The sequence below is a fragment of the Paenibacillus sp. FSL R7-269 genome, from assembly GCF_000517865.1.
GTDB lineage: Bacteria > Bacillota > Bacilli > Paenibacillales > Paenibacillaceae > Paenibacillus_AQ.
Window position 1 is genome coordinate 1 of the sequence record NZ_ASPS01000103.1, and the last position, 52607, is coordinate 52607.

At 54.8% G+C, this 52607-nt stretch carries 41 protein-coding genes and 1 pseudogene; 20 read left to right on the forward strand and 22 right to left on the reverse strand.

Translation table 11 applies throughout. The annotated features are described in order from the left end of the window. The 7 genes from C162_RS30570 to C162_RS30605 form a co-directional block, all read right to left on the reverse strand. Positions 1-2387, reverse strand: a 2387-nt coding sequence (locus C162_RS30570) for a GAP1-N2 domain-containing protein (protein WP_156949750.1), incomplete at its 3' end; no start/stop codon positions are given. Then, on the reverse strand, positions 2384-3646 hold the full coding sequence (locus C162_RS30575) for a hypothetical protein (RefSeq protein ID WP_036701281.1): 1263 nt from the start codon (positions 3644-3646) through the stop codon (positions 2384-2386). The genes C162_RS30570 and C162_RS30575, both read right to left, overlap by 4 nt. Positions 3647-3694: 48 nt before the next feature. After that, a complete protein-coding gene (locus C162_RS30580; RefSeq protein ID WP_036701282.1) occupies positions 3695-4330 on the reverse strand; it encodes a hypothetical protein in 636 nt (211 codons plus the stop codon). 30 nt (positions 4331-4360) lie between these two features. Beyond that, positions 4361-5632, reverse strand: a complete 1272-nt coding sequence (locus tag C162_RS30585; RefSeq protein WP_036701284.1) for a vWA domain-containing protein — start codon at positions 5630-5632, stop codon at positions 4361-4363. 806 nt (positions 5633-6438) lie between these two features. Then, positions 6439-8865, reverse strand: a complete 2427-nt coding sequence (locus C162_RS30595; RefSeq protein WP_051494058.1) for a transcription initiation factor TFIID — start codon at positions 8863-8865, stop codon at positions 6439-6441. Between the two features lie 4 nt (positions 8866-8869). After that, entirely contained in the window at positions 8870-12259 is a 3390-nt protein-coding gene (locus C162_RS30600) for a tubulin-like doman-containing protein (RefSeq protein ID WP_036701288.1), read from the reverse strand. An 85-nt stretch (positions 12260-12344) separates the two neighbouring features. Beyond that, the gene (locus tag C162_RS30605) at positions 12345-14165 is read right to left on the reverse strand and encodes a vWA domain-containing protein (protein ID WP_036701290.1); all 1821 of its coding nucleotides are present in this window, start codon (positions 14163-14165) and stop codon (positions 12345-12347) included. Between the two features lie 244 nt (positions 14166-14409). On the opposite strand from C162_RS30605, the gene C162_RS36275 reads away from it, so the two are divergent. From C162_RS36275 to C162_RS30635, 7 genes and pseudogenes are all read left to right on the forward strand, one after another. Beyond that, entirely contained in the window at positions 14410-14562 is a 153-nt protein-coding gene (locus tag C162_RS36275) for a hypothetical protein (protein ID WP_155991665.1), read from the forward strand. Continuing rightward, positions 14555-15478: a hypothetical protein gene (locus C162_RS30610; protein WP_036701292.1), complete on the forward strand. Its 924-nt coding sequence runs from the start codon at positions 14555-14557 to the stop codon at positions 15476-15478. The genes C162_RS36275 and C162_RS30610 overlap by 8 nt, the downstream gene beginning before the upstream one ends. Before the next feature lie 55 nt (positions 15479-15533). Continuing rightward, complete coding sequence (locus C162_RS30615) at positions 15534-17336, forward strand: hypothetical protein (RefSeq protein WP_036701294.1); 1803 nt, start codon at positions 15534-15536, stop codon at positions 17334-17336. A gap of 163 nt (positions 17337-17499) precedes the next feature. Beyond that, the gene (locus C162_RS30620) at positions 17500-18195 is read left to right on the forward strand and encodes a response regulator transcription factor (RefSeq protein WP_036701296.1); all 696 of its coding nucleotides are present in this window, start codon (positions 17500-17502) and stop codon (positions 18193-18195) included. Further along, the gene (locus C162_RS30625) at positions 18185-19501 is read left to right on the forward strand and encodes a sensor histidine kinase (RefSeq protein WP_051494059.1); all 1317 of its coding nucleotides are present in this window, start codon (positions 18185-18187) and stop codon (positions 19499-19501) included. Before C162_RS30620 ends, C162_RS30625 begins: the two co-directional genes overlap by 11 nt. A gap of 24 nt (positions 19502-19525) precedes the next feature. Next, entirely contained in the window at positions 19526-20008 is a 483-nt protein-coding gene (locus C162_RS30630; protein WP_036701299.1) for a DUF2231 domain-containing protein, read from the forward strand. A gap of 146 nt (positions 20009-20154) precedes the next feature. After that, a pseudogene (locus C162_RS30635) lies at positions 20155-20957 on the forward strand (hypothetical protein). 102 nt (positions 20958-21059) lie between these two features. Here C162_RS30635 and aroB read toward each other — a convergent pair. The 3 genes from aroB to C162_RS30650 are packed head-to-tail and all read right to left on the reverse strand — an operon-like array spanning position 21060 to position 23912. Then, the gene (aroB, locus tag C162_RS30640; protein WP_036701301.1) at positions 21060-22205 is read right to left on the reverse strand and encodes a 3-dehydroquinate synthase; all 1146 of its coding nucleotides are present in this window, start codon (positions 22203-22205) and stop codon (positions 21060-21062) included. Between the two features lie 41 nt (positions 22206-22246). Continuing rightward, positions 22247-22996: a WecB/TagA/CpsF family glycosyltransferase gene (locus tag C162_RS30645; RefSeq protein WP_036701303.1), complete on the reverse strand. Its 750-nt coding sequence runs from the start codon at positions 22994-22996 to the stop codon at positions 22247-22249. 31 nt (positions 22997-23027) lie between these two features. Then, positions 23028-23912, reverse strand: coding sequence for a hypothetical protein (locus tag C162_RS30650; protein WP_036701304.1), 885 nt, complete (start codon positions 23910-23912; stop codon positions 23028-23030). 161 nt (positions 23913-24073) lie between these two features. Here C162_RS30650 and C162_RS30655 point away from each other — a divergent pair, with 161 nt between their 5' ends. Then, positions 24074-24775 carry a class I SAM-dependent methyltransferase gene (locus C162_RS30655; RefSeq protein ID WP_036701306.1) on the forward strand — a complete coding sequence of 234 codons (702 nt, stop codon included), beginning with the start codon at positions 24074-24076 and terminating at the stop codon, positions 24773-24775. 426 nt (positions 24776-25201) lie between these two features. Here C162_RS30655 and C162_RS30660 read toward each other — a convergent pair whose 3' ends face one another. The 4 genes from C162_RS30660 to C162_RS30675 all read right to left on the reverse strand — a co-directional run bounded on the left by C162_RS30660 (position 25202) and on the right by C162_RS30675 (position 29274). Continuing rightward, positions 25202-26125 carry an ADP-ribosylglycohydrolase family protein gene (locus C162_RS30660; protein ID WP_036701308.1) on the reverse strand — a complete coding sequence of 308 codons (924 nt, stop codon included), beginning with the start codon at positions 26123-26125 and terminating at the stop codon, positions 25202-25204. 36 nt (positions 26126-26161) lie between these two features. Then, positions 26162-27160 carry a Gfo/Idh/MocA family protein gene (locus C162_RS30665; RefSeq protein ID WP_036701310.1) on the reverse strand — a complete coding sequence of 333 codons (999 nt, stop codon included), beginning with the start codon at positions 27158-27160 and terminating at the stop codon, positions 26162-26164. 201 nt (positions 27161-27361) lie between these two features. Next, entirely contained in the window at positions 27362-28162 is an 801-nt protein-coding gene (locus tag C162_RS30670; RefSeq protein ID WP_036701312.1) for a hypothetical protein, read from the reverse strand. Between the two features lie 398 nt (positions 28163-28560). Beyond that, positions 28561-29274, reverse strand: a complete 714-nt coding sequence (locus C162_RS30675) for a YceI family protein (RefSeq protein WP_036701314.1) — start codon at positions 29272-29274, stop codon at positions 28561-28563. A 144-nt stretch (positions 29275-29418) separates the two neighbouring features. Between C162_RS30675 and C162_RS30680 the strand changes: the two genes are divergently transcribed. The 4 genes from C162_RS30680 (at position 29419) to C162_RS30695 (ending at position 33033) form a co-directional block, all read left to right on the forward strand. Continuing rightward, entirely contained in the window at positions 29419-30099 is a 681-nt protein-coding gene (locus tag C162_RS30680; protein WP_036701316.1) for a response regulator transcription factor, read from the forward strand. Then, positions 30087-31517: a sensor histidine kinase gene (locus C162_RS30685; protein WP_036701318.1), complete on the forward strand. Its 1431-nt coding sequence runs from the start codon at positions 30087-30089 to the stop codon at positions 31515-31517. Before C162_RS30680 ends, C162_RS30685 begins: the two co-directional genes overlap by 13 nt. 106 nt (positions 31518-31623) lie before the next feature. After that, positions 31624-32139, forward strand: a complete 516-nt coding sequence (locus C162_RS30690) for a hypothetical protein (RefSeq protein ID WP_036701320.1) — start codon at positions 31624-31626, stop codon at positions 32137-32139. Between the two features lie 156 nt (positions 32140-32295). Next, positions 32296-33033 (forward strand): hypothetical protein, encoded by a 738-nt coding sequence (locus C162_RS30695; protein WP_036701323.1) that lies wholly within the window; start codon positions 32296-32298, stop codon positions 33031-33033. A 256-nt stretch (positions 33034-33289) separates the two neighbouring features. Here C162_RS30695 and C162_RS30700 read toward each other — a convergent pair whose 3' ends face one another. After that, a complete protein-coding gene (locus C162_RS30700; RefSeq protein ID WP_051494060.1) occupies positions 33290-34216 on the reverse strand; it encodes a DUF6612 family protein in 927 nt (308 codons plus the stop codon). Between the two features lie 211 nt (positions 34217-34427). On the opposite strand from C162_RS30700, the gene C162_RS30705 reads away from it, so the two are divergent. Next, the gene (locus C162_RS30705) at positions 34428-35885 is read left to right on the forward strand and encodes an amidase family protein (RefSeq protein WP_036701325.1); all 1458 of its coding nucleotides are present in this window, start codon (positions 34428-34430) and stop codon (positions 35883-35885) included. Positions 35886-35927: 42 nt separating this feature from the next. Here the strand turns inward: C162_RS30705 and C162_RS30710 are convergent, their stop codons facing one another. Both C162_RS30710 and C162_RS30715 read right to left on the reverse strand, forming a co-directional pair. Further along, positions 35928-36251 (reverse strand): YciI family protein, encoded by a 324-nt coding sequence (locus tag C162_RS30710; protein ID WP_083677915.1) that lies wholly within the window; start codon positions 36249-36251, stop codon positions 35928-35930. A 13-nt stretch (positions 36252-36264) separates the two neighbouring features. Then, positions 36265-36822 carry a DUF1273 domain-containing protein gene (locus C162_RS30715; protein ID WP_036701327.1) on the reverse strand — a complete coding sequence of 186 codons (558 nt, stop codon included), beginning with the start codon at positions 36820-36822 and terminating at the stop codon, positions 36265-36267. Between the two features lie 238 nt (positions 36823-37060). On the opposite strand from C162_RS30715, the gene C162_RS30720 reads away from it, so the two are divergent. Genes C162_RS30720 through C162_RS30730 form a run of 3 tightly spaced genes read left to right on the forward strand, consistent with a single transcriptional unit; the run spans position 37061 to position 41025 of the window. Then, positions 37061-38710, forward strand: a complete 1650-nt coding sequence (locus C162_RS30720; RefSeq protein WP_036701356.1) for a spore germination protein — start codon at positions 37061-37063, stop codon at positions 38708-38710. A 28-nt stretch (positions 38711-38738) separates the two neighbouring features. Further along, positions 38739-39842, forward strand: a complete 1104-nt coding sequence (locus tag C162_RS30725) for a GerAB/ArcD/ProY family transporter (RefSeq protein WP_036701329.1) — start codon at positions 38739-38741, stop codon at positions 39840-39842. Further along, positions 39835-41025 (forward strand): Ger(x)C family spore germination protein, encoded by a 1191-nt coding sequence (locus tag C162_RS30730; RefSeq protein WP_036701331.1) that lies wholly within the window; start codon positions 39835-39837, stop codon positions 41023-41025. The genes C162_RS30725 and C162_RS30730 overlap by 8 nt, the downstream gene beginning before the upstream one ends. 89 nt (positions 41026-41114) lie before the next feature. On the opposite strand, the gene C162_RS30735 is transcribed toward C162_RS30730, so the two are convergent. Then, positions 41115-43154 carry a beta-galactosidase gene (locus tag C162_RS30735; protein WP_036701332.1) on the reverse strand — a complete coding sequence of 680 codons (2040 nt, stop codon included), beginning with the start codon at positions 43152-43154 and terminating at the stop codon, positions 41115-41117. Positions 43155-43273: 119 nt separating this feature from the next. Here C162_RS30735 and C162_RS30740 point away from each other — a divergent pair, with 119 nt between their 5' ends. Then, positions 43274-44110: an AraC family transcriptional regulator gene (locus C162_RS30740; RefSeq protein WP_051494062.1), complete on the forward strand. Its 837-nt coding sequence runs from the start codon at positions 43274-43276 to the stop codon at positions 44108-44110. A 145-nt stretch (positions 44111-44255) separates the two neighbouring features. Here C162_RS30740 and C162_RS30745 read toward each other — a convergent pair whose 3' ends face one another. Beyond that, positions 44256-45176, reverse strand: a complete 921-nt coding sequence (locus C162_RS30745; protein WP_235218581.1) for a LysR family transcriptional regulator — start codon at positions 45174-45176, stop codon at positions 44256-44258. A 124-nt stretch (positions 45177-45300) separates the two neighbouring features. Here C162_RS30745 and C162_RS30750 point away from each other — a divergent pair, with 124 nt between their 5' ends. Beyond that, on the forward strand, positions 45301-45489 hold the full coding sequence (locus C162_RS30750; RefSeq protein WP_036701334.1) for a hypothetical protein: 189 nt from the start codon (positions 45301-45303) through the stop codon (positions 45487-45489). Between the two features lie 205 nt (positions 45490-45694). On the opposite strand, the gene C162_RS30755 is transcribed toward C162_RS30750, so the two are convergent. Genes C162_RS30755 through C162_RS30765 form a run of 3 tightly spaced genes read right to left on the reverse strand, consistent with a single transcriptional unit; the run spans position 45695 to position 48773 of the window. Beyond that, positions 45695-46999, reverse strand: coding sequence for an ABC transporter substrate-binding protein (locus C162_RS30755; RefSeq protein WP_036701336.1), 1305 nt, complete (start codon positions 46997-46999; stop codon positions 45695-45697). Between the two features lie 59 nt (positions 47000-47058). Then, positions 47059-47892 carry a carbohydrate ABC transporter permease gene (locus C162_RS30760; RefSeq protein WP_036701338.1) on the reverse strand — a complete coding sequence of 278 codons (834 nt, stop codon included), beginning with the start codon at positions 47890-47892 and terminating at the stop codon, positions 47059-47061. After that, positions 47892-48773: a carbohydrate ABC transporter permease gene (locus tag C162_RS30765; protein WP_036701340.1), complete on the reverse strand. Its 882-nt coding sequence runs from the start codon at positions 48771-48773 to the stop codon at positions 47892-47894. The genes C162_RS30760 and C162_RS30765 overlap by 1 nt, the downstream gene beginning before the upstream one ends. Positions 48774-48906: 133 nt before the next feature. Between C162_RS30765 and C162_RS30770 the strand changes: the two genes are divergently transcribed. Next, positions 48907-50745 (forward strand): sensor histidine kinase, encoded by a 1839-nt coding sequence (locus C162_RS30770; protein ID WP_036701342.1) that lies wholly within the window; start codon positions 48907-48909, stop codon positions 50743-50745. Next, complete coding sequence (locus C162_RS30775) at positions 50742-52454, forward strand: helix-turn-helix domain-containing protein (RefSeq protein WP_036701345.1); 1713 nt, start codon at positions 50742-50744, stop codon at positions 52452-52454. Before C162_RS30770 ends, C162_RS30775 begins: the two co-directional genes overlap by 4 nt. Positions 52455-52607: the final 153 nt, after the last annotated feature.

Consider the following 52607-nt stretch of genomic DNA (forward strand, 5'->3'; position numbering starts at 1 on the left):
GTATCCTTGCCGCGTCCCCCTAGCTGGCTCAGCAGGATAACCGCCGCAATCAGAATGATCCCGAGGATGCTCCCTGAGATCAGGATTTGAAATCGGCTGCGGCTGACCCACCGCGCCAGCGGCGAAGCCAGCTGGGCGCGGGCTTCATTGTAGACAGTCTGCATGGCAGGCGTTGCTGTGTCGAGATGGGTTTTGCGGAATTCCCGGTTCTTGAACGCCTCGCGGTCGCTCTTTAGGAAATATCTCAGCACGGCCCGCTTGTAATTCGGCCACAGCTTCTTGCCTGAGCTTGCGAACAGCCAGCTATGCTGCGACCAGTCCAGGAACCGGTACACTGTCTCCTTGTCATTGCCCGCCTTGCGGACCACCAGATCCAGCAGCGCATCATAATCCAGCGGTCCGCCTTCACGTTCACTGCTGTGATAGAAGGCCAGCGGCAGCCGGTCGAATGGCTCAAGGCTCCGCGCTTCCTTCAGCCACCGCGCGCCCAGCAACTGTACATCGTCCAGCTCACGCGGCGTCAGTCCGGCAAAAATCTCCTCGTCCGGCGACTCCTCCCCGAACCAGCGGTAGGCCGCGCGCAGCGCATTCGCTTTGCGCTTCGCAATCGCATCGAGCGGCGGCTGCCAGTCTGCCGTATCCCGGTAACGCAGGAACGAGATCTCCAGCAGCTGCTCCATCGTCAGCTCGTCCAGCGAGAGCCGGTTCAGCAGGAAGCGGTCCGCAACCGTGCCCAACTCCTCCATAACGGACAAGGCCTCCGGGTACACACCGCCTCTGCGGCGCTGCTTCTCTGCCTGTTGGACCGCTTCATGAACAGCCGTTACCGCCGCTACCGGATCGGACTCCCGCTGCAGCTTCTCCAGCAGATATTCCTTGAAGGTATCCCGTACCGCTGCCTGCTGAAGCACTTCTGGAAGGCTCCGGCCGAAGTGGCCCACGAGGCGGAGGATATCCGCCGTCCCGGCAGCGGCAGCCAGCCGGGATTCCAGATACGGCTCGAACAGCGCTCTGCGGAAGAGAGATTGGGACAGCACTTTTTTGAAGAATGCCTCACTAAGCTCCGCATCGCTCTCAATAATCCCGTAAGCCGCCGACAGCACATCCTCCCGGCCCCCGGACTGGCAGTTCAGCATCCCGTTGATGAAGTAATCGACGATCTTCACCCGGTAATTATGGCCCGGCAGCGCGTAATACGCCTTGAACTGTTCCAGGATCTCCGTTGACGGAATCCCCTTCTTGCGGATCAGATCATATTCGCGGTCGAACCGCTCCAGGAACATATCATTCAGCCGCACCCGCGAGTCCAGCTTCCCCTCCGGCTTCAGATAGGACAGCAGGCCGCCGAGTATAGCGTTCTTGTTGTCTGTATATAAGGCTTCGTTGCCTTGCTCGATTTCATAAAAGACCGCCAGCTCATTGTAGAGCGCCAGCGACAGCTTACGCTCCGGACTCTCTCCGAGCAGCAGGCTGTCGGCAAACTTAGCGAAATCGCGGAGGCTTCCGCCCTTCTCCACCAGCGTCTTCCAGGCCAGATCGGCATAGATCTGCCGCGACTCGCCGAAGTCGGTATTCAGGAACCTTGCACCTGCCAGATCGAAGATGTAATCCTTCTCGATATTGCGGTCGCCCGGACGCAGTGAGCCCTTTTCCACGAAGGTCAGGTGAATATATTTGCGGCTCTGCGGCTCCTTGGCATACGTGATCACTCCGAGCCTGCGGCGGAAGTCATATGGCAGCGCAGCGAAGATAACTTCCGTCAGCCGGACCGCACGCTGCGACAAATCACTGATGGGCACATCCAGCGCTACATAGATTTTCTTCTTCCCGGCTACGGACAGCATTACCGCCTGCAGCAGGGCTTTGAACAGCTCTTCTGTGAATCCTAGACCGGACAGCACGCTGCGCGGATCTGACGGCACGTCCAGCTCTCGGGTTGCCACGGGAATCGACTCCAGCTCAGGCAGGGTTCCGCCAGGCTCTCCCTCATAGCTCCGGGCAAACCCCGCGTGCAGCCAGCTTCCATACCCCTCGACAATCTCTTCGGAGCGGATAGGCGGCACCACGAAATTATGGGCAAAAAAAGCGCTCCGCTGCCCCGTAAAATCCGCCGCCAGATAACGGCTCTCTCCGATCACAGTCTCGTTGCTCTCCGTATGGAACAGGTGCAGCGCAGCCGGATACAGCTCCTCATCCTTCTCGCCGCGCGCCGTAAGTTCAGCCGGGGCATCGTAGAGGCAGAAGGGATGCAGGATTTTTTTGACAAAATTATTATCGAGACTCTCCGATTTCGCTACCGTATCGAAGCCCTCTGTCGACCGGTACACGCCGCGGCGCTCGCGGGTATACATCTGCTGGGTGATCATGGACCCTGACAATCTGTTCACGGCCCGTCGCTCCCCTCAATGTAATTCAGCTTGTGCAGCAGCCAGATGAACGGCTCATCGACCCGGATCGGACTGACCACACCCTCCACCTTCTGATTGACCGGATTGCTGCCCAGCGCAGACACGGCGAAATACCCTGTATTAGCAAAATACACATCCATCGTATCCTTGAACGGACGGTCCACCTTCTCAATAAAGCGCCGGATTTCACCGTCGATGTTGTGGAACTCGTCCAGGTTCAGCGTTTTGCGGTGCACGTAGTTGTTGAACACATTGCTGTTCGACTTGATATAGTCGCCATCCTCATCCTTGAGGGAGTGGAGCATATCGCTTTTGGCCAGGACGACTGCGGTCGGAATCTCGGTCTTGCTCTTCTCCTGATAGGCGATGAAATCCCCGAACATGGTCAGCACCACATCACGCGGCTCATCATACTGCGATACCCACTCTCCCGGGCGGTCGCCGAAGTTAATGCGGATCTTCTCCCGGACCGAACGGATCTGCAGCGGATCGACCATGAACAGAATCCCTGCGGAGTTCTTAATATGCTGGCCGTGCAGGCCTAAGTAATCCTGATCGACCATTCCTTCACCGGCTACATCGAAGAACACCAGCGTCAGCGGGGGCTTGGATTCATCCTTGAACACAAACTGGAAAATAAACGGCTCCTGCATCTTCTCCTTCTGGGTAGACGCCAGCAGATCCCCACGCTCGAACAGCGGCTCCTCGTACAAGGTGCGGAATTTGCGGCTGATCTCGGCATTCAGCGGCATACAGGCTGCGTCGAAATGCCCTGCCGTTGTATGCTGGAGCGTGTGGATCAGCGAGGTCATATAGACAGACTTCCCGACCTGGGAAGCTCCGATAATCGAGATAATATTGCTAGGCACCTTGCCTGCTGTTACAGGCAGTTCGTTATGGCAGGACGGACAGAGCCGTCTGCGGGTCATCACCCCGTAGCGGTCGGTGAGCCCGGTCAGCACATTGTCTGTATAATGATGATACTCCTCCGGGATATCCGCCGGCTGCAGAACTGCTTCCATATCATCCACCGTATCGAGGCCGAAGCGCTCCCGGTATTTATTCAGCAGATCATCCTCACCGAGCGCATAATTCTCATCATCCTCACGGCTGTGCATGGCCCGGAACACCACTTCCTCCGGCTCAAAGCGCGTGAAGCAGAACGGGCAGACGATATCGTAATACAGCGGCCTCGCTGCAGGCTGATTCTTCTTCATGAAACGGCTAAAAAAAGACATCTCTCATCCTCCTCAGAGTTGTGTCAGCACCCGGTATGCTACTCCCGCTCACTCGGGAACCAGCTCATAATACGCCCCGTATTTAGGCCCATCGGTGAAAAAAATACGGATGAAGTCGTCCTTGCCGACCTCAATCGGCGGGAGCTGGTTGCGCCCGGGAGCGAAGTCCTGAACGAACGGGAACCTTGCACCGTCCTCCTTGGAGGATGGGTGCGCATCCCGCTTTTTGACGTAGCAGAGCACTTCCTTCGGCACCGGCACCTCGGCAGTAATCGTCATCTGCACGGTTTTCAGCTTGCTGAACAACCCCTTTTTGTGCTGGACCGCGTAGTAGATCCTCGCTTTGCCCGCGCTGACGAGCGCCCGGTTACCGCCATCCTGCTGACGGACCAGCAGCGTCTCCCCATTCTCGCTAATCCGCACGTAAATGGTATAGGCCACCATCCCGATCTCGTCCAGCCGGTCCCGGTACCCGTTATTCGCTTTGTATTCTTCACGCGTGTAGAGCTTCATGCCCGGAGGCGGATGCTCATGACTGTCCGGTGCCTCCGCAGAGGCCTTATGAATATATACCGCCTGTACACCGTCCGGCCAGCGCCAGCGCAGCGTACAGAACCGGTCTTCCACTCTGGATACAACTTCGGTAATCACCGGTGCTCCAGCGTCTGCCTCGGCGTACTTCATGGCAACCTGCCCCTTTCCCTGCATCTGGCTTTAGAACCCTTTACTGCCGCGGTTACGGCGGGGTGAATGAATACTGTCCGCAGGCGCATTAGCAGCCCCCGCAGCTCTTCCCCGGCGCGACAAGCGTCCTTCCCCTACAGGCACGATATACGTGAACAAGGTGAGAATGGCCGCCAGAACGAGCAGCGCCAGCAGCCGGGTCATAGGGTCCCAGAGCGTGTCGCCATTCAGGCCGGATTCCAGAATCAGCCCCGCAATAAGTCCCGATACCGCGCCCCCGATACTGAAGCTCCGGGCCAGATGGCGGTTATCGAACACAATGCCAAGGCCCAGACCCAGCGCCGTACCAAGCAGCATCAAGGCCAGCACACGCACCACAGCATAATAAGGGCTGTCCGCGGTCTGGTCGCTGCGTTCGGTCAGCAGTGTCCGGTCCCCCAGACGGTCATAAATCTGCTGGAATACGTCGCCAAGCCGGTTCGCATCGGCCACATCATAATACTGTCCGCCGGTGCCGCTGGCGATATTCTGGAGCAGATTTGCGCCGGACGGATCATCCAGGGCCAGCCCAATTGTATTCACTTTTATTCCACGCGCTACATAGTCTGTCAGCTCCGTAGAGGTATTGAACTGGCTGACACCGTCGGATAGGAGAATAACCATCGCCCCGCGGTCCGCGCCGTCTTCATGAATTACCTTCATCGCTTCGGCCAGCGCGCCGCTGATATTCGTTCCGCCTTCAGTCGTCTTCAGGCTGCTGATGACCTCCATAACCTTCTCGCGGTTCGCCGCTTTGGAGAGCGGGAGCAGCGGCTGGACCACGGAAGCCTCATTGCTGAAGGTAACTACAGCGACTTTGTTGTCTTTTTTGAGCTGCTGCACCAGATTCTTGGCCGCCGCGTAGCGCCTGTCTGACGGGTCGCTCTGCGACATGCTGCCGGAATCATCGATCACCATGACGACATTCTTAACCGGTTTGCTGCCGCCGAAGTTCAGCTCGTACACGAACTCGGTCAGCGTGCCCACGCCGAGCAACAGCACGACCATGAGCGGGAACATTTTCCACGAGGTGCCCAGGTAACGCAGCTTCCATGATTGTCCGTTCAGCTTCGGTGAAATGTTCTCTGCGACCAGAGCGCCTATTCCAACACATAAGGCCACGATGGCAAAATAAATGCCGACCAGCACCATCTGAGGTAAATCATACGGCCTGCGGTCCAGCAGCAACTCACCGAGCACAAACGCTACACCCGCGCCGAGCAGACTGAACAGCAACAGGAGCAGATTGATTTTTCGCTGCATTGCACTTCATCCTTTCCGGGAAAAGCTTGATCTTCACGCGCTTCCCCATTCCATTCTATTGCACATCCGGCAGTGGAATGAATGAGAATTGTCCTACGAAGCCTGTTAGTGTAGGCCCGCACCCACGTCCGGGACCCGGAGCATGGGTATTATCATGGTGACCCGCGGATCTCGGCCGCCCCCCTGTAATCAGGGGCATTAATGCTCCTCATTTGGTGGGTTAGCACACTTTGGGGTGAAATCAGGGGCACTAATGCTCTTAATTTGCTGGTTCGGCACACTTCCGGTGAAATCAGGGGCATTAGTGCTCCTCATTTGCTGGTTCGGCACACTTTCGGTGAATTCAGGGGCACTTGTGCTCCTCATTTGCTGGTTCGGCATACTTTCGGCGAAATCAGGGGCATTAGTGCTCCTCATTTGGCGGTTCGGCATACTTTCGGTGAATTCAGGGGCATTAGTGCTCCTCATTTGGCGGTTCGGCATACTTTCGGTGAATTCAGGGGCATTAGTGCTCCTCATTTGGCGGTTAAGCACACTTTCGGTGAATTCAGGGGCACTATTACTGACACTCGCCAGCATCAGAGGGATTTATCCCTCTCTTTCCGCCATCCAGCCCACTTCCACCAGCATCCGGTCAGCCTACGAACTCGCGCGGACTATAGATCCTGCGGTTGTGGTAGCCCGAACATAAATAATAGTTTGTCATAGCACTTCGCTCATCAGCACTCATCCCATCTAATCGCCGCTCATCAGCACTCATCCCATCTAATCGCCACTCATCAGCACATATCCCATCTATTCGCCACTCATCTCATCACCGGCAGCTGCTCCTCTTCCAGACCGTGGAGCTGGTATCCGTTGCCGGCATAAGTCTCGTAATAGACCTTGCCGTTGCGGTAGTAGAGCAAGTCTTCCAAGTGGAAGCCGCCCATCAGGTTCAGCTTCTCTACGCCGCTGCGGCGCTGCTCATGTACGAAGCCGAGCCGGTAGATGCGGGTGGTCTCGTCAGCACTGAAGGCATAGCGCAGGAATTCGGAGGAGCTGTCGCCGAAGAAGTACTTCTCTTCATGCCGGTGCTCCTGCGTATACTCGAACAGGCGGACATTCATCGCCGCCTCCTCCTCCAGACTGCGGTAGAGCTGCTTGAACAGCTCCTCCTTGGAGACGATGTCCCGGTTCTCGTAAGCGGCTGCGACATTAGCGCGCCGCAGCAGCTCCTCCTCGAACGGAAGCGTGAACGGTCCCGCCGTAAGCAGCTCCCGGCGGCACAGCTCAATCAGCCGCTCGGCAACAGCCTGGCCGCCTCCTTGCACTAGCAGCCCGGAGAGACTACCCATGAACCGCTCGCTGAAGAAGATCCCCGCACCGCGCCGGGTCTCGATATCCTTCATGACATCGTCGGTCACACTGCGGTAATACTCCATGATGTTCTGATCTACGGCCTCTTTGCTGCGGCCAATGCTGACGAGGGCCAAGCTGTGCAGATCCTCCTCCAAAGCATCCATCGCCGCAACCTTCGTTCTGCTGTCTGCGTGCAGCTGCTCCAGTGCAGCGTCATAGCGGAGACAGAGGGCCAGCTCGCTCTCCAGCAGCAGAATCTCATACTTCTTGCCGTAGACAGACTCGAACAGATAATGAATGAAATTGCGCACCGTCCGTTTGTCCAGCAGCGGCACCCGCTGGAACGGCTGGCGCTCCACGCTCTCTGCATAGAGCCGCTCCAGCTCCTCCTGCGCGGAGAGCAGGGCGGAACGCAGACCGCCCATATGCTGGCGCAAGGCCTGCAGCACGCTGCCTCCCTCACCTGTCTTCTCACTGGTCCATTCTGCCAGCTGGTAGAAGGTGACCGGGAAGGCTCCTGCCTCCTCGGCCGCCAGCACGCCGGCCCACTCCCGGGCCGGGTCGATGCCCGCCGCCCTTCTCACGGACACCTCCGCAAAATTACTGCGGAAGTAAGCCTGCGCCCCTTCCCCGAACAGCAGTTCCTCGGCCTCGCGCAGTGAGAGCATGCGCAGCTGTGAATAGGACGGGCGCCCGTGGCTCATCAGCCCGGTCATCTCGGCGAGAGCGGACTGCTCCGGCAGCAATTCCGCCGCGCGGTCACGCAGGGTATCCGCTCCAAGGCCAAGCATCGCCTGCCGCTCCTTAAGACTCCGGTTATGGCCTGCACGCAGCCGCCCGGACAGATAATGCAGTGCATGGTACAGTACCGCCAGCGCAATCTGGCGGTTCGGCCGCCGCACCGCCGAGAAGCCGGCAGACGCGTAGCCTTGTCTGCCTGTGCTGCCGCGGATGCCGCTTTTGAACGTCATATTATTGTAGCCGCCATGCCCGGAGGCCTGATCGGCCGCAGGCCGGACCCGGTTCTTGAGCAGGCTGATGTGGGCGATAATCTCGTAATTGTCGTCCATCCCATGGACCGACATCAGTCCGCGCTCGTTCTTGTCGGAGAGCAGATAGACCAGATCGAACAGCGGAGAAGGGCCATGCGCCACTGGAATGGACAGCCCTTCCTCCGTAACCAGCAGCGGAGCGCTTAAGGCATAATCCGCCGCCTGCATCCCGTCCAGCTCACGCAGACAAGCCAGCCCGACCGAGCTGGAATAGCCGAAGTTATCCCCCTGCTCCCGTTCGTTAATCAGCGCGTACAGATCAATCTGTACTGATTTGAACGACTGGCTGAGAATTGCGCGGGCCAGGAGCACGATCTCCGGCAACAGCACATTCTGCGGGTCATCGACCCGTGTAATGACAGACAGATGGATAACGTCAAAAGAGGAATAAAGCCGCCCGTAATCCGCTATGCTGTTGCTTAAGCTGCGCAGCGTCCGGTTCATTCCGGCCAAATACTGGCTATCCTCATGAAATTCACGGTACAGCTCACGCCGGACCGTACGCGGATCACGCCCTGCCGTATCCGGCAGGGTCATGTGCATCACACGTTCATGGACGCTGCTGTTTCCGCTGCCGATCCGCCCCTTGACCCCCTCCTTCTCCTGCGTACTGCCGCTGCCGTTATGTGAACCGGCATGCAGCGCCATCACGCCGCCCGCATTGTCCCATTTGCGCTGACAGCGTTCCAGCACAGGGCCGATGGCCGGGGTCACCTTATCGCCCAGGAACAGGAACAGCGCAGGGTAATGGATACTGCTGCGCCCATCCCCCTTATTATGCTGTGCTTCCTCCAAAGCAGCGTATTGCTCGGCATATTGTAAGGCCTGATCTCTGATCATAGGCCTACTTCAGCTTTCTGCGGATGCTGCCAAGCTTGCCGGTCAGGCTCTTGTAGAAGCTGTACATTTCATCTCCGTTGGCATGCTCTACCCGCTCATATTCCAGAGCGTCACGTGCCTCCAGGAACGAGACATACATCCCTTCCAGCTTATACAGCAGCGGAGTTACATCTTCGGCTGCGGTCATCTCTCCGGCCCGGCGTGCTGCCTTGCGGAGCAGGAGACTGCGGCTTTTCTCATCCAGCTCACGGAAATGGCGGTAGACGGCATACTCCACATAGCTGCGTTCCTTCATCAGATTGGCGAACGGCTCCCAGGCATCCTCGTCCTCGTCACGGTCATAGACATAGAGCGCACCTTTTTTGGTGATGGTATCGGTGTACAGCGCTTCGATGAACTGGTCCAGCCATTTGTCTTCATCCAGATGCTGATGCACCAGCGCCTCCAGCTCCTGTGACTTGGCTGCCAGCGCATCGTATTTCGCCAGCTCCTCACGGACACGGGCAATGAGCTGCGGGGAACGGATCAGGTTCTCCTGGGCCAGCTCCAGATTAATGCTGCCGAAGATATCCTTCACGGCTTCGCGTTCAAGACCTCCTGTACGGAGCGCTTTGAGCTCTTCAGCAGCCTTGCGCACTTCACCCAGATTCGGACGCGGCGCATCCAGCTGCAGATCATAAGCGCCCAGCAGCTTGCCCAGATCCAGCGGCTTCGTGAAGTTCACGGAGAAGCGGCTGCTCGTGTTCTCGTCCACACCCTTCTCTATAATGACACCGGATTCCAGCGCCCGGGCGAAATCCGCACGCACTCTGGCATTATAATCACGGACGCGCGGGTTCACGTAAGTATCGCCCCATGACTTCTCCGGGATCGGTGAAGGCAGATAGGTCCAGTTGTCCTTGTCCGTCATCACGAGATGGCGTCCAATGCCTTCTTTATCCAGGATGGTCCGTTCATAGTTCTCCTCAAATACCCGCAGCGGCGTGTATACGAACAACGGCACCCCGTTGCGTGTATTCAGCCAGAAAATCCGGTTCTTCACCTGGCTCTCCTTGATCGTGAACTGCGATTTGCCGAGTGCATTGTTCTGATAATTCCGCACACCCTTCAGAATCCCCGGTGCCTTCACCGGCACAGAGACGAAGCCCCAGGACGGGAAGTGCAGACTGCCTGAGCTGTTGCTGAGGTGGAAAATCGGCACCGCATCCTCATCCAGACGTCCGGCAATAATCCGCTCCACGAACTTATCCAGCGGCTCCTCGTGCCCGTATTTCATCACCAGGAAATCCTCCATCGAGCGGGTAATCAGATCCCCGAACTTGTCGCTGAGGAACTCGGATATGGAGCGGACAATATCAATCTCCTGCTCCCTTACCCAGCGCCCGGAATGCTTCAGCATCTCGCGTGTGAAGTCACGGATCAGATCATCGCCATCCTTTTGATCCATGATTTTGGAGATGGTCGCCGAGATATCCGGCACGTTGACGATATTCCAATAGTAGGTTTTGTTGCCCTTGTGGTCAGCCTGTTCTTCGCCATTAATCAGAATGTCACCGTTCTTCTCGAAGATCGAGCTGAGCGCGGTCAGAATCTCGGTGAACACACCGTAGATCCGGCTGTTCTCTTCATTCAGCAGTTCATACAGATCCTCATAGAACTGGATCATCTGCTCGGTGCGCTCCACATCGGCATGCAGCCAGTATTCATTGATTTTGGCTTCAATATAGGCATTCTTCTTCTTCTCCTTGGACACAAAAGCGCTCCGCGCATCGCCCAGCTTATCCTCTGCACTCTCCTGTGCGGTCTCAATATCACGCGGCAGGCGCAAGAGGCTCTCGCGCAGCGCTTCAATATAAGACTGGATCAGCTTCAGGATGCAGAAGCCCTTCTCTGTGTACAGCAGCCGGGACACATAGAACGGCCCCTGCTCGGGATGAAGGAAGATGCGCTCCAGCTCTTCGCCGAACTGTCCGGCAATCTCGCCCGGAAGCTGCTTCTTGGATTTGATATATTCCTCACGCGCACGGGCCAGGAAGTTCTGCTCCAGCTCCGTATCCATGCTGACGACCTGATTCTTGACCACGTTCGCATGGCTGAGACGCTCGCTGTTCTGATAGCCCGGCAACGGCTCCAGCACACGGGACTCGAACGTCTTGATCATCGTATCAAGATCGATGCCGAGCTTACGCGCCATCTTCTCCACATCCTCCTGATTCGGGGCGTGATGGAACATCTTGTCCATTTTGTCGAAGAGGCGGTAGGCCAGGTAGGTTGTCATTTCCTCAATCGGCAGCACGGCCGAGGATGCTCCAATAATGTTGTATTCATAGTTGGCAGGATAAGTCTTGTTCATCTGGGCAATGTTCGTGCGGATGTTGCTGATATAGTCATGGATGGCGAACTCTTCGCCGGATGCCTTCTCTTCACTGGCCATGAAGTTGGTGATGTTCTCAGCCGTCACATTCATGCAGTAATCGTAGGCATTCTCCAGCAGCTTGCCTTCCGTATTCGTTGCGGAGATGAGATGACAGAGATTGAACGGCGGCAGCGGCGAGTTGACGCTCAGAATATTGCCGTACTTCTGGCGGAACCGTTCGCCCCGGCTGTCCACGTTCATCCAGTAATCCAGTTCTTTAAGCGCGGCATACCCGTTCTTACGGATATACTCGCGGGTATGCTCGCTGAGGCTTTTGTTCGACAGGTTGACGTCCGGTGTGAACAGATAGCCCAGCGTATTGACACGGTCTATCCCGGCTGCGCCGTAGTCACGTTCAATAATGCCGCGCACGATGTAGGCAATATCCAGGAACGCCCCGCTGCCGGTTCCGCCGGACAGACCGGTAAGCAGGAAGACCATCAGCTTCTTGCTGGTGCCGACAGACAGCGTCTTGATCTTCTTGTCGATGGCGGCAACCACCTGGTTGATCTTCGTGAACAGCAACAGGCGTCCGGCCTGGCGCACCCCGGCGGCTCCGTTCATGCCGTCTGTGATGCTCAGCTCCGGCGACAGCCAGTCTGTAATGTAAGAATCCAGGATGCTGCGGTTCTGCAGCAGTCCGCCGATCTCGGCATTGGCCAGCAGCACGAATTCATTCTGCGGATCGAGGCCGATGCCCTTGTATTTTTTGCCGCGGTCCTGTTCATTGGTCTCGAACGCCAGGAATTCCACGTTGTCGGGCTTATCCCGCTTCTTCTTGGACAACGGATCTTCAGGCAGCTTGAAGCGGCGGTTAATCTGGTATTTGAGCCGCAGCAGGGCATCGATGCCCGTGCCGCCAAGCCCGATAATGAGGATCGGGTTGTCGATGGTATCCACTCTAATCTTGTCGCTGACGATCCCTCCGCCAAGCGATACATCCAGCTGTTGAATATGTTCTCTTACTACCGGTTTCATAGGTTCTCCCCCAAAAGTTGTGATAGCCTATGCAGCCCGAATCACTTCATATAATCGCTTCGGGAGCATACACTTAGCCTGCTTATCAGATCAAATATTCCAATAGAATCGTCTTGTCTACCGTCTGCAGAGAGACTGTTACCCGGTCCCCGCTCTTCAGCTCCAGGCCCCGCGAGGTATCAGCAGCACGCCCTGAGCGTTCCACCGAGATCCCTTCGCCCCCGCGCAGCAGGAGCCGGTCATGGGTTCCCGGGGTGAAGACCAGCTTTTCGCTCTCCTTAAGTTCAGGAGCAAGCTGCAGGAGCTGGTGCAGAGTGAACTTGCCGCGGAAGGCGGCGAGCTTCTTGTACTGCGGATAGGTTTTCTCTCCGGTGTTGCCGTCCACCACTTCCACTACCAGTTGTCCGACGAACCCCCGGTTAGCCTTACTGCGCAGCAGCCAGAATGCGGCAGCAGCAGCCAGCAGCAGCACAATACCGCCGATGATATAGTACAGCGTGTTCGAGGTCTTCTCCTCAGCAGGCTCTTCGCCCGCAGGAGTGCCTGCTGACGGCGGGGTAGTCGCCACCGTTCCCGTCTTGGCATTGATCGTCAGCTCGTCGCTCTCGCGGTAGAAGCTGCTCTCCTCGGCCCGGACCTTCAGCTTATATTCATGACTGTCTTGTATCTCAAAAGTGCCCTTAAACGCAGCACCCGAATTGTCCAGCGGAATCTCCTGCACCTGGCCGGTATCGACATCAGTTGCCAGCAGCACCGCCTTCATCTCCTGATACAGGCTGCCTTCCGTTACCTCCGCCCCGTTGCTGTACAGATGGGAAGAGATCTCCACCTTGTCGCCTTTGCCGTAAGACTTGGCTGGCAGAGCATCCAGCTTCAGCTCCAGATCGTAGTTGAACACCAGATTAATATCGATCTTATCCTTCGGCACACCCTTGACCTGGAGCTTCCAGTCCCCCTGCTCCGGCGCGAGCAGCTTGATCAGGGTGTAGGTGGACGACTTCGACAGCAACACCTTATCCGAGGGAATAGCAACTTCCTTGCCGGAAGGATCGCTCAGCTTCGCCGTCACCGGCTTCGAGGACATAATGGAGATATTCGCTTCCAGCACGCTGCTGTTCGGCACGTTCACCGTTACGTCCTGATAATCGCCGTTTGCCGTAATGGACGGCACCGGCACCACCTTCAGCTTCAAGTGGCTGGCAAAAATCTCGCTGAGAATCTGCGGCAGATCATCGGCAGAATTCGTGGTGAACGCCTTGCCGCCTGTCTCGGCGGACAGTCCGGCCAGAATATTCTTGTTCAGCTTGCCGTCTGCATTCAGCCCTATGCTATATACGGGATACCCCTTCTGCTTGGCAGACTCTACTGCTGCCTTCAGCTCCTTGTCGGAATCGGACTGCTTCCGGCCGCTGGCTTCATTCAGGTCATTGTTGCCGTCCGCCAGCATGACAATCATTGGCTCATGGCCGGGATCGCTGCCGTTCTCCAGCACCTTCACTGCCTCTTCCATCCCGACCGCCAGGTCTGTGTAGGGTCCGCGGCTAAGCCCGTCGATGAAATTCTTCAGATCCTCCTTGTCGCCGGCGGATTTGATGCCGAGCAGCGCCTTCTCGCGCTGTACCTTATCGGTGTAGGCCACAATGCCTACCTTATCGCCTTGGGTGGACAGCATATCTATGAACATCTTCATCGCTTCATTGGCTATCTTGTTCTTGTCGCTCTTGTTCATCGAGTTGCTGACATCGATCAGCAGCACAGCGTCAATATGTGACGGTGCGGCTGAAGCCGCGCTGGCTCGCGAAGCAGCATATGGAGATACAGTGATGCATAAGATCATGAGCAATACAGGCAATATGCGCTGCAGTCTATTCTTGGCCTTGCTGAAATAACGTTCGTTACGAAGCATAAATAGGGCTCCTCTTGTGTGAAATTAGGCGGATATGGCAGATCCGTAACGCATAGCTAAATTCTGTCAATAGCATGCCATTATGATATAATTAAACCTTGTAAACTTCAACATAGTGACCGCTGGACCGGCACTTCCGCTAGTGGCAATCGCCATCCTGAGCCGGATAGACTATTCTAAGTATACGCCGCTTTCCTGAATATTTGATTAAAAGACCGTAACCAGAGCAGAAAGGAAGAGTTCCATGATTACATACGCCATACTCGGGATAACGTTTCTCTATGCTGTGATTCAGATCATTCTATATGCTTCCCGCCAGCGGAAGCCGCTCACCCGTGAGGATATCGACGAGCGCCTGCTGGCTGCATTGAACGGAGGAGATACGGCCCGTGAGTAAAAAGAAACCGGTGATCTTCCGTCCCTTCAAAGCCCCCCGTTACGCCTTCGAGAAGCTGCGCATCTGCCGCCGCTGTCACCGTTACACCGCGCTGGGCGAGGAACGCTGCACCCGCTGCGGCCGCGCTTCGCTGACTCCGGTGGAGAAGTATGCAGTGTCCCAGGCCGGGCGCAGGGTACAGACCCGGCTGCTCGTTATTCTCCTGCTGACCCTGGCCGGAATCTATTTCGGACAGAATCTGCAGCAGATGGTGCTGTGCGGCACAGGCGGTCTCGTATTAGCCGGACTGGTCTACTATACGCAGCGAAAAGTACGGCAGAACGAAAATTTGTATGCGCTGAACAAACTGCTTGGCCGAAATATCTATAGCATCAAGGAAGATCTGGAGCTGAACCGCCAGGAAGCCGTGACGGTACTGCGCGAGAATGATGTGCTCGCTTATGAGAAGCTGCGCGAGATCTCCGTGCTGCTGCGCGGAGACCGGATCTCCCGCCAGCGTGTCGCCCTGCTGCACGGCTTCCAGCTGCGCAAGGACATGACGCTGGAGCTGGAGCAGCTGCTGCTGAAGGACTTCGAGCCGCTGCTGGCTGAATATATCGGGGAGATCGCCAGGGTCCGCCCCGAGCTGATCAAAGACCGCACCCTGCGCTATGTCAAGAATTACGAGGTGCAGATTCTCGAAATGGATACGGGGCTGGTCATTATGGCCGCCGTTGCCAGTGCTGCGGTCCGCATGAAGCGATACGCGCTGCTCTACTCCGGCATGATCGGCCGCTATGTGCAGGAGCTGCCCAAGGACCGGTTCCTGCGCTTATCCAGACTCATTGCCGCGAACCCTTATGAGCCGTGGAACGGCCTGGATGCCAAGGTAGAGGAGATCCGTGAGCTGAAGTACCGCTGGGACCCTGAAGTATAAGGTTAGAAGCGGACTGCCGCTCTATCCTTATCTATAAATAAAGGGGCTATATTATATGACGATCATACGGGCTGTAACCCTGCGGAATATTATGATTATTCTGTGTATTTTGATGCTGCTCCCGCTGGGACAGAAGGCGCTGGGGATTAAAAATAAGCTTAAGGATGTACAAGAAGCCGGTGAATTGTACGCTGCCGGGGAGCTTATCGCCGCCGAGAACCGGTACCGCCAAGCAGCGGCCAACCACGCGATTTCTTATAAAGAAGAAGAAATATCGGCAAGACTGGCAGAGCTGGCTCCCATAACGGGCATCCGCAGCAGTCTAAGCAGACTGTCCTTAACGCTTGCGGACCAGCTGACTGTGAAGGATTTCGCAGGGATGATGGAGAGCTACGCCTACCTGCTCAGCCTGAAGAGCAAGTATATGACGCCGGGCGGTCCCTATGAAGCCTATTATCGCCAGCTCTCGGCGGATTCAGGCGTCTCAGACAAGATGACAGCCGGGTTCCGGCAGTTCAAGGATGAGTATCTGGCCGGACTTACCGCAGGTTCGACTAAGAGGGCAGATTCCGGGACGGGCAGCGACAGTACGGACAGTCTCAAATGGAGCCTGCTGCAGATTCCGGCAGACTATTACGGGGGAACCGCCGCCAAGGATAAGCTGCTCGCTGCGAGCTTCAAGGCCTATGATACCGCGGGGCTCAAGGCTCTGGCCGCAGCCGGAAGCTTCGGGCCTATGCTGGAGAGCGCCCTCTCTATGGAAGAAGCTTATAAGAATCATAGTTATACCGCGCCTTGGCTTAACAAGCAGGTTCAGGAGAGCGCTTCGCTCATCCTGAACAAGGATCTGGATGGTGACCTCACCGCAGTCTTCGCCGGACATGCTGCCCGCTACCGCAGCTATGCGGCATCTGCCGGCATCACCAGCTCCAAGGTGCTGAAGCTGATCGATAACAGCATCGCCCGGCTGCTCCGTGAGGGCACGCGCCATGTGCGCAGCGGCCGGTATGCGGATGCCATCAGGCTCTATGCCGAGCTGGCTCCGGTGCAGGATACCTCGGCGGAGACCGCAGCCGCAACGCTGGCCTGGAATACCGCCGAGCCGGTACGGCTGCTGCCGGGCGGCGAAGTGCCGGGCAGCTACTCCCTTACAGCGTCCGTTACTGACAAGTACGGTGCCAAGGTAGCCGTAGCTGGAGTAGATGCTGGCGGCAAGCTGGTCTACGCCGAGATGGGCGGGGACGGCACGGTCTCCACCCGGACCGGGGAGGTAGTCCCGGGTTCGGGGATGCTGAGCGCTCTTTCTTTTGACGAGCCGTTATCCGCTTACTCCGAAGTTCCAGTAGTTGTAGCTAACAGCGGTGAGACTGACGGACGCAGCACCTTCACAGGCTATGCCATCCGGCCGGAAGGTATCTCCCTGCTGTTCAGCTTCACGGGCAGCAGCTATGAGCTTATGGCGGAGGATGGCTCCATCCGCGTTGCGGACAACGATCTGACCGATGGGGCCGATGGCCGGACAGCTATTTTCCGCCAGGTGAACGGAAGTTATGAATTCACGGAGCTCTACCAGGAGGCCGCCGCCTATACTCCAATTGATGCGGCACAGCTTGAGCTTCATCTCAATGAGAAGGTGATGTTCTCCTGTGAGATTATCCTCGACTCTGCCGGAAGAACCGTCGCGCTCGCAAATGGACGTTACCTGCTTCTTCAAGGCCAGGTGCCTCCGTATACCGGCTCCGCCGTCATCAGCGGCCAATTTGAGAATGGCTATGGCTCGGTGGAGACTGATCTCGGCGAAGCTGCCGTGCCGGTATTTATTGTTGATTCTGCGGACAGCTTGAGCCTCATACTTTAACCTAACCGGGATAAGGAGCCTTTATTGCACATAGAGGTTCTTTATCTCTTTTTGTGCTTGGAATTTCATTATTTTTTCATTAATAACGGCTATACTGGGTCTTACAGGAACTGCGCGGGAGCGGTATCCATAATCATTCAATGAAGAAAGCGGGCTTGCTGCTATGCGAATTCTTTTGGTGGAAGATGATTCCAAGCTGGGCTATATGATCCAGTACAAGCTTAAGCAAGCCGGACATCTGAGCGAGTGGGTCCAGCATTCGGATGAAGCCGAGACATGGTTTGCTGCAGGGGAATTTGATCTCTACATTCTGGACTGGATGCTTCCCGGCAAAACCGGACTTGAGCTGTGCAGACAACAGCGGACAAGGAACGACAACACCCCCATCCTTATGCTGACTGCACGCGGCGAGATTGAAGACCGGGTTAACGGGCTGCTGACAGGGGCAGATGATTATGTAGTCAAGCCGTTCGCCTTCGAGGAGCTGCTAGCCCGGATCACTGCCCTGGACCGCAGAAAGCAGGTTCAGGGCACGATGAACAAGCTTGCCGTTGGCGGGCTGCTTTTGACTCCGGATACCCAGGAGGCTGAACGTGACGGTGTCTCTTTTACACTGACCCGGCGTGAATTTCAGCTGCTGGAGTACTTCGTCCGGCATCCTGGAACCGTATTGTCAAGAGAACGGATTCTGAGTTATGTCTGGGGCAATGAAGCGGATGTAACGCTGAATGCCGTCGATGCAGTCATCCGGCTCTTGCGGAAGAAAGTCGATGATCCTTTTCCGGTAAAGCTGATCAAGAGTGTACACGGAAGAGGGTACCGCTTAATAAATCCTGGAGCTGAGCCGGATGATACCTAACACGCGCAAGCATCTGACCCTCTTTTACAGCACCATGATTGGATTGATTCTGCTGATTATGGCGGTCTCCTTCTATTATGCATTGTCCGAAGTAATCCACAGGGATGAGAATCATAATCTCGAAGCTGCAGCATACAAGGCCCGGGAAGAATGGCTCCATATCTCCCCGCAGGATGCGGAAGAATCACAGGAGCGCCGGCAGGCAGACCATGCGATGGAGTGGGAATATTTGCAGAGCGACCAATTCGCGGCAATTACGGACAGTGCGTGGTCGATCGCTGCGCAGTCCCCCGGTAGGGAGAATCCGCTGCTCGCTCCTTCCATCCGGCAGCAGCTTGACGCTCAACCTGACCAAAGCCATGTTCATCTCCGCATTTCTTCCGGTAATCGTATGACAACGTATGCTGTACTGCGTATGTCGGCCGGAGATGCAGCTCAGCACATCATACTTATCGGTGAAGATGTCACGAGGCAGGAGGCCTTGCTTCAGCAAATGAGGCTGCTGCTCACAGCCATTACTCTGCTTCTGCTTGCTGCAGCCACCTTCATCGGGTACCTATTCGCCGGCCGGACCATGGTTCCCATTAGACAGGCGTTTGCCCGGCAGCAGAAATTTACAGCGTATGCTTCCCATGAGTTAAGAACACCCTTAAGCGTACTTCAACTGGCCGTGGATATTCTGGAGGAGGAGAAGGGGAAGCTGTCCCCTGTTCAGCAAAGGGTTCTTGCGGATATGAAGGAGGAGCTGCAGCGCATGAACAGACTGACAGAGCAGTTGCTCACGCTGGCCAGGAACGACTCTCCCCTGCAGCATACCGCCCATAAGCCGTTCGACTTAAAGCACAGCCTATCCTTCGCCGCAGCAAGAATGCAGTTGATGGCCGCCGAGAAACAAGTGACCCTGCAGCTGGATATTGACCACCCGGAAGAAGCGTTTCTTTTCACCGGAGACAGCGAACAGATCGACCAGCTGCTCTACATTCTTCTGGATAATGCGATGAAATACTCTTCCGCAGGGGATAAGGTCACACTGGGGATATCCCGTAACGGCAACGGTACGGTCGGGTTATCCATCCAGGACACAGGATGCGGCATTCCCGAAGCTGATATCCCCCATCTATTCGAACGTTTCTTCCGTGTCAATCAGGCCCGGACACGGGAACATGGCGGCACCGGTCTGGGTCTTGCTATTGCCTCTGAGATCGCCAACAGACACGGAGGCCGAATCGCGGTCCAGAGCACCCTTCATCAGGGAAGCACCTTTACGGTCATTCTCCCTGAAACCAAGGGTTCCACCCGGCAATAACTTTGAGAACTGGAGGTTTGAAGAATGTTCACTGAAATATTGGCACATATTCATCCGATTATCGTACATTTCCCGATTGCTCTGATCATTATTGGTTGCGGCTATGATGCGGTGCTCGCTGTGAGGAGACGCGCTCTGCCGCCCGGACAGGGGTTATGGTTATGGCTTCTGGCCGCCGCCGGGGCTTGGGCCGCTATTGCGACAGGTCCCGATGATGATGCGCGCGGAGTAACCTCATTCATAGAACCGCATGAGACGCTTGCGACATTAACCGCTTGGACAGTAACTCTGATCGCGGCCTGGAGATTGCTGATGCTCTGGAAAGGAAACCGGGCGTTTGTGAGAATACCGTTAGCGCTGTATATAGCCGTATCTGTGGCTTCATGCGGCCTGGTGCTGGGAACCGGTTATTACGGCGGAAAAATGGTGTACACGGACGGCGTAGGGGTATCCGCCAATGGCGCCGCAGTGAATCCGCCTCACTCCTCCTCTCACCGTGGCGGATAGAGATTCCTCGGGGCTGCGGATATTGCGAACGGCGCGGAGCCGCAGATCAGTGACGGGATGAGCAAGGTGACCTCTGCTTCATATATTGAAAGATTAATAGTCACGATGATACTATATAACGTAATTAAATGAATTGGAGGGAAATGATGGACGCTAAAGCGAAAAAAATATTAAACAAAACGTTCTGGTCTGCGCAGGGATGGAAGCCTGCCGGGACAAGACTCCTTTTGCAGGAGAAGAGTTTGAATATGCTAAAAGCAAAGGGGTGATGTTCGATCCTGTGACGATGACGCATGATGAGTGTGTCTCGAGAATTTGTTATTTGCTAGAGCATGAGATGACGAAGGACAGGCTAGCTGCTGCCTTTTTACATAGCTTATCCACAAGAGAAGTACATCTGAGAAGCGGGTTATCCAGCTATGCATTAACCAGCAACCTTATTCAGCATAAATATAGTGACAAGCTTCTGGAGCGTGCCAGCTACAGCCATTGCTTCTATTGTAACGAACATAAATTAATGACTCATGAAGAATGGAATAATGCCGATATTAATATTTTGAATTTTGAACGGGTAAAATGGGGTGGTGTCCGCTTAAATTGGCTCCTATATTGCTGGATGGATATAGAACTGCTAGCGAAGGAGGAACCGGTAGAGGTGACATCTGAGGATGTTCAGATTCTCAAAAATTTACTGGCAGAGGTGGATGCCTGCGCTGAGACGGATTCCGCACGTAAATTAGAGAAGCGTTGGAAGAATGTATTAGCCTCCAACCAGTATGAACGAGATGCTATGATGGAAATATGGGGGTTTGCAGGTATATTAGCTTCTGAGGAGCGGCTTGGACCGGAACGCGGCAGAGGGACGGACTTCGTATCCGTAGATTCATGGCTTGGCATAGATCGTTATGCGAAAGAGAAGGTTGAGTATTATTTTGGAACTTATTTATAGCAAGGAGAATGGAATGGGCCAACTCCACTTTCGCAGAGTGAAAATTGAGTTGGCCCGTATTCATTATGGACGATTCTATGTTTGAAACGAAATCGAGAGTGATTAATGGTTTGCGCGTAACTCTTCCAGCAGCTCCATCACCTCTGACTCCTCTACCGGAACGGAATACGAGCCGTCTGCGAAAAGCTTCATCCTCCCGATGCCGTCCTGGAAGACGAAGCGGATGCGGCCGCTGCGCACTTTTTTGTCCGTGTACATCTTATCTAGGAGCGCGCGGTTTGTAATATAATTTGGAATCTCTGTCGGCAGCCCCGCCTTCTTCAGCAAAGCCACCACACGGTTAGCCTGCTCTTCCGTCATATAACTTAATTTCACACCCAGCTTCGCCTGAATAACAAGGCCCACAGCAATGGCCTCGCCATGCAGCAGCCGGTAACCACTGAGCGCCTCAAGCGCCCGGCCTGCCGTATGCCCCAGATTCAGAATCTGCCGCAGATTACTTTCATGCTCATCCTGCTCTACCACTTCATATTTGATCCGGCAATTCGTCAGCGCGATATGCTCACACACCCCGGCCTCCAGGATCAGCTCCCCTTCTTCTGTAATGATTCTGTCCATGTTCGCTTCCAGGTAACTGAAGAACTGCTCATCCCCCAGACAGGCATGCTTGATGGTCTCGGCCAGACCGCTTCTGAACTCACGGGACGGTAGTGTACGCCAGGCGGCCAAATCTATGTATACTTTACGGGGCTGGTGAAAGACGCCGATCAGGTTCGTGGCGACAGGGGTGTTCACGCCTGTTTTGCCGCCAACGGAGGCATCTGCTGCTGCCAGCAAGGTGGTAGCATAATTCAGCGAAGGTACTCCCCGGCCAAAGGTTCCTGCCACAAAGCCCGCCAGATCCGTCACCGCTCCGCCCCCCACCGCAATAATACAGCAATCTCTGCCGTAGGCATGGCTTAGCAGCTGGTCTTCCAGCATTGCCTTCGTCTCCCGGGTCTTCGAGCTCTCCCCCGCCGGAAACGAGAATAATTCCACTTGGAATCCCTCATGACGTAGCAGCTCTAGTAAAGGACGGCCATATAACAACTCCACCGTAGAGTCTGTAATAATTGCATATTTGCTAATCCCCGTAAGCAGCCCCTGCTGCAAATCGCGAACTAATGAGGCGGACAGATGCTCACCGATTTCAATAGAGTAAGAGTGATCGACTACTTTTTGGAGTGTTACTTCAAAGCTCTTGGACATGGGCTCAGCCCCTTTCTCTATAAGACTATTGCCTGCAGATTTCATTTACGGATCATCGTCCGGTAGACGAACTTCGGCAGCGCAGATTGTCTGCGCCAGCGTGACTTCTGGCCTTTGGCGACGGGTGAGAACAACAGTCTGTGCGCCCACTCCAGATTCATTTTTTTCCAGATGGCCGGTGCTGGCCGTACTTTCCCGGAGATCACATCCAGACTTCCGCCCACGCCAAAAACAAGCTTAATCCCCTGCAATTCGTCTTTGTGCTTATACAGCCATTTATCTGAGTACGGAGCACCCATGGCAAGAATGAGCACATCCGGCTTGGATTGCTGAATACTGGCAATAATCCCTGGCTCTTCGTCAGGTGCAAAGAACCCGTGATGCCTCCCGGCAATCTTCACCTGCGGATAGCGCGTGTTAATCTGCTCCACTGCCAGTCTGCTAGTAGACTCATCTGTCCCCAGAAAATAAAAACGCCAACCCCGCTCATTTCCCCTCGCAAGTAAACTCAGCAGCAGGTCATAGCCGGTCACCCGCTCCGCAATAGGATTGCCTTGTCTTCGCGCCGCCATCACAATGCCGATCCCGTCAGGGACAATCAGATCTGCCGAGTCGATGATCTCCCGCAGCTGTTTGTCCGTTTGACTCGCCAGGGTAATCTCCGGATTCGCCGTAATGAGATGAAACAGCCCTCCCTGCCCGTCCATGATCTGCTCGTCCAGCAGCGAAGTCGTCTGTTCCAGCGTCAATTTGGAGAAGGGGAGTCCCAGAATACACACCTTGTCCTTCATCTTGTCACCTCTCTCTTATTCTCTAATCCCGTCAATCCTCGAAGTACTTCCACCATTCCACCAGCCAAGGCTCATCAACGCCGCGCAGGAGGAATTCCTCCAGCAGCACCTGACGGACCCGCTTCTCCATCTTCACAAAGCTGTTATCCTCCTGGTACATTGGCGCGTATGAAATATCTTCTGACAGGTAGAGCCGGAAGTCCTTCATGCAATCAAGCACCCTTTTTCCCACTGGAAGCTGCTCTGCTACCTGTACAAGCCATTTATCATACGGGTAGGGGTAGCCCTCCACCGTAATGGCGCAGCGCAGGGCCTGCTTGAACACCTCGACCGCCTGAAAAAGAATCGGAAAAGCCTCTCCCCGGCGCACGGGATTATCCAGGCTTTTGGCAGCACTCCGTAGGTCTATGTATGTCTTCTTCCGCAGGTTCATTAGAAGATCCGGGTGCAGCGGAACCGCTTGCGCGAACAACTCTTTCAAGCCCAGCGAATCATGATAGATACAGGAAACGGATGCATTCCACAACCAGTCCAGTTGCCCCTTCCCCAGAGCCTGCCCCAGCTCCGCTAATTTGAGCAGGGTGTAATGTCCTGTTTTGCCGCCGGGCAGATGCACATCGACAAACAAGCTGCTTCCCTCCGGGATCAGCCCCGCCCGTTCAAACCGGCTCGTAATCAGCTCATAGCGTTCATCCCGGCAGACCAGGATCAGATCGATATCCGAGCTGTCGTCCACAATCCCTAAGGCCGTTGATCCATCCAGCAGGATGCTGATATGCCCGCAATCTTCCGCAAGCAGCGGGTGATTCAGGATGTGGGTGCTGATATAACTGGCAATTTCCTGAAGTAATAGGCTATGCCGCTGCCGGTTGTCCGGCTTAAGCAGCAGACTGGATAGACTTGCCGTCCATAGCATACGCTTCCCTCCCTCTCTTAGTATTTCCGCTTCCTGCAACCAACCGCACAGAACATATTTCCGGAATATTATAACATAATTTAGGAGGGTTACTGTCTGGATTGTCTCATAGTGTACATTTGGTTTGCCGCATGATGACAGGAAGGGAGACTTTGAGAAGAATGAATGATGAAACGATTTATAGCCATGAGGACACGCTGAGGATGCTGGACGCTTTTTTCCGGGAGGAGGGAGAGTGGTGGGATGAGTTCTATGCGGATAAGGAGAAGGGCATTCCCTTTTTCCGGGATTGTCCCGATGAGAATCTGGTGGAATCCTTCAGCGGCGGGGTGCTCACCCCGGGCCGGGTGCTTGAGCTAGGCTGCGGAGGCGGCAGAAATGCAGTGTACATGGCCCGTCAGGGCTGTAAGGTGGACGCTGTGGATATTTCTCAGGCAGCGGTCAATTGGGGAATGGAGCGTGCAGCGGCACATCAGGTCGAGGTGAATTTTACTTGCGGGAATATCTTTGACCTGGAACTGACGCCCGGGAGCTATGACCTCATCTATGACAGCGGATGCTTCCATCACATCTATCCCCACCGCAGAGCCACCTATCTGGAACTGCTGGACAGGGCGCTTACGCCCGGCGGTTATTTCGGCTTGACCTGCTTCGCAGCAGGTTCCATGGGTGCAGAGATTACCGATTGGGAGGTCTACCGTCAGCGGCGGATGAGAGGCGGATTAGGGTTCACGGAGGAGCAGCTCAAGACGTTCTTCGGCAGTTACGAGAATATCCGGTTCCGGCGGATGCGCCAGACGGAGCAGAGTGAGAATCTGTTCGGTGAAGCTTTTCTGTGGACGGCCTTGTTCCGAAAAAGATAACTGCAGACATCAGAGCTATAACGAGCCACCACCTACTGGAGCAGTTATCGGATGCTGTCGGAGCTCGAACAGTAGTAACTGTACTTTGTACAATAGAATGCTGTAAAAAGGGCATCGAAATAGATTCTATTGTATTCGGTACATTTGAATGTTGAATAAAGGCTATTTTTCGCCCATTACGCAACATTCTACTGTATGAAATACCTGAAATACCTCTATTCCTCGGTTCTCAACCATTCGGGTAAATTTAGTTGTACAGACTACAGTTAGCAGAGGACGGCCTGCCATTTCACGTTTTTTAGTTGCGCAGAATACACTTATCTTCCATAATTGCTTCGAACGTAACCTCATGCTCTGCACGAAAAATAGGCTGAGCGCTCAACAAATGCGCCCAGCCTATCTCATGCCGCTTATTCCCGCTTACTGTTACTGCACCCGCTCCGTGAACAACCGGCCCGCGTAGTCGCTGATCAGCTCACGCATCGCCAGCTTGCGGCTCCATTCGGCCGGGATGCCACTGAGGCCGTAGTAGGCTCCGGCGATCTGGCCGTAGATGGCCCCGGTGGTGTCGGCGTCATTGCCAAGGTTCACGGCGAACAGTGCGCCCTCTGCGAAGCTGTCCGACTTATGGAATGCCCATAGCGCCGCCTCCAGCGACTCCACGACATAACCCGATCCCTGAATCTGTGGCGGCTCCTTCAGCTTGTAGGAGCCTTGCTTGATGTTCAGCATATGCGGCGTCAGCGTATCTTCATCCAGCCATTCACGGAAGGCCTCCGGCGCCAGCATCTCCTGCTTACTCCAGCCGTGCAGCCCGGCGAGAATATATGCCGCTAGCAGGCGGCAGGCAGCAAGACACTCGGCGGCCCCGTGTGTGGTTCTTGAACTCATCGCTGCATAGCGGATCACCTCCGCGGGGTGCTCCGCATAGTACATCACCACCGGAGCCAGACGCATAATTGAGCCGTTACCGGCAGAGAACGGGTCCTCTGAACCGCTGTAAGCCTCCCCGCTTGCTTCATACCGGTGCAGCGCTTCGCGCGTTGCGTTACCGATATCGAAGCACCGGCTGGTGCTGCTGAGTGCGCCTTCGCGGTACCATTTCACATAACGCTGCATCTGATCTGCCGGATCGAAGCCCTGCAGGGCAAGCAGACTCTCCGCAAGGCAGAGAGCCATGGAGGTATCATCCGTCCACTGACCCGGCTGCAGAGCAAATACCCCGCCGCCGACAATATCTGTCATTGGCTTGAAGGTGCCTGGGGCTTGGAACTCTACAGTTGTTCCCAGCGCATCTCCGGCGGCCAGCCCCTGCAGGCAACCCTGATAACGATCATTAGTCAATGTCACTTGGTCTCCCCCTTTCCAGAAGCCTCACACCGGCGGTTATTCGCCGGGGTATTTCAGCCCCCATTGTGCCCGGACAGTATCCAGCAGCTTCATTATGGCTAAGGATTCATCGAGGGTCATTACCGGACTCTCAGTAAGTCCCGCTTGAAGGCAGCGGCCCACTTCTTCCGCCTCGAAGGCATAGCCAATCGAAGCGCGTTCATCTTCGAACATCTCTGCTAATTCGCCGTTCATGTACAGCTCAGCAGACTTGGGATTGACCAGCGTGCCTTTGACCACGATATGCCCTTCCGTTCCGTAGACATAAGCTTCCTCATGCATGTTCAGGCGCACGCCCCCGTTCAGAGAAGCAGACACGCCATCGCCGTAGGACAGCAGCAGCGAGAAGTGCTCGTCCACGCCAGTCTCTCCGATATGAACGGTGCTGCTGACCTTCTCAGGATGCGGTCCAAGGACCATCGAGGCGAAGGAGACTGGATAGATTCCGACATCCAGCAGTGCTCCGCCGCCAAGGGCCGGATTCAACAGACGTCCTTCCGGGTTCCAGTCGGCGCGGAAGCCAAGGTCCGCCTTCACCAGCCGCACTTCACCAATTCTCCCGGCTGCGAGCCACTCCCGCACCTTCACCTGCGCCGGGATATAACGGCTCCACATCGCCTCCATCAGGAACAGCTTGTGCTCCCGGGCATAGGCCACGACTTCCTCCAGTTCAGCACTATTCACGGTAAAAGGCTTCTCGCACAGCACAGCCTTACCTGCACGCAGCGCCAGCAGCGCGTTCTCCCGGTGGAACGGATGCGGTGTGCCGATATAAATGGCGTCCACATCAGGATCATTCACCAGCTCTTCGTAGGTGGCGTATGCCACAGGAATGCCGTGATCGGCTGCGAATTTATCCGCGCTTTCCTGCGAGCGCGAGCCGACTGCATAAGCCACGCCGTTGCTGGCATGGGCCAGATCTGTTGCGAATTGATGGGCGATCCAGCCTGTGCTGAGAATGCCCCATTTTATCGTGTAAGCGTTATCTGCTGCCATAGTAATCTCCTCCTCTTAATGAAGCTCAGGTCCCTCTGATTCTATCAAAATCTCCCTGGTGTGTACATGTCCGCCTTCCGGCAGGACCCTCCAGCTCTAGACAAGTGTGTATTACAGCCCCAAGTGGAAACGGCTTTGCCGTCCTTTTAAAGGACGGTACCGTTTCAGCGAGAAATAGAAGGATAATGGATAGCGTGAAGCCTATACATTCTTATATTTGAACAACGAATTCAGGCGTTCCTCCGAATAACCGTCCTCCCCACGCCAGTTGGCTACAGCGTTGAAGTCATTGCCTCCGCCCCGGCCCTGACGCGGCTCCTCCTGCGGAACCAGAATACCGGCATATCCCCAGATCTCCATCACCACATCCCGCTCATACTGATTAGAAGGGAAAATATTCTTCCAGTGCTTCTCCAGCTTCCGTGCCCCGTCCTTACTGCCGCATAGCTTCACGGCCTCGGCCATGTCCTGCAAAATACGAAGATCCTGCGGAGTTGCCTCCACCTCCTCTTCCCGGCTAAACAGCTCCAGATCCAACCAGCAATACAACAGCTTATTGAGGCGGATGCCACCCCATTTGACCCGCTCGAAATTGAGCACATTCAGATCTACAGCGTTGTACTGCTGATCAGACATCAGATGCCCGGCATCACAGGCCGCACAGCTGCTATACCTTGGCTGCTTAGCAGGAGGCTGGGCGTAGGCATGCGCAGACAGCTCCGAGGTCAAGGCCCAACTGGACAAGGCGCTCCGCAGATGAACCTTCCGGGTAGATAGACTGTGCAGGAAACCCGCCGCCACCTTGTCCCGGGTCACGCTTCCGCTGTGCAGCACCCGCAGTTTCTCCACCAGCTCATCATGGGTGATCGTCAGGGGATCGAACATGACCCCCTTGCTCTTGGCATAGTCGAAATCTTCACCGGAAAAAGTCCCGTACGTGCCCTTCCAGCCGCTGGCACTCCAGAACGATTTTTGCAGTATGGTTTTGGCCTTACGATCCATGTATCTTGCTCCCTTCCTTACCTGATGGTCCTGTTCAATGATTATGTATCTCTTATACTTAACCTGAAGGCGGGGATTTGCACCGTTACAAGAAATTACCCCTAAGGGGTGAAGGATGCTTTTATGGCGGTGCTCAGCCTACCTCTCACCAGTTCTGAGAGTCTTCTCTCACCGACCGCTTGTATGGATAGCACAATGTCCATATCTCACCGCAGCAGCAACGATTGTGTTCGCTTTTTCGATTACATTCCGGCCGTACACCCCGCGCCAGCCTAATGTGTTCGGTTTTACGCATACATCCGCCCCCACCGCCTTCGCGCCTGCCCAAGTTACATCGAAAACCCTCCCCGCCAGCCGCAAATCCACGGCAACGGGAAGGGTAATCTCCAAACCCTATATTATTTCTTAAGCACAAGCTCCAGGCGCACATCAAGGTTGTTCTCGGTACTCAGCACGATGGAATGCGGATTGCTAAGGCCGAAATCCTCGAAGGTTACTGTAGTCGTACCCGACAGCTTAAGCTCTCCGCCGCTGTATGCGGCCTGCGAGTCGAACGTGACTTCCTTCTCAATGCCCTTCACAGTCAGCATCCCCTTCAGTTGTACCGGCACCGCGGTACCCTCTGTCCATTCCTTCGGCAGCTCCGAGAAGGACTTCACCGTGAAGGTAGCTTCCGGGAACTCTGCCACGGACAGGAAGTCCGCTCCCTTGACGTGCTCGTCCCGTGGGGCTGTTCCTGAATCAAGTGCGTTCATGTCTACCGACCCTTCGCCGGTCATCGCGGAGGCATCCTCCAGATTCACCTTCCAGGTTCCCTTAACGGAGGGGTCTACGAAGTTCACGGTTTCCTTGGATGTGGTCACAGACCAGTAGACCTTGGACGGCTCTGTAATATTCCAGGCTCCGTTCAACTGCTCCGGTGTTACAGCAGCAGCGGCAGCAGCCGCATTGGCCGTTCCTTCCTTCTGGGCTCCGCTATCCTGGGCCTGCTCAGGAATCACCGATTCAATCTCCACCTTATTGCCAAGGCTGTTATTCACTAAGATGAAGGCGGTGATGGCTCCTGCAATAATTACAATGGCTGCGGTTATAGCGACGGTTCTCTTCTTCATACAATCTCCTCCATTCCATATTCTTATCTCTGCTCTATTGGCTTGGCTCCCATTCTACCAAAGCAATATGTCGGGAATAAGTCAAAGCGGACAGGCCGGGAATATGTTAGAATTGTCGTAATTTTAGTTAAGGGACTGAAGCTCATGCAATCGATACTAATCGTAGAGGATGAAGAAGCCATCGCGCGGGTGCTTAGTGCCTATCTGCGAAAAGCAGGCTTCCACGTCACCCGGGCCGCAGACGGCCGGAGTGCCCTGGACACCTTCGAGGAGGCGCCGCCCTCACTGGTCCTGCTCGATATCATGCTGCCGGAGATGGACGGCTTCGAGCTGCTGCAGCTCATCCGTGAGCGGAGCAGCTGCCCGGTCATCATGCTCACCGCCCGCGACGGCATCAATGACCGGCTCGCGGGACTGGACGGCGGAGCTGACGACTATATGTCCAAGCCCTTCATTCCCGAAGAAGTGGTCGCACGGGTGAAGGCGGTGCTGCGCCGTCCCTCGCAGTGGTCGGACGGCAGCCGCAAGCGCCATTTCGGCAGTCTGTTCATCGATTTCTCGGCGCGCAGCATCTTTCTGAACGGGGCGGAGGTCAGCCTCAGCCCGCGCGACATGTCGGTTCTGCTGTTCCTGGCCGAACGCCCGAATCAGATCTGCACCCGCGACCAGCTGCTGGAGCATGTATGGGAGATGGACTACGATGGAAGTGACCGGGCTGTTGATCTCTCCATCAAGCGGCTCCGTCAGGCACTGTCGCACTGGCCGGAACGTGAGGGCGAGATCCGCACACTGAGAGGAACAGGATATCAATTATGGACAACATAAATAAGAGTAAGAAGAAACGCAACAAGAAGAAGACCACCTCCATTCTCACTTACTGGACTCTGCGGTATCTGCTGATCATCAGCATTGGGCTGCTGGTGACGGCACTGTTCACCTTCTGGTGGATGCAGCAGGAGGCAATGAGCAACCGGATGCAGACGACCGGCCTGCTGGCGCAGGAGATCGCTGACCGCAGCGTAGATACAGACGGCCAATTAGCGATTACCCCGAACCTGAATAAGCTGGTGGAGGACCGCAAACGCTTCTTCAAGGTAACTGAGGAGATGTGTGTAATCATCACCGGACCAGAAGGAGAGCTGCTGTACTCCCAGCCCCCGATGACGGACGAGGAGATGCGGTACAAGCTCAATGATAGCCTGACCGATTCGCGGACCTCGGAATACAAGGCCGCTGCCGCGCAGATCCAGGGGGGCCAGGGCACGCTGGGGCAAGTGCTGGTTATGCAGTCCAAGCGCTCCCTGCGCCATATCCCGACGGAGGAGATTACCTTCTTTTCGATTATCATCGTCTTCCTGATTATTTTAAGCTGGCTGACGATCTATCTCTTATCGATCAAGCTGGCCAAGCCGGTTCAACGGGTGGCCGCCGCCGCCGCGCAGATTAGCAGCGGCCAGTATAATATCGTGCTTGAGACCGGGGCCAGAGAGCGCGAGATTCACGAACTCCTCGTCTCCTTCCAGGAGATGGCGGGCAAGCTGCAGCAGTTCGAGCAGTCGCGGGCCATCATGCTCGCCGGCGTGTCCCATGAGCTGAAGACGCCGGTCACCTCAATCAAAGGACTGCTCCATGCAGTACGCGAGGGGGTTGTCGAAGGCGAGGAGGCCGGGGAATTCCTTGATATCGCTCTGCTTGAGACCGGGCGGCTGCAGCATATGGTCGCTGACCTGCTGGACTACAATGCGTTGACGGCAGGCATGGTTGCCGTCCGTCACGATAACCTTGAAGCAGCACCGCTGTTGGAGGAAATCCTCTATCAATGGATGCTGACCCAGAGCGAGGAAGTCAATAAGCCCATCCTGCTGCTGCCGGAGACCCCGCTTGTGCTGCGGGGGGACCCGCTGCGCATCCAGCAGATTATTGTGAATCTGCTGGGGAACAGCCTGCAGGCGAAGACGCCGGACCGCAAGCTTCAATTGAAGCTTGAACTTACTCCTACGCCGCAGGGGCAGGCCGAAATCACCGTTACGGATAACGGGCCGGGCATCCATCCGGATAGCCGGGAACGGATCTTCGAAGCCTTCTACCGCAGCTCGGGCAAGCAGAGCCTGCTTCGCGGACTCGGGCTGGGCCTGACGTTCAGCAGACTGCTGGCCGAGGCCATGGGCGGCAGTCTGGAGCTGGGCAGCCACCCGCCGCAAGGCTGCTCCTTTGTGCTGCGGCTCCCGCTGGCAGAGTCATGAGCCCGGGAAGCGCGTGTAGTCCCGCGCCACACTGCGTGGTATAATCAATAATTTATAGCGTAAAACATATAAATTCTTATATTTCAAGTGGAAACCGGAGGCGTATATGCTTACTTTTGAACAGAAAATAGCTATTCTTGATTCCTATCCCCAGCTGGAGGCGCGGAAGGTCTCGCTGGGACGGGTGAATTATCACCTGGAGCAGAGCCGGCACGATAAGAAGACCGTGGCTTCGCATATTCACCCGAACGGGAACGGCTTCGTCTATGCCGGGCTGCTGCGGGGCTATGAGACGGATGATAAGGGACTGGTCAATATCCGCGATTATTCGGAGGCTGCGCTGCGCGAGCTGCTGGATGCGTCCATCACCTCTCTCTTGATGTACATTCCCGAGGCCCCGGCCCCTTCCAAAAGAAAGAAAAAAGCGCAGACTGGCGGAGCTGAAGCGCAGTCGCTGTGGACGAATGAGGATGGCCATACGCTGAGCCTGAGATTCGAAGAGGATCTGTGGTATCTCTATGCCGGACTGCAGCTTGAGATGGCCTTCGAGACGACGGCTGAAGCGGAGGAATATCTCGCTGAAGAGGGCTTTGCCCGGGTGGCGGACGAACCACAGGAATAGGAATGGCCCCGGCCCGTAAATCGACGTTTATCGACGATTTACGGGCTTTTTCGGATGAATTCCTGCATATTCCGGCAAATTTATAGAATTTCCCGGTGAGTCCCCTTATACTATAGCCAATGGCATTTTCCATATATTTCACAAGGAGGAATCACCATGAACAATCCGGAAGGTGGAACACCCTTCACGAATCCTGAGGGACCCAACAACCAACCTGGGCAACCGCAGCCCCAGCGCAAGGTAACTGAGCAGCTCAACAACCTGCTCAAGGATGAACGTGTACAGCAGGCACAGGCGGTAGGCAAGCAGTATTGGAGCTTTTATCTGAGAGCCCTTACCCGTCCGTACAGTACAATGAGGGAAATTCCTGTGGCCCATTTCATGAACAGCCTGATCACTATGGGGCTTATGGCCTTGCTGACGGCCTTATATTTCCTCACCCTGTTCATCAAATGGGATGTCTCGGCCATCTTCGGCCCCGGCTTCCTGAAGCCGCTGCTATTGACGGCGGCAGGCCTTGCCGTTGCTTGCGGAGCCACTTATGCCGTTCTCCGGCTGGAGAAGGTCAGCTTTGATTTTAAATTGCTGATTACCCGGATGGGAACACTGCTCGTTCCGGCCGTGGCGCTGCTGGTGCTGGCGATTCTCACGCTCGTTGTCAGCCTGTACTCCTTCTCGACCACACTGGTGGCGTTGTCCTTCCTGTTCGTCTTCATCAGCATGAATACGGCTTTGTTTCAATATCCGCTGAACACCGCCGGCAGCCGGGGAATTGATACCTTATACCCGATTGCCATCGCCAACATTGTGACCGGATATATTTTCTACAAGCTGATCACCTCCGTCATTGCCGGCGCAGCCCTTGGTATGCTCAGCAACTCGTTTAATTTATAAAATCACCCCGCAAAGCGGGGCTTTAGCTAAGATGTTCACCCAGGTACTTTACAGGGGCGCCAAAACAACTTACCAAGTGGAAACGGCTTTGCCGTCCTTTTAAAGGACGGTACCGTTTAAGCGAGAACATAGAAGGACAATTTATCGTGTGAAACCTATAAATTCTTATATTTGCAAAAAAACGGCGCTGCCGTCCTTAACAAGGACAGCAGCGCCGTTTCCATGTGCTACATTGCTATTCAGCCCGTTACGCCTGTTACGGAGTTGTCGGGGCTGACGGTGCAGAAGGCATTTCAACTTCCTTCGCGTCCAGCGCTTCCTGCGGAATTTTGATCTCATCAACCTTGTTGTGATCGCTGATGGTCGCCTTCATATCCATATCAATGGATATTGTCTGGTCCCCATTGATCATATCCATGACCATGGTTACTTCAGTACGGGTTGGGAAGTAGGTCTTTTTATCCACCGCATACGCAATATTCATGGTTTTGATATTCATCTGCTCCATCATGGCAGCCATCTGCTGATCAGAGCCGCCGGTCTGGTTCATGTAAGTCTTCGCCAGCTCCTTGACATCATCACCGGATACCTCTGCGGCCAGCATATAGTTATCACCATCCTCAGTGATCTTTGTCTTTTCGGAAATTGCCTTGAATTGCTCCAACTGCTTCTCCGGGTTAGTAGACTGCTGCATAGCGGTAATGACCTGTTGACCCATTGTAGCAGGCAGCTTCATCCACGCACCGTTCGTCTGCGAATAGAAGCCGTCCTTTGTCACATACTGCTCAATCTTCTGGTCGCCCTGGGCCGTCTTCATCAGTATCTCCTGATGCATCGTCAGCGGCTCCTTAATGAATTTGGATTTCGTGGTCATATCGGTATCTTGCGCATTGTCCCCTTGTGCCGTCTTCACATTGATCTTCTGCTTCACTTGCGATTCCATCTCGAAGCTCTTCAGCTGATCAGACGCAGCAACCGTCTTCTTAATCAAATCCTCTACACTTGGAACTCCGTCCGAAGTCTGTTCAGCAGGCGCAGCCGATGCAGAAGCTTCCGGAGCCGCGTTCCCTGCAGGCGCAGCTGTTGCAGCCCCCTCCGAGGGTTTGAGTTCCTCATTATTGCCGCAGCCAGCCAAGGCAGCAGTCAGCATAACACCCATAAATATCGTAGTCCATTTCTTCAAGTTCGACTCCTCCTAATCATATCAGCAAGTAGTATTGTTAAATCTTGTGATGTATTTAACCACAGGGACACCCCTTTTAATCAGCCGTTTAAAAGTTACATCCAAAGTCATGGTCGTTCCGCCCGCAAAAGAACACTATGAAGACAGGCAAAACTATGCTTATATGATGGAGAATACTACTAAATCCAAAAGGGAAAGAAGCGTGGACCGCATGAGTTTTGAAATCGTAGAGGCTACCATAGCGGAGATTGGGACTGCTCTGGATTCCGGAGAGATCACGTCCAGACAATTAGTCCTGATGTATCTGGAGCGCATTGCCGATCATGACAAAAGCGGCCTGACCGTCAATTCCGTGCTGGAGATTAATCCGGATGCGCTGTTCATCGCTGAATCCCTGGATGCTGAGCGTCTGCATCAGGGGCCGCGCGGACCGCTGCACGGCATCCCCGTGCTATTGAAGGATAACATTAATACCGGGGATAATATGCATACCAGCGCGGGCTCGCTCGCGTTGGCGGATTCTTTTGCCGGAGAGGATGCCTTCATCGTCAGCATGCTGCGCGAGGCGGGAGCTATTATTATGGGCAAAGCCAATATGACGGAATTCGCTAACTTCATGACGAACGGCATGCCCTCCGGCTACAGCTCCCGGGGCGGGCAGGTGCTTAACCCCTACAACATCTCCACGCCGACAGGAGGCTCCAGCGCCGGGTCTGCGGTAGCGGTAGCCTGTAACTTCTGCACGGTATCCGTCGGAACGGAAACCTCGGGCTCGATCCTCAATCCCGGCAATCTTGGCTCTATTATCGGTATTAAGCCCACGGTGGGGCTGATCAGCCGCTCCGGTATTCTGCCGCTCTCCAGCACGCAGGATACCGCCGGGCCTATGGCACGAACGGTCCGGGATGCCGTCCTTCTGCTGAATGCCCTGCTCGGTCAGGATGCCGGCGATGCAGCTATGGGTACGAACAGAGGTAAGGTTCATGAGGATTATACGGTTTTCCTGGATGCAGACGGTCTGCGGGGAGCAAGAATCGGAATTCCTCGTGATTATTACTTCGAGGAGCTGACGGAGGAGCAGCTTGCGCTGTTCAATGCCTCTGTAGAGAGAATGCGGGAGCTTGGAGCGACAATCATTGATCCGGCCGAGATTACAACAGCACGGGAGATCAGCTATTCATCCGTGGTGCTGAATGAATTCAAAACCTCGCTGAACGCCTACCTGGCCCGCCTGGGTGCGGGTGCACCGATGCGCACCCTGAAGGATATTATTGATTTCAATCATGCCCATCCGGTCCAGACGCTGAAGTTCGGGCAAGCTACCCTGCTAGATGCCGAACATACGACCTCCGGCACCTTCACTGAGCCGCAATATCTTCGTGACCGTATGACAGATCTCAGGCTCTGCAAGGAGCTGGGGATCGACGCTACCATGCGCGAGCATCAGCTTGATGCCCTGCTGTTCCCCGCTGACTTCGGCGCACGGATTACCTCAAGAGCGGGATATCCGTCCATCGTTGTGCCGTCAGGTTATACCTCAGCCGGAGCCCCCTTCGGCGTAACCTTCTCCGCCCGGGCCTATGAAGAACCGGTGCTTATCAGACTGGCCTACGCTTATGAGCAGAACTATAAGGTGCGCAAGCCGCCTTCACTCCGTAGCTTCATCTGATTCCGCTTCACTCTATGTTCTCTATTATTCCTAATACAATGCCTAATCTGCGGCTATGCCCATATGCCTGTTGCCTTCATGGGACAGGCCCCAGGTGCGCAGCTCGTAGCTGCGGATACCCGAAGTGACATACGGGTCCCGCTCTGCGATAGCTGCCGCTGCCTCGCGGGAAGCTGCGCGGATAATCACCATCCCTCCAGGACTGTCACTGAACGGTCCGCATAATACCAGTTGCCCGCTTCGCTCCAGTTCCTGCAGATGCTTGACATGCGCCTTGATAATCTCCATATCCCTGCGGTCCTGCTCCGTAGGACTCAGCAGAATGACATAACAGATATCCTCGGGGTAAGCCGTCTCCTGATTCATGATTATCTCTCCTTCAATCATAATCCTGCCGGTTCTCTTCATCGGCAATGCTCTGAATCTCCTCTGCATGCATCAGATGCAGCTCATAATCGCCTTCGGCATGCAGCTTCACGACCCGCTCTTTCGTAAACTTCGCACTGCTCTCCGCTGCATCCTCGTCGTAGAACAACAGAATCCCGTCGCTTTTGCGCAGCAGGAGATCATCTCTGGCCTTGAACTGCCAGCTTCCGTCATAGGGGGCATTGCTTACGGCTCCGTAATAGTCGGCACCGGCCACAATACGGCGGTATTCATTCTGCTTCTCTTCCTTCCATTTCTCTTCCGGTGACGCATGCGCCGTAATAATACCCAGCTTCAGTCCTGGATATTGCTGCTTCAGCTCCAGCACTACTTCGCAAGCCCACAGATCAACGCCATATTGCCCGGGCGTGATGACCCATTCCAGTCCCTCCTCCACCAGCGGAATGATCCGGTTCGCGAGTGCTTTTTTGATATAAGGAATACCCTGATGCTTGCTGTCATAAATGCCGAGCTCATGGGCCCGGTAGCCTGTGACCAGTAAAGTCTTCATGTGCCCCGCCTCTCTCATGACTGCTTCATTCCGATATGTATGGAACAACCGGTACTCTATGCATTATATCTTATTTCGCGTGGCAGGGCTTCCGGACCCGGAGAGTATATAAGCCGGACCCGCCGTGCCAAATTATTTTCGGTAATTATGAGTAATTTTAGATGAAGTTTGGAAAACTGCATGAAGATGAAAACTCGTACTCCGTTATACCCAAATTCGAAAGCTGGGGATGATTACACTGTTCGGTATGATTCTTTCCTATATACCCGGCTGGGCAATCTTCGCCCAGGCGGGTGTGGCTATACTTGTTCCGCTGCTCCTGGCCTATCTCTATAAATCGCTCTACAAGCTGGTAGGCAGCGGACGCGGCCAGATCGGGTACGGCGCAAGAACCCTTCCGCAGCCGCCGCCACCGCTGGCTCCCGAGGAATCCTCTGCCCGTTTTACCGGTGATCTCCAGACCGACCTGCAGGCGGTTAAATCCGGCATCGGCAACAACAGCGATGTCCATTTCAGAGCATTCACAAATGCGAACACAGGTGCACAAGGAGTCGTCATCCATATCGACGGAATGCAGAGTGACCGGCTGCTCAGTATGGAAGTCATGCAATACCTGATGTATGAGATGCCTGCCGGTCCACAGTCTTCTGTTGAAATGGCCGGGCAACGTCTTCCCTTCAGTGAGCTTAGAGAGGAAGAGCATATCAGGGACTTCAATAAGTCTGTCCTCTTCGGTCATGCCGCCCTCCTGATCGAAGGACTGCGCTGCGGCCTCCTGATCGAGATGCCCAATGCTCCCAGCCGCCAAGCGGACGAGCCGGTCTCCGAAGCGCTGCTCCGCGGCCCCAGACTGGGCTTCACGGAAGTGCTCAGCGAGAATACCTCTATTTTGCGCCGCCAGGGCCTTAGCGATCAGCTTGAGATGGTATCCTTCCGGGCAGGGACCGCTATTGAAAGGGAGATCGTTGTGGCCTACATGAAGGATATCGTGAACGCTGATCTGCTGGAGGAGATCAAAAACCGGATCTCCAAAATCGATATGGATTTTCTGGCCGAATCCGGTTATATTGAGCAGCTCATTGAGGATAATTATCTCAGTCCGTTCCAGCAGCTGCAGAATACAGAACGGCCGGACAGGGTCATCAGTGCCCTGCTGGAAGGACGGGTCGCCATTATGCTCGACGGCACGCCCTTTGTGCTAATCGCACCGGTAACCTTCAGCATGCTGCTGCAGTCACCGGAAGACTATTATGATCGCTGGCTGCCGGGAACACTTCTGCGGCTGCTGCGTTTTGGCGCTTCCTTCTTTGCCCTGATGGCTCCAGCCCTGTATATCTCATTCATCTCCTTTCATCCGGGGCTGATTCCTACAGAGCTGGCGATTACGATCATCAAGACCCGGCAGGGTGTGCCCTTTCCCTCTCTGATAGAGGTGCTGATTCTGGAGGTCGCCATTGAGATCCTTAGGGAAGCGGGCATCCGGCTGCCGAAGCCGATCGGTCCGGCGATGGGCATCGTCGGCGGTCTGATTATCGGTGATGCAGCGGTCCAGGCCGGGATCGTCAGTCCGTTCCTGGTCATTACGGTCGCCGTAACCGCTATCTCCTCCTTCTCCATTCCGATGTACAGCGCCGGAATCACCCTGCGGATGCTGCGCTTCGCCGGCATGCTGTTCGCCTCGGTGCTGGGAATGTACGGGACCATTCTGTTCTTCCTGCTGATCTGCTGCCACCTGACCAAGCTCAAGAGCTTCGGAGTGCCTTATCTGACCCCGCTCTCCCCGTTCCGGCTCAGTGACTGGAAGGATCTGTTCCTGCGCGCTCCGATGGCCCTGATGAAGCGCAGACCGAAAATGATGAAGACCAAGCAGAGTAAACGAAGATCATAACCGCGCCTGGTATAAGGAGGAATGCAGTATGTTCATACGCACCGATGACAAAATTACCGCTACACAAACGGCCATATTCCTGAACAACACCTTGCTGGGCGCGGGTATTCTCACACTGCCGCGCAGCGTGAGCAAGAGTGTCGGAACCCCGGACGGCTGGATCTCCACCCTGCTCGGCGGGGCCATTGTGATGCTGGCTGTACTCCTTATGGTGAAGATCAGCCAGCAATTTCCGGGAAAAACCGTCTTTCAGTACTCAAGGCTGCTGACCGGCCGGTTCATCGGCGGTATTCTGTCTATGCTGTTAATTCTGTATTTCATCACTATCGCCGGCTTTGAGATCCGTACACTGGCCGAGGTTACCTTGTTTTTTCTCCTGGAGGGAACTCCGATCTGGGCAGTGATTCTTCCTTTTCTCTGGCTGAGTACCTATCTCGTGTACGGAGGCATCAATTCTATAGCCCGTGTCTACACCATTGTTTTTCCGATCAGCATTATGATTCTGCTCATCTCCTTCGTGCTCAGCCTGCGGATGTTCGATATCGATCATCTGCGTCCTGTACTCGGCGACGGATGGTCCCCCGTATTCGCGGGGCTCAAATCCACCGTGCTTGTATTCACCGGCTGTGAAGTGGCCATGACACTTGTGGCGTTCATGGAGGACCCCAAAAAGGCTGTCAAAGCCATGCTTGGAGGCCTCGCCATCCTGCTGTCCATCTATTTCCTGACTATCATTATAGTGATCGGAGGCATCTCTATTGATTCCTCCATCTCCAGCACCTGGCCCACTATCGATCTATTGCGCAGCTTTGAGGTGTCGGGTTTTTTCTTCGAGCGTCTGGAATTCCCGTTCATGGTCATCTGGCTGATGCAGATGTTCTGCAACTTCAGCAGCTTCTTTTTCCAGTCCTCACTGGGTCTCTCACAGATCTTCAAGCTTAAGGTGCACCCGATTATTTATGCGCTGGTCCCGCTGCTGTTCATCTCGGCGATGCTGCCCAAATCCTTAAGCGACCTGTTCGTACTCGGGGATACCATAGGCAAGATGGGAGTGGGGCTGTTCCTGCTGGTGCCTGTCCTGCTCTCCATCGTCTGGCTCATCCGGGTGAAGGGGCTGAAGCAGCATGTATAGACGAATTCTGGTGGTGCTGTGCAGTCTGCTGATTCTTGCCACACTGACCTCCTGCTGGAGCAGTAAAGAGATTGAGGATCTGGCCCTATACGCTGGCCTGGCTCTGGATATCGGAGAGCTCTCACCCACAGAGCAGAAGCTGGAGGACAAGGGCGCCACTTATTATAAAAAAAATAAGATTACCGCCACTGTGCAGATGGTTCCGGCTAACTCCGTAGGAGGGGTAGATAATCAAGGTAACAGCAGTAGCAGTGCACCTTATATGAATGTAACCGGAACCGGAGATTCTGTGCTGGAGATCTTCCGTCAATATTCGATTCTGCGTGAACGGCCGATCATCGGCCACCACCTCAAAGTTATAGTGATCTCAAGTGAGCTGCTGAAGCAGCAGAAGATCAACCAGTTATTGGATTTCGTCCTTCGGGATAATGATATCCGTCCCAGTACGATGGTGTTCTTAAGCCAAGGCCGCGCAGCAGACACCATGGTCTCGAAGCAAAAAAATGAAATCCCTGCCTTTCACATCAGAGATATGCTGCGCAATCAGAAGAGAACCAGTAAGGTGCTGGACCCCGTTATTTTATCCAAAATGGATGCCCTGATGGCCTCCAAACGAAGTTTTGCGCTGCAAAACCTGGTAACGGCGAATGATGAGGTAGAATTCTCGGGAGCCGGAGTGATTAAAGGAGATACAGGAAACTGGGTGGGGACGCTAAATCAGGAGGATACCGAATGTTTGACCTGGCTGAGCAACGGGGGGCAAAGCGGGGTCATTAAGACCTACGACTGGAGCAATGAGCCCGTTACCTACGAACTCAAGTCCATGAAAAGTAAAATTACGTCCAAAGTAGACGGAGACAATCTGTCCTTCGACGTCAACATTAAAACGGAAGGAAGGCTGATTGAAACCTGGAACGTAGAGGAATACCCTGCTGCCACCCATCTTCCCCAAAAAGCAGAGAAGCTGTTCAAGAAGCGGCTGGAGCAGATGATGCAGAGCCTGCTTCACAAGCTGCAGTCCGATTACAAAGCAGATGCCGCCGGGTTCTCCAACCGGCTCAGCATTCAGGAGCCCGCCTTATGGAGGAAGCTGGAGGATCACTGGGACGAGGAGTTCAGCCGGACCCCTATTCATGTCACCGTTGATTTGAAGATTACGGACTTCGGCTCCTTCACTCAATAGAATAATCCCGTTAAGTGAGTCTGTATAAAAAAGAAGCTGTCCCGGCCACCGTTTCTAATAAACGGCCTTCGGGACAGCTTTGTCGTGCCTTACTGTTTGTCTGATTTGTCTGAGAGAATCAGCACTCCGTGCCCAGGAACCGGGGTGGAGCCGCTGGACTTCTTCCCGGTAAGCAGATCGGTCCGCTTGCCTTCGCCAATATCCGCCCGAAGCTCCTCTGCTGAATGGTTCAGCAGGAACAGATAGGATACGCCGTCCTTCACACGCTGGACGGACTCAATGCCTTCAGGTGCGCTGACCAGCGGCACAATGCCGTTATCCGCGCACAGGTTAGCGAGGAAGCCGTTAAGGAAGGCCGCATCGGGACTTGTGGCCACATAATAGGCCTTGCCTTCACCGAAGCTATTCACCGTCAGGGCAGGCATGCCTTTATAGAAATCCGCGCCATACTGAGCGAGCACCTCTGCGCCTTCGGGATGAATCAGGTCGCAGAGCAGACCGCAGGTGTAAGAACGGTTCAAGGCTCCCCAGTCCTTATTCATTACAATTTCATTGCTCATGCCCGGCAGAAGGGCATCGATCTCCTCGGCCCAGATTCCCAGCACCTTGCGCAGCTCTCCCGGATACCCGCCAACCGTAACCAGATCGTTCTCATTAACAATCCCGCTGAAATACGTCGTAATGAAGGTCCCGCCTGCCTGGACGAAGGCTTCGACTTTCTCGGCGAAGCCCGGCTTCACCATATACAGCACCGGTGCAATGACAATCTTGTATCTCGACAGATCCTCTTCTACCCCGATCATATCCGCTTCGATGTTCTGCTGATAGAGCGCATCATAATACTTATGGACCTCATCCACATAATTCAGTGCAACGGACGGGCCGCTGGAGAGATCAAGCGCCCAGCGGTTCTCCCAGTCGTAGACAATCCCGATCTGCGCCGCACTGCGTGCATCCAGCAGCTCGCCGCCCAAGCTTTCCAGTTCCCGGCCCAGCTCGGCGCATTCGCGGAATACGCGGGTATGCTCATGTCCTACATGCTCAATGACCGCTCCGTGGTACTTCTCACACGCGCCGATGGACCGCCGCAGCTGGAAGAACAGCACGGTGTCGGCACCGCGCGCTACCGCCTGATAGCTCCAGAGACGCATCACGCCGGGGCGCTTCAGGGAATTGTAAGGCTGCCAGTTCTGCTGACTTGGCGTCTGCTCCATCAGCATGAACGGCTGGCCGTTCTTCAGGCCGCGCATAAGATCATGCGTCATCGCTGTATAGCTGACCGGGGTGTCCAAGGACGGATAGTTATCCCAAGAGATTACATCCAGGTACTTGGCCCACTTGAAATAGTCCAGCTCCGGGTAGAAGCCCATCAGGTTAGTCGTAATTGGAACATCCGTGCTGTACTGCTTAATCGCCTCATATTCGAGGATGTAGCATTCCAGCAGGCTATCCGACATGAATCTGCGGTAGTCCAGAGAAATCCCCTGGAAGTTGGTCCGGTTGCCCCCCCACTCTTCACTGAGTTCATTCGGAACAACGATTTCCTCCCAGTCATAGAAGGTATGGCCCCAGAACCGTGTGTTCCAGGCTCTGTTGAGCGCATCCAGCGTTCCGTAACGGTCCTTCAGCCAGACGCGAAAAGCAGCCTCGGACTGCTCGGAGTAATCATAGCCGCCGTATTCATTAGAGATATGCCAGGCCACCAGGCCCGGATGATCCTTATAGCGCTCCGCCAGCTTGCCGGCCAGCAGCGCCGCATATTTGCGGTAGATTGCACTGTTCGGATTGGAGTTGTGACGCCCGCCGAATTTGCGCTTGCGGCCCTGGACATCTACCCGTGTCACTTCAGGATAGCGGTGAGCCATCCAGGCCGGATGCGCCCCTGTACCCGTAGCCAGACATACATATGTGCCGTTCTTATATAAGCGGTCGATTAATTCATCCAGACCCGCGAAATCGTACGTATCCTCAGACGGCTGAATCAGCGCCCAGGAGAACACATTGATGGTTGCCACATCTATGCCCGCGAGCTTGAACATCCGCTCGTCCTCCGCCCAGACCGGGGCCTCCCATTGCTCCGGGTTATAATCTCCACCGTACCAGATCTTAGGTAACTTCTCGTTGATCACGCTACGCACATCCTTTATAGTATAAGTATATTCTTATTTTAATCGCTACCGCTATCGCTATAAATATAATATTAATGAATTGGAATATAATAATATGGAACAACAGGAGATGAACCGGAATGTCACTGGATGCCGTCCGCAGAATCGTATTCGCCCAGGAGAGCGGCCAGCTGCTCCCCATCACCCTCGACAGTATGGGCTATAACCCTGATCAGGAACAAGTCTCCCGGCCGCAAGGCTATCACACCTATCACTGGCTGCAGACAGCGCATGGTAGCGGGATGATCCACTTCGACAACAAGAAGCTCACCCTCACCGAGGGCAGCGGCATTCTACTGATGCCGGGTACACCGCACCGCTATGAAGCGCTCTCCTCAGAGACTTGGCGCACCTATTATCTCACCTTCGGAGGGACCTCAGCACGGCATATTCTGGATTCGCTCGGGATGAACACCAGCCTGTTCTACCGCTGGGAGAGCGGAGCGCCGCTGCGCTGGATGCTGAAGGAGATGCTGGACCGCCACGATGCTTCGAATGACATGTTCAGTCTCGGGGAATCCAGCGATGCCTACCGGTTCCTGCTGACTCTGAACAAATACGGGCAGCTGCATAACAACACGGCGATCTCCCGCAATGTAGACAAGCTTCAGCCGCTGCTGAAATGGATGGACAGCCATTATGGCGATCCCGAGGTAGGTCTCAGTGATCTCGCTTCCCGGCTTGAGGTGTCCGGCAGATATCTGAACAGCCTGTTCCTGCAGACCTTCGGGCTCTCCCCCTATGCTTATTTCGTCCGGCTGCGCATCCGCAAGAGCAAGGAGCTGCTAGTCGCCCAGCCCGAGCTTACCGTCAAGGCCATCTCGCAGCTGGTCGGCTTCCGCGATGTCAGCCATTTCGTAGCCACCTTCCGCAAGCAGTCGGCGGTTACGCCGGAGCAGTTCAGGAAGCTGCACTGAGTAGCACGTAAGATTGTGTTCGCTTTTCCGTATACATATTGCACTCGACATTTCCTATACAAACACAGAGACGGATACCATCCACCTAAGTGGGGTATCCGTCTTTTGCGGCATAAATATATGATCTTATACTACGCTGATGACTTCACTGCGCTTGTTCCTCCACAGTACCGCCGCTGCCTTGCAGCCTGTCTGTACCGCTCACCGCTTCCGGCAACCCTGCCTTCAGCTCTTCTATGAACTCCCGGAACGCACTCGTCATATAGAGGTCACGCCGCCGGATGAATACCGTCGGCACCTCTGCATACTGCTCGGGGAACGGATAGATCCGGATACCCTCAGTGACATTCATCCGGGTGAAATAGGATAACGGCAGCACCGCATAGCCGATTCCCGCCTTTACGCAGCCGAGCAATCCTTCCATCGTCCCGAACTCCATTACCTTACCCAGCCGTCCGCCCTCTTCCGCCAGCCAGCTCTCCAGCCTGTTCCGGTACAGACATTCTGAATTTAGCATCAGCAGAGTCTTGTCATGAACAGAGCGGATACCCTGATAATCCATCGTATCGGGTATCACCAGCCCAATCCGCTCCTGAATGAGCAGCTCCTGAACAAGCTCCGGGTGCTCCACCGGTCCGTCCATCAAGGCCCCCTGCACGTTATGCTGCAGAACCGACTCGATAAGCTCCCCCGCCCGTCCGACCTTAAGATGAACTTCCACATCCGGGTAGCACCCGCGGTACGTGGACAGGATAGCAGGCAGCCATACTGCCGCCGTCGTATCCGAGCCAACGCTAATTGAGCCTGTCGGAACCGGCGAATCCAGTACCGCCAGCTTGGCTTCATCCAGCAGATTAAGAATCTTGGCCGTATACTCCATGAACGTCCGTCCTGCCGAGGTCAAGGTGATTCCCCGGCTATGCCGGTAGAACAGCGGAGTCTTCAGCTCCTGCTCCAATTGTTGAATTCTTGCAGTCACATTCGACTGCACATAGTTCAGGCTTTGTGCAGCCTTTGAGATACTTCCTTCTTCAGCAACCGCCTGAAACACTTTGAGAAGACCCATATCCACGCTGCATCGCTCCCCCGGATCACCCATCAGCCGCAGTGATGGCCACCATCATTTCCCTTCATTATACATGATCCGCTCCACCGATTATGATAAAAATACCAAAGAAGGAGTGATACTCATGGGAAATAAACAGTGGAATTTCAAAATTCCCGGCAGCCCGGAAGATACCGCATTAACTATAGATACGAAGCAAATCACTACCGTCTATGACCTGCTGGACAGGCTGCGGCAAGCACAGTCCCAGACTCCCCAGGTTACCCCCTTACTCTCCCGAACCTTTAGAAAAAGACGCTATCCTTCCGCCTGATGATCCACCCGCCGCTGCCTTATCAAGTGGAAACGGCATTGCAGTCCTTTGAAAGGACGGTACCGTTTCAGCGAGAAATAGAAGGATAAGTTATTGTGTGCAACATATAAATTCTTATATTTACACAAAGGACGCCCCGCCTCCTCTCCTTTTCGGAGAGCGACTGGAGCGTCCTTCACAGCTTCGCTTACTTAAGCGCTTCGTCTTATTTCTTCAGCTTATCCCAGGCAGCCTGCATGCCCTTCTCCCAGCCGGCTTCATCTACTTTGCCGGCAATCAATTCTTGAATAGAGCTGGCGAATTCCTGTGTAACGCCATCAGGGAATTTGGAAGCCTGCAGCCCGTATACCTTGCCTTCTTTTACATAATTCCAGACATCCGCACCCAGCAGACCGATATCCTCAGGGGTTGCTGGAATAGTGGATAGCGCAGGAATGAACTTCCATTTCTTCACGATATACTCTTTCCCCATATCCGAAGTGACCAGCCAGTTCAGGAACGTCTTGGCTTCTTCCTTGGAGCCGGATTCCTTATTCACTACCAGGTTCGCCGGAACGCCCACCGACAGCTTATCGTTCATCGCCGCATCATCGTTGATGGGCATCGGGAACATCCCGATGTTCATGTCCGGCGTAATGTTGTCCACCAGCGTCTGTGCCCAGTTGCCTTCCTGCATCATAGCCGTTTCTCCCTTGGCGAACAGTGCCAGGTGAGTATTGGCATCGGTGGTCAGCGGATTCTTCTGGCCGTATTTTACCGTCAGGTTCAGCAAGTTGCTCCAATCCTTGAACTTCTCATTCCCTACAATGGATGCAGTTCCGTCGTTCAGGCCCTTGATGAATTCATCTACATTATCCTGCTGAGCAAAAGCTACGCTAATCCCCTGAATCCCCAGCAGCCACCATTCCTGATAAGCGTTGCCAAACGGAGTTACGCCAATCGCCTGTAGCTTTTTTGCTGCTTCTTCAAGCTGGGAAATGGTTTTTGGCGTCTCTGTAATCCCGGCTTTGGCGAACAGGTCCTTGTTGTATACATAACCGATACCTTCAAGGTTCATTGGCATCCCGTAGGTTTTGCCGTCCTTGGTCATAGGCTCTGCTGCAAGTGGAATCAGATCCTTCACCCAAGGCTGGTCCGACAGGTCTTCCAGTTTGTCAGCCCACAGTGCCATTTCGGCATACCCGCCGTTACTGAAAATATCAGGAGCATCGCCGGAAGCGAATTTGGTCTTGAGCGCTGCACCATAGTCTGCACCGCCGCCCACGGTCTGGATATCCAGCTTGATGTTAGGATGCTCCTTCTCGAATTCCACCTTCAGCTCATTCAGGCCTTCCACAATCTCAGTTTTGAACTGGAAAATCTTAACGGTCTTCACAGCGCCGCTATTGCCAGCGCTTCCATTAGAAGCATTATTGGAGGCAGACTTATCGGCATTGCCGCCACAAGCCGCGAGCACTACTGACATTAGCATTACGGATGACATCATCAGTGCAGAATGTTTCTTCTTCATTAGATATTTCCCCCTTGAATAATTTAACTGCTTCTTATGTGGAACGGGAGCCCGGTGAATTAACCCTTCACCGAGCCAGCCGCTATTCCCTCAACAATGTAACGCTGCATGAACAGATAGAAGATAACAATCGGGGCAATCCCGATGGTCAGTGCCGGAAGCGCCATATCCCACTGCTTCGTATACTGGCCGAAGAAGGAGAAGGTCGCCAGCGGAATGGTCCGCAGTCCGGGTGCTTGAAGAATCAGGGACGGCAGCAGATAGTCATTCCAGATCCCCAGCGCATTCAGCACGATAATGGTCATCAGCATCGGCTTCAAGAGAGGCAATACAATCCGGAAGAACGCCGAGATCGGGTTACAGCCATCCACCGTGGCCGCCTCTTCAATCTCCAGCGGCACAGACTTGATGAAGCCGTGGAACAGGAAGATCGCCATCGGAATGCTGAGGCCCAGATGGGAGATAATGAGACCTGTGAACGAGTTATTCACGCCCAGGACGTTCACAACCTTCAGGATCGGAATCATAATCGTCTGGAACGGAACCACCATCGCCGCTACCATCAGCAGCAGAAGAATCTGGTTGAACCGGTTATTGGCACGCACCATGCGGTACGCCGCCATCGCGCTGAACAGCGAGATAAGCGCTACACTGATGATCGTAATGATCAGCGAGTTGCGGAAGGCCTCGGAGAACCGGGCCAGCTTCCAGGCATTGGCATAGTTCGACCACATGAAGGTCTGCGGCCAGCTTGCCGCGTCGCTCAGAATCTCGCCGAAGGATTTCACCGAGTTCGCCAGCAGGAAGTAGAACGGAGAGAGGAACAGAAGCGCCAGAAGGATCATCATCACTTCAATGCCGATATTCCATCTGCTTTTGGTCTTGGCATTCATTAAGCTTCTACCTCCTTACTCTTCGTTATACGAACCTGAATGACAGTGATCAGCGCTACAATGAGGAAGAACAACAGCGCCTTTGCCGTACCCAGACCATAACGGTTATTCAGGAAGGCTTCGTTATAAATGTTCATCGCTACAGATTCCGTAGACTTGAACGGCCCGCCTTTGGTCAGCGAGAGGTTGAGGTCGAACATCTTGAAGGACCAGGAGATCGCCAGGAACAGTCCGATCGTAACCGCAGGCATAATCAGCGGAAGGATGATGTTGCGCAGCACCTGCATCCGGGAAGCGCCGTCAATCTCGGCAGCTTCGAGCACCTCTTTGGAGACGTTGCTGAGCGAAGCGATGTAGATGACCATCAAATAACCGGAGGACTGCCAGATGAATACCATGACAATCGCCCAGAAGCCGGTGGTCGCATCCCCGAGCCAGGGAAGGTTGAAGAAGGACAGGCCGGTAAGATCGCCCATAGTGGCGAAGCCTTTGATGAAGATGAACTGCCAGATGAACCCGAGCAGCAGGCCCCCGATCACATTCGGCATGAAAAAAATGGTCCGGAGCATATTGCGTGTCTTCAAAGGTTTGGTCAACAGATAGGCCAGGAAGAAGCCTACTACATTAGTCAAGATCACACCCAGCACGGTGAACCTCACGGTAAACCAGAAGGATGACCAGAAATCGTGATCATTCGTAAAAATACTTTTAAAATTCTCAAAGCCGACCCAGCTTACATTACCGGATACGCCGTTCCAGTCCGTGAAAGAGTAGTACATCCCCATCAGAAACGGAATAATCATGATCAAGGTAAAAAACAATAATGCCGGGCCAACGAAAAATACCTGCTGACCGAATTGGGACAATTTATTGCCGCGCATGTTATGGCCCCCCTTTCTTTTACTCACTCACTTGTTTATGATCTAAAGATATTATCTGTTTTTTGCAGAGCCTCTTACACCTACGCAAGTGATCTTTAGGGTGTAAAATATTGACCTGGATGTGACCCGCCCCATGAAATGGACCAGTATCCGCACGAAGCTGATCGTCTTTCTGCTTGTGCCCACCTTAATCTGCATTATGGCTACGATGTATGTCAGCTATTCCCACACCACCAAGTCGCTGCGGGACCGGGCGGTCGATGAGAACAAGAATCTGCTCTATCAGGGCTACAAGAACATTAACAGTCTGCTGCAGGAGATCAACCGTCTGTCGCTGAACGTGTATTCGGACGGCGATTTCTACCGGCTGCTTGAAGCAGGGTACGACGATCTGTCCTCCGATATTGCCATCTATAACTCGCTCAGCTATATCTCCACCTCGCTGCCCCACCTCTCACAGGTGTACTTATACAGTGTGAAAGACTCGAAGGCTACGCTGATTACCGACAACACAACACCCAAGCGCTGGCTGGCTGCTGCACCCTACCACCAGTCCAGTCTGAGCGGAAGCTCTCCGGTAAGCGTGCAGAGTACGCATCTGAGCAATGCTTACGGGCTGAGGCTACCGTTAACACAGTTCATACCGGAGCCAGTCTTTACCCTGCACCGCAGGATTGAGCGTGTCCCTACCTCTCAGGCGTTAGGCTATCTGTCTATTGATGTCAAGCTGACTGCCCTCAGTGAGATTGTGGACCAGCTGTACGAGCAGGATCAGGAGAATCTCTACCTGGTGGACAGCAGCGGCAGGCTGGTCTACAGCCAGACTACCGGGCTGCTAGGCAAACCGCTGAATGCCGATTGGTATAACAATCAGATTGCGGACAGCACGCAGCTGCAGGGTTATTTTGAACAGGACAGCTCCGTATTTATCTATCAAAAAATCGACAGCATCGGCCTCGGCTGGACGCTTGTCAAGCAAATTCCTGTCTCCTACCTGTTCCGCGAAGCCAAGGAGGCCGCCGCGATCAACCTGCTGCTGCTGGCGCTGCTGCTGGTGACGATCATTATTCTGACGATCCTCGTCGCCTTCCGGATTACCGCGCCGATCAAGCAGCTGACCCGGTATATGAATCAGGTCCAGACCGGTAACCTCAACATTGAGATCCGCCCGGCAGGCAACGACGAGATCGGAGTGGTCACCGAGCATTTCCGCAGTATGATGGACACGATCAACAATCTGATCCTGCGGGAATACAGGCTGGAGCTGGCGAGCCGGACCAATGAGCTGAGGGCGCTCCAGTCCCAGATTAACCCGCATTTTCTGAACAACACTCTCCAGATTATCGGTACGCTGGCTCTGGAGCTGAAGGTGCCGCAGATCTATGGCCTGCTCTCGGCTCTGGCCAAAATGATGCGCTACAGCATGTACAATGATGAGAAGGTGGTGACGGTCCAGAATGAGCTGGACCATGTCAAAGCGTATATCCAGCTGCAGAAGGAGCGTTTTGAGAACAAGTTCAGCTTCAGTTGTGAAGTGGAGGAGCCGCTGCTTCAGGCGCTGATGCCCAAAATGATCCTTCAGCCGATTGTGGAGAATTACTTCAAGCACGGCTTCCAGCTTGACCGGCAGGACGGATATATTGAGATTAACGTGGCCGGGGTAACCCCGGAGCGGATGGAGATCAGCATCGCCAACAATGGCCTCCCCATTCCGGCAGGCCGGCTGGAAGCGCTGCGCAAGGAGCTGGAGCAGTCCAGCACCGCTGAAGAACGGGAGCTGCTGCAGAACGCCGGACAGGACAGCCCTATCAGACGCGATGCTCCGGGCGCGGGCATCGGCCTCGGCAATGTGCTGGGCAGGCTGCGGCTGGTCTGCGGGGATAATGCCCTGCTGACCGTGGATAATCTGAAGGCAGGCGGGGTAATCATCCGCTTGGAAATCGATATCGTAGTGGAGAGTGAACGAATATGAAGGCACTGATTGTAGATGACGAAGCAAGAGTCCGGAAGGCAGTCCGCCTGCTGGTGGACTGGGATGCTCATCAGATTGAGGAAATTCTGGAGGCCGGGAACGGCAATGAGGCCATCGGTCTAATCCGCCAGGAGAAGCCTGCGCTGGTCATTATGGATATGATGATGGAGTCCGGGAGCGGCCTGGAGCTGATGACCTGGGTGGATGAATTCGCAGGCAGTACCAAGTTCATTGTGGTCAGCGGGCATAATGACTTCGACTTCGTCCGCCAGACCGTCCGCCATGGCGGCATCGATTATATCCTGAAGCCGATTGAGCCGGATATGATTAACAGCGCGGTATCCAAGGCGGTAACCGCCTGGAGGGCCGAGGAAGCGGAACGCAGCCACCGCCAGCACCAGAGCCTCCGGCTGAATGAGATCAAGCCGATCTTCGGGGAGAAGCTGCTGTCCGCATTGATCGATGACCGGGTGAATGCCGAGGCCTCGCTGCGCCGTCTGATCCATGACGGCATCATCCCGCCGGACAGTAAGATTTCGCGCCTGCTCCTTGTGCAGACGGACAGCGGCAACAATCCGCTGCTGCGGCGCTTCGGCGGTGACAGCGAGCTGCTCTACTACGCCATCGTGAACATCTGCAACGAATTTCTGCAGCAGGGCACGGGCATAGCGTTCCGCTATTGGGGCGGGCCGCCGGAGATTGCCATTCTGCTCTGGGAGCCGCATGAATCCGTCACTTCGCTGATCAGCCGGATGAATCAGGGCATCTTCCTGACGCTGCAATTCCGCATGCATTTCGGAATCAGCACGCCGGGCGCCTTCCCCGCGCATCTGCCGGCAGGACGCGCCGAAGCCGCCGAAGCCCTGCTGCGGCGGAATCTGCTTAGGCATGAGGATTACTGCCATTTTGCGGGAGCTGAAAGCAGCCGGGATGCGGGGGCGTTGTCTGGTGGGGTGACTGGCACGGGAACGGACGCGGGGCCGGGGGCGATGCTCGGCGGAAAGCAGCGCGATAAGCGGGAGAACGCAGTCCCGCTGAGCTTCGCCGATGTTCAGGAGGACTGGCGGATGGCGGTCATCAGCGGGACGCCCGAAGCCCTAAGCGCAGCGGCGCAGCATTGGACCCAGGAGCTTAGCCGCCGGGGAGTGGTTACGCCGCAGATGCTGAACGACTGGAAGGCCGATGCGCTGCTGATGCGCTCCCGTCTGGTCCGGGAAGCACTTGGCAGCCAGGCTGCTAACGTGCTGGCTGAGCTTGAGCAAGGGGACCAGCAGTACCCCTCTCCGCAGCCCAGCGGCTATTCCTTCTCCCTGTTCGCCTGGCGCGACTGGTCCCTTGCCTTCATGCAGCAGTTATCCCGGGCGCTCACGGACAGACAGCAGAAAGAGCGGAACCCGATGACGGAGATCGTAAAATACATCGAGCAGAATTACCCGTCAGATCTCTCCCTTCAGGAGGTGGCGGGCAAATTCCAGGTCAGCCGCGAGTATGTCTCACGCCGGTTCAAGCAGGAATACGGCATCAACTTCTCCGACTACATCGTCAGCGTCCGCATCGAGAAGGCCAAGCTGCTGATGCAGAATCCGGGCCTCAAGCTGGCCCAGATCTCAGAAATGGTCGGCTTCCACGACGTCAAATACTTCAGCAAAGTCTTCAAAAAGCACACCGGCCATTCGCCTAAGGACTACCGGGATCAGGCGGAGCATTAAGCTCCGTCTGGGTGGTGGATGAATACTGATTACTGGGTGCTGATTAACTGATTGCCTTGTTGTATTCGGTTTAATACGAAAATAAAAATATCGGAAAATGCGCCGCAGACTGGGTTTTTGACAAAAAAAGACCCACCGCCCCAAAAAAACGTT

Excerpts from the sequence above, each read along its gene's own strand:
- C162_RS30575 (WP_036701281.1), bottom strand. The coding sequence starts at position 3,646 with ATGTCTTTTTTTAGCCGTTTCATGAAGAAGAATCAGCCTGCAGCGAGG.
- C162_RS30580 (WP_036701282.1), bottom strand. The coding sequence starts at position 4,330 with ATGAAGTACGCCGAGGCAGACGCTGGAGCACCGGTGATTACCGAAGTT.
- C162_RS30585 (WP_036701284.1), bottom strand. The coding sequence starts at position 5,632 with ATGCAGCGAAAAATCAATCTGCTCCTGTTGCTGTTCAGTCTGCTCGGC.
- C162_RS30595 (WP_051494058.1), bottom strand. The coding sequence starts at position 8,865 with ATGATCAGAGATCAGGCCTTACAATATGCCGAGCAATACGCTGCTTTG.
- C162_RS30600 (WP_036701288.1), bottom strand. The coding sequence starts at position 12,259 with ATGAAACCGGTAGTAAGAGAACATATTCAACAGCTGGATGTATCGCTT.
- C162_RS30605 (WP_036701290.1), bottom strand. The coding sequence starts at position 14,165 with ATGCTTCGTAACGAACGTTATTTCAGCAAGGCCAAGAATAGACTGCAG.
- C162_RS36275 (WP_155991665.1), top strand. The coding sequence starts at position 14,410 with ATGATTACATACGCCATACTCGGGATAACGTTTCTCTATGCTGTGATT.
- C162_RS30615 (WP_036701294.1), top strand. The coding sequence starts at position 15,534 with ATGACGATCATACGGGCTGTAACCCTGCGGAATATTATGATTATTCTG.
- C162_RS30620 (WP_036701296.1), top strand. The coding sequence starts at position 17,500 with ATGCGAATTCTTTTGGTGGAAGATGATTCCAAGCTGGGCTATATGATC.
- C162_RS30625 (WP_051494059.1), top strand. The coding sequence starts at position 18,185 with ATGATACCTAACACGCGCAAGCATCTGACCCTCTTTTACAGCACCATG.
- C162_RS30630 (WP_036701299.1), top strand. The coding sequence starts at position 19,526 with ATGTTCACTGAAATATTGGCACATATTCATCCGATTATCGTACATTTC.
- aroB (WP_036701301.1), bottom strand. The coding sequence starts at position 22,205 with ATGTCCAAGAGCTTTGAAGTAACACTCCAAAAAGTAGTCGATCACTCT.
- C162_RS30645 (WP_036701303.1), bottom strand. The coding sequence starts at position 22,996 with ATGAAGGACAAGGTGTGTATTCTGGGACTCCCCTTCTCCAAATTGACG.
- C162_RS30650 (WP_036701304.1), bottom strand. The coding sequence starts at position 23,912 with ATGCTATGGACGGCAAGTCTATCCAGTCTGCTGCTTAAGCCGGACAAC.
- C162_RS30655 (WP_036701306.1), top strand. The coding sequence starts at position 24,074 with ATGAATGATGAAACGATTTATAGCCATGAGGACACGCTGAGGATGCTG.
- C162_RS30665 (WP_036701310.1), bottom strand. The coding sequence starts at position 27,160 with ATGGCAGCAGATAACGCTTACACGATAAAATGGGGCATTCTCAGCACA.
- C162_RS30670 (WP_036701312.1), bottom strand. The coding sequence starts at position 28,162 with ATGGATCGTAAGGCCAAAACCATACTGCAAAAATCGTTCTGGAGTGCC.
- C162_RS30675 (WP_036701314.1), bottom strand. The coding sequence starts at position 29,274 with ATGAAGAAGAGAACCGTCGCTATAACCGCAGCCATTGTAATTATTGCA.
- C162_RS30680 (WP_036701316.1), top strand. The coding sequence starts at position 29,419 with ATGCAATCGATACTAATCGTAGAGGATGAAGAAGCCATCGCGCGGGTG.
- C162_RS30685 (WP_036701318.1), top strand. The coding sequence starts at position 30,087 with ATGGACAACATAAATAAGAGTAAGAAGAAACGCAACAAGAAGAAGACC.
- C162_RS30690 (WP_036701320.1), top strand. The coding sequence starts at position 31,624 with ATGCTTACTTTTGAACAGAAAATAGCTATTCTTGATTCCTATCCCCAG.
- C162_RS30695 (WP_036701323.1), top strand. The coding sequence starts at position 32,296 with ATGAACAATCCGGAAGGTGGAACACCCTTCACGAATCCTGAGGGACCC.
- C162_RS30705 (WP_036701325.1), top strand. The coding sequence starts at position 34,428 with ATGAGTTTTGAAATCGTAGAGGCTACCATAGCGGAGATTGGGACTGCT.
- C162_RS30710 (WP_083677915.1), bottom strand. The coding sequence starts at position 36,251 with ATGAATCAGGAGACGGCTTACCCCGAGGATATCTGTTATGTCATTCTG.
- C162_RS30715 (WP_036701327.1), bottom strand. The coding sequence starts at position 36,822 with ATGAAGACTTTACTGGTCACAGGCTACCGGGCCCATGAGCTCGGCATT.
- C162_RS30725 (WP_036701329.1), top strand. The coding sequence starts at position 38,739 with ATGTTCATACGCACCGATGACAAAATTACCGCTACACAAACGGCCATA.
- C162_RS30730 (WP_036701331.1), top strand. The coding sequence starts at position 39,835 with ATGTATAGACGAATTCTGGTGGTGCTGTGCAGTCTGCTGATTCTTGCC.
- C162_RS30740 (WP_051494062.1), top strand. The coding sequence starts at position 43,274 with ATGTCACTGGATGCCGTCCGCAGAATCGTATTCGCCCAGGAGAGCGGC.
- C162_RS30745 (WP_235218581.1), bottom strand. The coding sequence starts at position 45,176 with ATGGGTCTTCTCAAAGTGTTTCAGGCGGTTGCTGAAGAAGGAAGTATC.
- C162_RS30750 (WP_036701334.1), top strand. The coding sequence starts at position 45,301 with ATGGGAAATAAACAGTGGAATTTCAAAATTCCCGGCAGCCCGGAAGAT.
- C162_RS30755 (WP_036701336.1), bottom strand. The coding sequence starts at position 46,999 with ATGAAGAAGAAACATTCTGCACTGATGATGTCATCCGTAATGCTAATG.
- C162_RS30760 (WP_036701338.1), bottom strand. The coding sequence starts at position 47,892 with ATGAATGCCAAGACCAAAAGCAGATGGAATATCGGCATTGAAGTGATG.
- C162_RS30765 (WP_036701340.1), bottom strand. The coding sequence starts at position 48,773 with ATGCGCGGCAATAAATTGTCCCAATTCGGTCAGCAGGTATTTTTCGTT.
- C162_RS30770 (WP_036701342.1), top strand. The coding sequence starts at position 48,907 with ATGAAATGGACCAGTATCCGCACGAAGCTGATCGTCTTTCTGCTTGTG.
- C162_RS30775 (WP_036701345.1), top strand. The coding sequence starts at position 50,742 with ATGAAGGCACTGATTGTAGATGACGAAGCAAGAGTCCGGAAGGCAGTC.